The 54,790-nt window shown below is 66.4% G+C and carries 53 protein-coding genes (1 of these 53 only partly in view); 31 read left to right on the top strand and 22 right to left on the bottom strand.

The window, feature by feature from the left end; all coding sequences use genetic code 11:
* Window positions 1-47: 47 nt before the first annotated feature.
* The 10 genes from AC2TZ7_RS07650 (at window position 48) to AC2TZ7_RS07605 (ending at window position 11,478) form a co-directional block, all read left to right on the top strand.
* Window positions 48-1,490, top strand: coding sequence for an MFS transporter (locus tag AC2TZ7_RS07650; protein WP_098410236.1), 1,443 nt, complete (start codon window positions 48-50; stop codon window positions 1,488-1,490).
* A gap of 164 nt (window positions 1,491-1,654) precedes the next feature.
* On the top strand, window positions 1,655-2,674 hold the full coding sequence (locus AC2TZ7_RS07645; RefSeq protein ID WP_489866474.1) for an aldo/keto reductase: 1,020 nt from the start codon (window positions 1,655-1,657) through the stop codon (window positions 2,672-2,674).
* A gap of 197 nt (window positions 2,675-2,871) precedes the next feature.
* On the top strand, window positions 2,872-3,243 hold the full coding sequence (locus AC2TZ7_RS07640) for a hypothetical protein (RefSeq protein ID WP_489866473.1): 372 nt from the start codon (window positions 2,872-2,874) through the stop codon (window positions 3,241-3,243).
* Window positions 3,240-5,426, top strand: coding sequence for a pyrroloquinoline quinone-dependent dehydrogenase (locus tag AC2TZ7_RS07635; RefSeq protein ID WP_489866472.1), 2,187 nt, complete (start codon window positions 3,240-3,242; stop codon window positions 5,424-5,426). The genes AC2TZ7_RS07640 and AC2TZ7_RS07635 overlap by 4 nt, the downstream gene beginning before the upstream one ends.
* 208 nt (window positions 5,427-5,634) lie before the next feature.
* Complete coding sequence (locus tag AC2TZ7_RS07630) at window positions 5,635-6,147, top strand: 2Fe-2S iron-sulfur cluster-binding protein (protein WP_489866471.1); 513 nt, start codon at window positions 5,635-5,637, stop codon at window positions 6,145-6,147.
* A complete protein-coding gene (locus AC2TZ7_RS07625) occupies window positions 6,144-7,166 on the top strand; it encodes an FAD binding domain-containing protein (protein WP_489866470.1) in 1,023 nt (340 codons plus the stop codon). Before AC2TZ7_RS07630 ends, AC2TZ7_RS07625 begins: the two co-directional genes overlap by 4 nt.
* Entirely contained in the window at window positions 7,163-9,358 is a 2,196-nt protein-coding gene (locus AC2TZ7_RS07620; RefSeq protein WP_489866469.1) for a xanthine dehydrogenase family protein molybdopterin-binding subunit, read from the top strand. The genes AC2TZ7_RS07625 and AC2TZ7_RS07620 overlap by 4 nt, the downstream gene beginning before the upstream one ends.
* The gene (locus AC2TZ7_RS07615; protein ID WP_489866468.1) at window positions 9,348-10,265 is read left to right on the top strand and encodes an XdhC family protein; all 918 of its coding nucleotides are present in this window, start codon (window positions 9,348-9,350) and stop codon (window positions 10,263-10,265) included. The genes AC2TZ7_RS07620 and AC2TZ7_RS07615 overlap by 11 nt, the downstream gene beginning before the upstream one ends.
* Before the next feature lie 24 nt (window positions 10,266-10,289).
* Complete coding sequence (locus AC2TZ7_RS07610) at window positions 10,290-10,841, top strand: nucleotidyltransferase family protein (RefSeq protein ID WP_489866467.1); 552 nt, start codon at window positions 10,290-10,292, stop codon at window positions 10,839-10,841.
* A gap of 148 nt (window positions 10,842-10,989) precedes the next feature.
* Window positions 10,990-11,478 (top strand): fasciclin domain-containing protein, encoded by a 489-nt coding sequence (locus AC2TZ7_RS07605; protein ID WP_098410227.1) that lies wholly within the window; start codon window positions 10,990-10,992, stop codon window positions 11,476-11,478.
* A 146-nt stretch (window positions 11,479-11,624) separates the two neighbouring features.
* Here AC2TZ7_RS07605 and AC2TZ7_RS07600 read toward each other — a convergent pair whose 3' ends face one another.
* On the bottom strand, window positions 11,625-12,131 hold the full coding sequence (locus AC2TZ7_RS07600; RefSeq protein ID WP_489866466.1) for a hypothetical protein: 507 nt from the start codon (window positions 12,129-12,131) through the stop codon (window positions 11,625-11,627).
* A 1-nt stretch (window position 12,132) separates the two neighbouring features.
* Entirely contained in the window at window positions 12,133-13,581 is a 1,449-nt protein-coding gene (locus AC2TZ7_RS07595; protein WP_489866465.1) for an alpha,alpha-trehalose-phosphate synthase (UDP-forming), read from the bottom strand.
* Window positions 13,582-13,939: 358 nt separating this feature from the next.
* Between AC2TZ7_RS07595 and AC2TZ7_RS07590 the strand changes: the two genes are divergently transcribed.
* Complete coding sequence (locus AC2TZ7_RS07590; RefSeq protein ID WP_489866464.1) at window positions 13,940-15,013, top strand: AI-2E family transporter; 1,074 nt, start codon at window positions 13,940-13,942, stop codon at window positions 15,011-15,013.
* On the opposite strand, the gene AC2TZ7_RS07585 is transcribed toward AC2TZ7_RS07590, so the two are convergent.
* The 3 genes from AC2TZ7_RS07585 to AC2TZ7_RS07575 are packed head-to-tail and all read right to left on the bottom strand — an operon-like array spanning window position 15,010 to window position 17,559.
* Window positions 15,010-15,768: a LamB/YcsF family protein gene (locus AC2TZ7_RS07585; RefSeq protein ID WP_489866463.1), complete on the bottom strand. Its 759-nt coding sequence runs from the start codon at window positions 15,766-15,768 to the stop codon at window positions 15,010-15,012. The genes AC2TZ7_RS07590 and AC2TZ7_RS07585 overlap by 4 nt on opposite strands.
* A complete protein-coding gene (locus AC2TZ7_RS07580) occupies window positions 15,761-16,792 on the bottom strand; it encodes a 5-oxoprolinase subunit C family protein (RefSeq protein WP_489866462.1) in 1,032 nt (343 codons plus the stop codon). Before AC2TZ7_RS07580 ends, AC2TZ7_RS07585 begins: the two co-directional genes overlap by 8 nt.
* Window positions 16,789-17,559: a 5-oxoprolinase subunit B family protein gene (locus AC2TZ7_RS07575; RefSeq protein ID WP_489866461.1), complete on the bottom strand. Its 771-nt coding sequence runs from the start codon at window positions 17,557-17,559 to the stop codon at window positions 16,789-16,791. The genes AC2TZ7_RS07580 and AC2TZ7_RS07575 overlap by 4 nt, the downstream gene beginning before the upstream one ends.
* A gap of 135 nt (window positions 17,560-17,694) precedes the next feature.
* On the opposite strand from AC2TZ7_RS07575, the gene AC2TZ7_RS07570 reads away from it, so the two are divergent.
* The 3 genes from AC2TZ7_RS07570 to AC2TZ7_RS07560 all read left to right on the top strand — a co-directional run bounded on the left by AC2TZ7_RS07570 (window position 17,695) and on the right by AC2TZ7_RS07560 (window position 20,576).
* Window positions 17,695-18,660, top strand: coding sequence for a TRAP transporter substrate-binding protein (locus AC2TZ7_RS07570; protein ID WP_098410219.1), 966 nt, complete (start codon window positions 17,695-17,697; stop codon window positions 18,658-18,660).
* Between the two features lie 86 nt (window positions 18,661-18,746).
* Window positions 18,747-19,271, top strand: a complete 525-nt coding sequence (locus AC2TZ7_RS07565) for a TRAP transporter small permease (protein WP_489866460.1) — start codon at window positions 18,747-18,749, stop codon at window positions 19,269-19,271.
* Window positions 19,272-19,274: 3 nt separating this feature from the next.
* The gene (locus AC2TZ7_RS07560; protein ID WP_078519821.1) at window positions 19,275-20,576 is read left to right on the top strand and encodes a TRAP transporter large permease; all 1,302 of its coding nucleotides are present in this window, start codon (window positions 19,275-19,277) and stop codon (window positions 20,574-20,576) included.
* A gap of 18 nt (window positions 20,577-20,594) precedes the next feature.
* On the opposite strand, the gene AC2TZ7_RS07555 is transcribed toward AC2TZ7_RS07560, so the two are convergent.
* On the bottom strand, window positions 20,595-21,104 hold the full coding sequence (locus tag AC2TZ7_RS07555) for a winged helix DNA-binding protein (protein ID WP_075776310.1): 510 nt from the start codon (window positions 21,102-21,104) through the stop codon (window positions 20,595-20,597).
* Window positions 21,105-21,163: 59 nt separating this feature from the next.
* The gene (locus AC2TZ7_RS07550) at window positions 21,164-21,967 is read right to left on the bottom strand and encodes a crotonase/enoyl-CoA hydratase family protein (RefSeq protein ID WP_489866459.1); all 804 of its coding nucleotides are present in this window, start codon (window positions 21,965-21,967) and stop codon (window positions 21,164-21,166) included.
* Window positions 21,968-22,118: 151 nt separating this feature from the next.
* Between AC2TZ7_RS07550 and AC2TZ7_RS07545 the strand changes: the two genes are divergently transcribed.
* Window positions 22,119-23,123 (top strand): LLM class flavin-dependent oxidoreductase, encoded by a 1,005-nt coding sequence (locus AC2TZ7_RS07545; protein ID WP_489866458.1) that lies wholly within the window; start codon window positions 22,119-22,121, stop codon window positions 23,121-23,123.
* A 75-nt stretch (window positions 23,124-23,198) separates the two neighbouring features.
* On the opposite strand, the gene AC2TZ7_RS07540 is transcribed toward AC2TZ7_RS07545, so the two are convergent.
* The 4 genes from AC2TZ7_RS07540 to AC2TZ7_RS07525 form a co-directional block, all read right to left on the bottom strand.
* Window positions 23,199-24,524: a TRAP transporter large permease gene (locus tag AC2TZ7_RS07540; protein ID WP_489866457.1), complete on the bottom strand. Its 1,326-nt coding sequence runs from the start codon at window positions 24,522-24,524 to the stop codon at window positions 23,199-23,201.
* Window positions 24,521-25,132, bottom strand: coding sequence for a TRAP transporter small permease subunit (locus tag AC2TZ7_RS07535; protein WP_078604053.1), 612 nt, complete (start codon window positions 25,130-25,132; stop codon window positions 24,521-24,523). The genes AC2TZ7_RS07540 and AC2TZ7_RS07535 overlap by 4 nt, the downstream gene beginning before the upstream one ends.
* Before the next feature lie 72 nt (window positions 25,133-25,204).
* Window positions 25,205-26,224: a TRAP transporter substrate-binding protein gene (locus AC2TZ7_RS07530; RefSeq protein WP_489866456.1), complete on the bottom strand. Its 1,020-nt coding sequence runs from the start codon at window positions 26,222-26,224 to the stop codon at window positions 25,205-25,207.
* A gap of 24 nt (window positions 26,225-26,248) precedes the next feature.
* Window positions 26,249-26,785: a gluconokinase gene (locus AC2TZ7_RS07525; RefSeq protein ID WP_489866455.1), complete on the bottom strand. Its 537-nt coding sequence runs from the start codon at window positions 26,783-26,785 to the stop codon at window positions 26,249-26,251.
* Between the two features lie 141 nt (window positions 26,786-26,926).
* On the opposite strand from AC2TZ7_RS07525, the gene AC2TZ7_RS07520 reads away from it, so the two are divergent.
* From AC2TZ7_RS07520 to AC2TZ7_RS07510, 3 genes are all read left to right on the top strand, one after another.
* On the top strand, window positions 26,927-27,916 hold the full coding sequence (locus AC2TZ7_RS07520) for a LacI family DNA-binding transcriptional regulator (protein WP_489866454.1): 990 nt from the start codon (window positions 26,927-26,929) through the stop codon (window positions 27,914-27,916).
* A gap of 175 nt (window positions 27,917-28,091) precedes the next feature.
* Window positions 28,092-29,138 carry a glycosyltransferase family 4 protein gene (locus AC2TZ7_RS07515; protein WP_489866453.1) on the top strand — a complete coding sequence of 349 codons (1,047 nt, stop codon included), beginning with the start codon at window positions 28,092-28,094 and terminating at the stop codon, window positions 29,136-29,138.
* A 157-nt stretch (window positions 29,139-29,295) separates the two neighbouring features.
* Entirely contained in the window at window positions 29,296-29,871 is a 576-nt protein-coding gene (locus AC2TZ7_RS07510) for a YSC84-related protein (protein ID WP_489866452.1), read from the top strand.
* 108 nt (window positions 29,872-29,979) lie between these two features.
* Here the strand turns inward: AC2TZ7_RS07510 and AC2TZ7_RS07505 are convergent, their stop codons facing one another.
* Genes AC2TZ7_RS07505 through dsbD form a run of 3 tightly spaced genes read right to left on the bottom strand, consistent with a single transcriptional unit; the run spans window position 29,980 to window position 33,268 of the window.
* Entirely contained in the window at window positions 29,980-30,594 is a 615-nt protein-coding gene (locus tag AC2TZ7_RS07505; protein WP_489866451.1) for a DsbA family protein, read from the bottom strand.
* Window positions 30,591-31,343 (bottom strand): L,D-transpeptidase, encoded by a 753-nt coding sequence (locus tag AC2TZ7_RS07500; protein ID WP_489866450.1) that lies wholly within the window; start codon window positions 31,341-31,343, stop codon window positions 30,591-30,593. The genes AC2TZ7_RS07505 and AC2TZ7_RS07500 overlap by 4 nt, the downstream gene beginning before the upstream one ends.
* Window positions 31,340-33,268, bottom strand: a complete 1,929-nt coding sequence (gene dsbD, locus AC2TZ7_RS07495; RefSeq protein ID WP_489866449.1) for a protein-disulfide reductase DsbD — start codon at window positions 33,266-33,268, stop codon at window positions 31,340-31,342. Before dsbD ends, AC2TZ7_RS07500 begins: the two co-directional genes overlap by 4 nt.
* Window positions 33,269-33,341: 73 nt before the next feature.
* On the opposite strand from dsbD, the gene AC2TZ7_RS07490 reads away from it, so the two are divergent.
* Both AC2TZ7_RS07490 and AC2TZ7_RS07485 read left to right on the top strand, forming a co-directional pair.
* Window positions 33,342-34,037: a response regulator gene (locus tag AC2TZ7_RS07490; RefSeq protein ID WP_078569603.1), complete on the top strand. Its 696-nt coding sequence runs from the start codon at window positions 33,342-33,344 to the stop codon at window positions 34,035-34,037.
* On the top strand, window positions 34,010-35,347 hold the full coding sequence (locus tag AC2TZ7_RS07485; RefSeq protein ID WP_489866794.1) for an ATP-binding protein: 1,338 nt from the start codon (window positions 34,010-34,012) through the stop codon (window positions 35,345-35,347). Before AC2TZ7_RS07490 ends, AC2TZ7_RS07485 begins: the two co-directional genes overlap by 28 nt.
* A 200-nt stretch (window positions 35,348-35,547) precedes the next feature.
* Here the strand turns inward: AC2TZ7_RS07485 and AC2TZ7_RS07480 are convergent, their stop codons facing one another.
* Window positions 35,548-36,882 carry an ABC1 kinase family protein gene (locus AC2TZ7_RS07480; protein ID WP_489866448.1) on the bottom strand — a complete coding sequence of 445 codons (1,335 nt, stop codon included), beginning with the start codon at window positions 36,880-36,882 and terminating at the stop codon, window positions 35,548-35,550.
* Between the two features lie 253 nt (window positions 36,883-37,135).
* Here AC2TZ7_RS07480 and AC2TZ7_RS07475 point away from each other — a divergent pair, with 253 nt between their 5' ends.
* Window positions 37,136-37,996 carry an NAD(P)-dependent oxidoreductase gene (locus tag AC2TZ7_RS07475; RefSeq protein WP_489866447.1) on the top strand — a complete coding sequence of 287 codons (861 nt, stop codon included), beginning with the start codon at window positions 37,136-37,138 and terminating at the stop codon, window positions 37,994-37,996.
* 7 nt (window positions 37,997-38,003) lie between these two features.
* Here the strand turns inward: AC2TZ7_RS07475 and AC2TZ7_RS07470 are convergent, their stop codons facing one another.
* The gene (locus AC2TZ7_RS07470) at window positions 38,004-39,881 is read right to left on the bottom strand and encodes an FAD-dependent monooxygenase (protein ID WP_489866446.1); all 1,878 of its coding nucleotides are present in this window, start codon (window positions 39,879-39,881) and stop codon (window positions 38,004-38,006) included.
* 110 nt (window positions 39,882-39,991) lie between these two features.
* Here AC2TZ7_RS07470 and AC2TZ7_RS07465 point away from each other — a divergent pair, with 110 nt between their 5' ends.
* A complete protein-coding gene (locus AC2TZ7_RS07465; protein WP_274961805.1) occupies window positions 39,992-40,423 on the top strand; it encodes a MarR family winged helix-turn-helix transcriptional regulator in 432 nt (143 codons plus the stop codon).
* 52 nt (window positions 40,424-40,475) lie between these two features.
* Here AC2TZ7_RS07465 and AC2TZ7_RS07460 read toward each other — a convergent pair whose 3' ends face one another.
* The 6 genes from AC2TZ7_RS07460 to efeU all read right to left on the bottom strand — a co-directional run bounded on the left by AC2TZ7_RS07460 (window position 40,476) and on the right by efeU (window position 48,613).
* On the bottom strand, window positions 40,476-42,740 hold the full coding sequence (locus AC2TZ7_RS07460; protein WP_489866445.1) for a xanthine dehydrogenase family protein molybdopterin-binding subunit: 2,265 nt from the start codon (window positions 42,738-42,740) through the stop codon (window positions 40,476-40,478).
* Window positions 42,737-43,210, bottom strand: a complete 474-nt coding sequence (locus AC2TZ7_RS07455; RefSeq protein WP_489866444.1) for a (2Fe-2S)-binding protein — start codon at window positions 43,208-43,210, stop codon at window positions 42,737-42,739. Before AC2TZ7_RS07455 ends, AC2TZ7_RS07460 begins: the two co-directional genes overlap by 4 nt.
* 228 nt (window positions 43,211-43,438) lie before the next feature.
* Window positions 43,439-43,975 (bottom strand): YcbK family protein, encoded by a 537-nt coding sequence (locus tag AC2TZ7_RS07450; protein WP_489866443.1) that lies wholly within the window; start codon window positions 43,973-43,975, stop codon window positions 43,439-43,441.
* A 581-nt stretch (window positions 43,976-44,556) separates the two neighbouring features.
* Entirely contained in the window at window positions 44,557-45,813 is a 1,257-nt protein-coding gene (locus AC2TZ7_RS07445; protein ID WP_489866442.1) for a Dyp-type peroxidase, read from the bottom strand.
* Window positions 45,814-45,830: 17 nt separating this feature from the next.
* Complete coding sequence (efeO, locus tag AC2TZ7_RS07440; protein WP_489866441.1) at window positions 45,831-47,030, bottom strand: iron uptake system protein EfeO; 1,200 nt, start codon at window positions 47,028-47,030, stop codon at window positions 45,831-45,833.
* Window positions 47,031-47,068: 38 nt separating this feature from the next.
* A complete protein-coding gene (gene efeU / locus AC2TZ7_RS07435) occupies window positions 47,069-48,613 on the bottom strand; it encodes an iron uptake transporter permease EfeU (protein ID WP_489866440.1) in 1,545 nt (514 codons plus the stop codon).
* A 281-nt stretch (window positions 48,614-48,894) separates the two neighbouring features.
* On the opposite strand from efeU, the gene gndA reads away from it, so the two are divergent.
* From gndA to AC2TZ7_RS07390, 9 genes are all read left to right on the top strand, one after another.
* A complete protein-coding gene (gene gndA, locus AC2TZ7_RS07430; protein WP_489866439.1) occupies window positions 48,895-50,304 on the top strand; it encodes an NADP-dependent phosphogluconate dehydrogenase in 1,410 nt (469 codons plus the stop codon).
* Between the two features lie 212 nt (window positions 50,305-50,516).
* A complete protein-coding gene (locus AC2TZ7_RS07425; protein ID WP_083079550.1) occupies window positions 50,517-51,269 on the top strand; it encodes an SDR family NAD(P)-dependent oxidoreductase in 753 nt (250 codons plus the stop codon).
* Window positions 51,266-52,657, top strand: a complete 1,392-nt coding sequence (gene atpD, locus AC2TZ7_RS07420) for a F0F1 ATP synthase subunit beta (protein WP_489866438.1) — start codon at window positions 51,266-51,268, stop codon at window positions 52,655-52,657. The genes AC2TZ7_RS07425 and atpD overlap by 4 nt, the downstream gene beginning before the upstream one ends.
* Window positions 52,654-53,064: a F0F1 ATP synthase subunit epsilon gene (locus AC2TZ7_RS07415; RefSeq protein WP_078539903.1), complete on the top strand. Its 411-nt coding sequence runs from the start codon at window positions 52,654-52,656 to the stop codon at window positions 53,062-53,064. Before atpD ends, AC2TZ7_RS07415 begins: the two co-directional genes overlap by 4 nt.
* On the top strand, window positions 53,061-53,357 hold the full coding sequence (locus AC2TZ7_RS07410; RefSeq protein WP_078539904.1) for an AtpZ/AtpI family protein: 297 nt from the start codon (window positions 53,061-53,063) through the stop codon (window positions 53,355-53,357). Before AC2TZ7_RS07415 ends, AC2TZ7_RS07410 begins: the two co-directional genes overlap by 4 nt.
* A complete protein-coding gene (locus AC2TZ7_RS07405; protein ID WP_489866437.1) occupies window positions 53,354-53,626 on the top strand; it encodes a hypothetical protein in 273 nt (90 codons plus the stop codon). Before AC2TZ7_RS07410 ends, AC2TZ7_RS07405 begins: the two co-directional genes overlap by 4 nt.
* Window positions 53,623-54,309, top strand: a complete 687-nt coding sequence (locus AC2TZ7_RS07400) for a F0F1 ATP synthase subunit A (protein WP_489866436.1) — start codon at window positions 53,623-53,625, stop codon at window positions 54,307-54,309. Before AC2TZ7_RS07405 ends, AC2TZ7_RS07400 begins: the two co-directional genes overlap by 4 nt.
* A gap of 2 nt (window positions 54,310-54,311) precedes the next feature.
* Window positions 54,312-54,557: a F0F1 ATP synthase subunit C gene (locus AC2TZ7_RS07395; RefSeq protein ID WP_078519861.1), complete on the top strand. Its 246-nt coding sequence runs from the start codon at window positions 54,312-54,314 to the stop codon at window positions 54,555-54,557.
* 2 nt (window positions 54,558-54,559) lie between these two features.
* Window positions 54,560-54,790, top strand: the start of a protein-coding gene (locus AC2TZ7_RS07390) for a F0F1 ATP synthase subunit B (protein WP_489866435.1). It continues 504 nt past the right edge of the window; 231 of the gene's 735 nt are visible here — the first part of the coding sequence; the start codon lies at window positions 54,560-54,562; its stop codon lies off the right edge, out of view.

Here is a 54,790-nt window from a genome sequence, read left to right as displayed (position 1 = left end):
CCGGCTAGCTACCCTTGGCGTTACAGCCCCGACAGAACGGACCCCGAATGGCCGAGACCGACCAGAAGACCCCACTTTCGCCCGCACGCCGCTGGGCGGCTGCAGCCGTGCTCCTGCTGGCGAATTTCATGAACCTGATCGACATCACGATCGTCAATGTCGCCCTGCCCTCGATGAAGAACGAGCTGGCGGCCCCGCCGAACCTGATCGAGTGGATCGTCGCGGGCTACACCTTCTCCTTCGCGATCCTGCTGCTGCCGGCGGGACGGATGGGCGACCTTCTGGGCCGGCGCAAGCTGTTCGTGTCGGGCATCGCGCTGTTCACCGCCGCCTCGCTGGTCTGCGGCATCGCGCCGGGGATCGGGACGCTGGTCACCGCGCGCATCGTGCAGGGCGTGGGCGCCGCGATCATGACGCCGCAGACGCTGGCGCTGGTGCCGCGCCTGTTCCCACCAGAGCAACGCGGCGCGGCCTTCGGCCTGTTCGCGCTGACGGCGGGGCTGGCCTCGGTCGCCGGGCCGATCGTGGGCGGGCTGCTGCTGACCGCCGATATCTACGGGCTGGGCTGGCGTCCGATCTTCCTCGTGAACATTCCGCTGGGCATCGCGGCCTTCATCGCGGCGTTGATGCTGGTGCCCAAGGGTCAGGGCAATCGCAAGCTGGGAATCGACAAGGTGGGCATCGCGATCGCGGCCGTGGCGACGCTGGCGCTTCTGTTCCCGCTGGTCGAGGCCCCGTCGATCGGCTGGCAGGTCTGGATGTATCCGATGGTGATCGCGGCGCCGATCCTCGGCTGGGTCTTCATTCGCTGGCAACGGCATCAGGAAGAACGCAACGCCCCCCAGCTTCTGCCGATGCGGCTGCTGCGCTCGGGCTCGTTCCTGTCGGGCAGCCTTCTGAACGCGGCGCTATTCACCGCGGTACCGAGCTATTTCTTCACCATGGCGCTTTATCTTCAGGCGGGTTACGGGCTCACGCCCCTGCAATCGGGGCTGACGACGACGCCCTTCCCGCTGGGCGTGCTGCTGGCTTCGGCCACGACGGGCTGGTTCGGGTCGCGCTGGGTCCGCTGGCGCGTGATGGGCGGCGGCATTCTCATCGCGACGGGCTTCGCGGGGCAGCTCTGGGCGATCTGGACAATGGGCGACGCGATCAGCTGGTGGCGCATGGCGCCGTGGTTCTTCTTTGGCGGCTTTGGCTTGGGCAACACCGTCTCGCCGCTGTTTCAGGTCTCGCTCTCGGCGGCGGATAGCAACGACAGCGGCTCGGCCTCGGGCGCGGTGCAGGCGATCCGGCAGGTCGGCATCTCCTTCGGCATCGCAATCATGGGCGGGATCTTTTTCGGCATGCTGGGCGGCGCGGAGCCGGGCGACCACGAGGCCTATCGCAGCGCGATGATGTCGGCGATCGGCTACGCAATGGTCATCGCGAGCGTGGTGATCCTCACACCGTGGTTCACGCCGATGAAGATCGAGCGCACCGAAGACTGAGCGGGCGGCGCATCCCCGCGCCGTTCCCGTCCCTGTCTCACACGATGACACGATCGTGCACCGCACATGTCACGCGACACTCGCCACGCGCGCCGCGCGCCCCATCTACCCAGACCAGAGGGGCCGTCCGAACCTGGCCCCGACAGATGCGAAAGGAGCGATCCATGCGTTACAGACCTCTCGGCCCCAGCGGCCTCCTCGTCTCGGAACTTTGCCTAGGCACGATGACCTTCGGCGGCTCGGAAGGCATGTGGGGCCAGATCGGCCAGCTGCGTCAGGACGATGCCGACGGCCTTGTGAAAACCGCGGTGGATGCGGGCATCAACTTCATCGACACCGCGAATGTCTATGCGGGCGGCGAGAGCGAGCGCATCCTCGGCCAGAGCCTGCGCAATCTCGGCATCGCGCGCGACGAGGTGGTGATCGCGACCAAGGTGCTCGGCCCGATGGGCGAGGGCATCAACCAGCGCGGCGCCTCGCGCTATCACATCATGGAGCAGTGCAAGCAGAGCCTCGAGCGGCTGCAGCTCGACCATATCGACCTCTACCAGATCCACGGCTTCGACCCGATGACGCCGATCTCGGAGACGCTGGAGGCGCTGACCACGCTCGTGCAGCACGGTCATGTCCGTTATATCGGCCTGTCGAACTGGGCCGCGTGGCAGGTGATGAAGGCGGTGGGCATCGCCGAGGCGCGCAAGCTCGCCCCGATCCTCTCGCTGCAGGCCTATTACACCATCGCCGGGCGCGATCTGGAGCGCGAAGTCGTGCCGATGCTGCGCGACACCGACATGGGCCTGATGGTCTGGAGCCCGCTGGCGGGCGGTCTGCTGTCCGGCAAATACGACCGCGACGGCAAGGGCTCCGACGGACGGCGCGCCAATTTCGACTTCCCGCCGGTCGAGAAGGACCGCGCCCATGACGTGATCGACGCGATGCGCCCGATGGCCGAGAAGCGCGACGCGAGCGTGGCGCAGATCGCGCTGGCATGGCTTCTGCATCAGGAGGTCGTCACCAGCGTCATCGTCGGTGCGAAGCGCAAGGACCAGCTGACCGACAATATCGCCGCGACCGGGATCACCCTCGACGCGGAAGAGCTGGAAACCCTCGACAAGGTCAGCGCCCTGCCCGCCGAATATCCGGGCTGGATGCTGGAGCGTCAGGGCGGCTACCGCCAGCGCTGAACACGCAGTGAACCGATCGGCGCGCCCGGGCGGGTGTTGGCTTGGCCAACCCTGCCCTGGCGCGCCTTTTCATGTCTGCGACCGGGGCCGAAGTCGATGCGCCACTACGCAGCGGCCTCAAATCGGTTCACTTTTTCATGGACCTCGAAAGACACAGAGCGCGTTGAGCGGGAAAGCACTTACCAAGGAGAGTTCCTTTGGCACATTCCCGCTCAGCATCACGGCCACGCAGCATCCTGATTGTTCTGGGGGCGTTGATCGGCGCCGCCATCGCGATCTGGAATTTCGTCACCCCCCTGACCGGCGTGACCGGCACATTCGGTGCCGGGTTGGTGATCGCCTCCTCCGTGTTGATCGCCCTCGCAGGGGTCGCGATCCAGCTGACCGAACCGGGCGCGATCCGCACGATCCTGCGCGTCCTCGTCGCGCTCGGCCTGCTGGGCACCGCAGCGGCCGCCTATTTCCTGCATGAATGGTGGCTGATCGCGGCGATGAGCGTCGTGCTGATCGGCCTCATCTACGACATCGCCTCGAGCCGGGGCGCGCGTTCGAAAGGAGCCTACGCATGAACCGCAAGACCGTCTCGCTCGCCTTCGCCCTCGCCTTCTTTGCTGCCGCCGGCTACGCGCAGGACACGACCGCGACCGACAGCACCGCAACCGACAGCGGCACCGCGACCTCTACCGACAGCAGCTCGACTGACACCGGCAGCACGAGCGACACCGGCACCCAGTCGGACAGCCAGAGCGGCACCGATCAGCAGACCGACAATCCAGCGGCCAACGAGGCCACGCCGCCCGGCCCCGACGCCAATGCCGATCAGCCCAAGCCGGTCGCCGAGAGCGTGGCCCAACCGATGCTCGCCAGCGGTCCGCGTGAGCGTAACGGCACCCCGCTGGTGCCCGAGCAGCCCGTCTGGAACAGCTTCCACGGCCAGCTTTCCGCACAGAAATATTCGCCCCTGACCCAGATCAACCCGGACAATGTGGGCGATCTGGAAAAGGTCTGGCAGGTCCATACCGGCGACGTCTCGGATGGCTCGGGCGACAAGCCCGCCACCGTCTGGTCGGCCACGCCGATCTTTGCCAATGACACGCTCTATATCGGCACGCCCTTCTACCGCGTGCTGGCGCTCGACCCGGCCACGGGCGAGCAGAAATGGGCCTTCGACACGAAATCCAAACTCGAGGCGCTGACCCAGCCCGCGCTGAAGAACCGTGGCGTCGCCTATTGGCAGGCCGAGAACCCGGTCGCGGGCAAGGTGTGCCAGAAGATCGTCTATATCGGCACGATGGATGCGCAGCTCTTCGCGCTCGACGCCGATACCGGCAAGCCCTGCACCGATTTCGGCGATGATGGCGTGCTGAACGTGGACAAATGGAACACGGTCAATGACAGCTTCCCGCTTTCCGTGCTGCAGCCGCCGACGGTTGCAGGCAATCACCTGATCCTCGGCTGGGCCGGTCAGGACTGGGAGTCGGCCGAAGCCCCTCCGGGCGCGGTCTTCTCGGTCGATGCGCAGACCGGGGAGCTGCAATGGTCCTTCGAGACCCTGCCCGAGAATATCCGTCGCAAGACCGGCACCGCGAATGTCTGGACCGCGATGTCCGTCGATCCGGGCCTGAACATGGTCTATCTGCCGGTGGCCTCGCCCTCGCCGAACTACTGGGGCGGCAATCGGACCGAGCAGATCCCCTATGCCACCTCGACCACCGCGCTCGATCTCGACACGGGCAAGGTCGTCTGGTCGCGCCAATGGGTGCATCACGACATCTGGGACTATGACATCAACTCCGCGCCGACGCTGATGGACATCACCGTCGACGGCAAGGAAATCCCGGCGCTGATGCAGGGCACGAAGATGGGCTTCCTGTTCGTCGTGAACCGCGAGACCGGCGAGGATGTCTGGCCGATCGAGGAACGTCCCGTCCCGCAAGGCGACGGCACGGTGAAAGGCGAGGTCTATGCCAAGACCCAGCCCTTCCCGACCAAACCCGCGCCGCTTCTCGACCAGTCGAAGAAGCCCGAGGTCTGGGGCATCGCCGATCTCGTCTCGGGCGGGGCCTGCTCGAAGCTGTTCGACAACCTCACCTATGAGGGGATGTACACCCCGCCGACCACCAAGGGCGAAGGCACGCTGGCCTATCCCGACAGTGCGGGCGGCGTGCAATGGGGCGGCGTGGCCTTCGATCCCGACGCGCAAATCGCGGTCGTGAACACGAGCCACATCGTGCAATACATCAAGCTCTGGGAGCGTCAGGACTACGAGCAGAACGCCGGTGGCTCGGGCAACGAGAACGGCTTCTACCCGCAGAAAGGCGCGCCCTACGGCATGAGCCTCGGCAATGCGCTGAACTCGCTCGGGATGCCGTGCTGGAAGCCGCCCTTCGGCGAGCTGGTCGCGATCGACATGCATACCGGCGACGTGAAATGGCGCAAGCCGCTGGGCAGCTCGCAGAAATACGGGTTCTTCATGCCCGAGAGCATGGGCTCGCCCACGATCGGTGGTCCCGCGGTGACCAAGTCGGGGCTGATCTTCATCGGCGCGACGATGGATGCCAAGGCGCGCGCCTATGACATCCAGACCGGCAAGGAACTGTGGTCCTCGCAGCTCGAAGCTCCGGTCGTCGCGAACCCGGCAATCTACGAGTATAAGGGACGCGAATACGTGGCCTTCATCTCGGGCGGCAACTCGATCCTGAAGCCCACCGTGGGCGATATGGTGGCCGTCTACGCGCTGCCGGAGAACTGATCGCGGCGCGAAAACACAGCGCGGGCGGCGTGGCAAAAACCGCGCCCCCGCCCCCTGACGCACACCGCGTCCGCTACGCCCTCACCGCAACGTGAGGGTTTTCTCACAGGAACTGTTCCGCGTGCGCGGTGTTCCCCATTAAGCTGGTTTGAACGCCCGCCTCCCCAGACGGCTGCGCCAAACCTGAATTCCGGATAAGGGGGACACCATGAAGGTTTCATTTCACGTCAATGGCGAGGCCCGCGCGCTCGACCTCGATCCGCGCGTGACGCTGCTCGACGCGCTGCGCGACCATCTCCAACTCACCGGCTCGAAAAAGGGCTGCGATCATGGCCAATGCGGCGCCTGCACGGTGCTCGTCGACGGGCGGCGGGTAAATTCCTGCCTCAGCCTCGCGGTGATGCATGAAGGCTCCGAGATCACCACTATCGAAGGGCTCGGCACGCCCGACAACCTGAACCCGCTTCAGCAGGAATTCGTCTCCTGCGACGGCTATCAATGCGGCTATTGCACGCCGGGGCAGATCATGTCGGCGACGGGGATGCTCGCCGAGGCCGCCGAAGGCGCGCCCAGCCATGTCAGCGACAGCCTCACCGGCAAATCCGAATTGAGCGACGCCGAAATCGCCGAGCGGATGAGCGGCAACCTCTGCCGCTGCTCGGCCTATCCTTTCATCCGCGAGGCCATCTCGCGCGCGGCCGAAGCGGAGGATAAGCAATGAGACCTTTCGACTATCTTCGCGCAAGCGGGCTCGATGACGCGGCCTCCAAGGCGGGCGAGACCGCGCAGTTCATCGCGGGCGGCACCAACCTGCTGGACCTGATGAAGCTGCAGGTGATGACCCCCGAGACGGTCATCGACATCAACACTATCGACGGGCTGGACAAGATCGAGCCGTATGGGGGCGGGCTGAAGATCGGGGCGCTGGTGCGCAATGCCGATCTCGCCGCCGATCCGCAGGTGCGCCGCGCCTATCCGGTGCTGTCGCGCGCGCTGCTGGCCGGTGCCTCGGGCCAGATCCGCAACAAGGCGACCACGGGCGGCAACCTGCTGCAACGCACGCGCTGCCCCTATTTCTACGACCCGGCGATGGCCTGCAACAAGCGCGACCCCGGCGCGGGCTGTGCCGCCAAGGGCGGTATCAGCCGCATGCTCGCGATCCTGGGCACCTCGGCCGCCTGCAGTGCCGCGCACCCTTCCGATATGGCGGTGGCGATGCGCGCGCTCGATGCGCAGGTGGAAATCCGCGGCACCGATGGAGCAACCCGCACCGTGGCGATGGACGAGCTCTATCAACTGCCCGGCGAGACACCCGAGATCGAGACCTGCCTGAAGTCGGGCGAGATCATCACCGCCGTAATCCTCCCTTCCCCGCAGCCGGACGCCACGCAAAGCTACCGCAAGATCCGCGACCGGGCATCCTATGCCTTCGCGCTGGTCTCGGTCGCCGCCGTGGTCGAGATGGAGGGCGACACGATCAAGCAGGCCTCGCTTGCGTTCGGCGGCATCGGGCCGCGCCCCTGGGCGGATGCGCAGGTCAATGCGATGCTCAAGGGCGAGACCCCGTCGGAGGCGCTGTTCGGCAAAGCCGCCGATACGCTTCTGGCCGAAGCGGTCACCGATCAGGGCAACGATTTCAAACGCGAAATGACCCGCCGCGCGCTGATCGCGGTGATGCGCGAGGCGACGGGCATGGCCCCGGCCTCGACCGGAACGGACAAGGTGGAGGCGCTGGCATGAGCGACACGTTCACGATGAATGAAGCGCAGCCGCGGCTGCTCGACGAAACCAAACAGGGTCTGGTGGGCGCGCCGCTCGATCGCCCCGAGGGCAAGTTGAAAGTGACCGGCACCGCGACCTATGCGGCCGAATTCGCGCCCGAAGGCATGGTGCATGGCGTGATGCTGCGCGCCACGATCACGCGCGGCAAGGTCACCGGCTTTGATGAGACGGAGGCGAAGAAGCTGCCCGGCTATCTGGGTCTGTTCCACGGCCCGGAATTCGTGCGCAACCCGGCACAGGGCATGGCGGGCGCCGCGCCCGTGCGGCCCGGCGACCACGTCGATTATCACGGCCAGCCGATCGGGCTCGTCGTGGCCGAAAGCTTCGAGACCGCCCGCGACGCCGCCGCCCGGATCAAGATCAGCTACGAGCAGAACCCCGGCGCGCCGGTCGATCCCGCGGGCGTGGAGCTTGAGCTGAACGAGAAGCGCGAAACCATTCAGGGCGACCTCGACGCCGCGATGGAGAAGGCCGCGCAATCGGTCGATCTCGAATATACCACCGCAGGTCATGTCGCTGCGGCGATGGAGCCGCATGCGGGTATCGCCGAGTGGAAAGACGGTCGCCTCGTTCTACATGGCTCGCTACAAATGATCCGATTCAACAAGGAAGAGCTGGCCGATGCGGTGGGCGTGGAATCCGACAAGGTCCATATCCTCGCGCCCTATGTGGGCGGCGGGTTCGGCTCCAAGCTGGGCATTTCCGCCGAGCATGTCGGGGCCGCGATCGCCGCGCGCGAACTCGACCGTCCGGTGCGCGTCGTGCTGAGCCGTCAGACCGTCTTCGATGCCATGCTGCGCCGCACCGAGACGTGGCAGCGCCTGCGCCTCGCCGCCGACAAGGACGGCAAGCTGACCGGGATCGGCCACGAGGATCGTGTGTCCAATCTTGAAGGCGAAGGCTTCGCCGAGCCGGTCAACGCCGCGACCCGCTTCATGTATGGCGCGCCCAACCGGGTCATGCGCCAGCATATCTCGCGCAACCACCGCACGCCCTCGGGCTCGGTCCGCGCGCCGGGCGAGGCGGTCGGCACTTTCGCGCTGGAAACCGCGATGGATGAGCTGGCCGAGAAGCTGGGTCTCTGCCCGGTTGAACTGCGCCTGCGCAACATCCCCGAGAAGCACCCCGATACCGGTCAGGCCTATTCGGCCCGCGCGCTGGAAGACAGCCTGCGCGAAGGCGCGAAACGCTTTGGCTGGGATCAGCGCCCGGACACCGGAACGCGTCGCGAAGGCGAATGGCTGATCGGCATGGGCGTCGCGGCTGCGGGGCGGTCGAACTTCCTCGTGCCGTCGGCGGCGCGCGTGACGCTCAGCGCGGACGGTGCGCTGGTCGAGACCGACATGACCGATATCGGCACCGGCAGCTACGCCATCCTCGGCCAGATCGCGGGCGAGATGCTGGGCCTGCCGATCGACAAGGTTTCGGTCCATCTGGCCGATAGCGACCTGCCGGGGGCTTCCGGGTCGGGCGGCTCCTTCGGGGCGTCGTCGTCGGGGTCTTCGGTCTTCCTCGCTGCGCGCAAGATCCGTCAGGAGCTTGCCGACAAGCACGGCTGCAAGCTTGAAGAGTTGAGCCTTGGCAATGGCGAGGTCTCGGGCGGCGGCAAGACCGCGAAACTGGTCGATCTGCTGAGCGATCCGATCAGCGCCGAGTGCAAGATCGAACGCGGCCAGACGGCCAAGAGCCACTTCTCGGCTGGCTACGGCGCCCATTTCGCCGAAGTCGCGGTCAACGAAGTGTCGGGCGAGGTGCGGGTGCGCCGGATGCTCGGCGTGCTCGGCATCGGGCGCGTGCTCAACGAGAAGACCGCGCGCAGCCAGGCCGTCGGCGGCATGGTCTGGGGCGTCGGCTCGGCTCTGCACGAAGAGCTTGGCCACGATCCGCGCACCGGCCATATCGTCACCCGCGATCTGGCGAGTTACCACGTCCCGGCCCACGCGGATATTCCGCGCGAGATGGAGGTGGTGTTCCTGCCCGAGCGCGATGACGAAGCCAACCCGATCCAATCCAAAGGCGTGGGCGAGCTGGGCATCTCGGGCGCAGGGGCCGCGGTGATCAACGCAATCCACAATGCGACGGGCGTGCGGCTATACGACTATCCGGCCACGCCCGACAAAGTTCTCAAGGGGTTTGCCAATGGACGGTAGTCCACTTCGCCAGCGTGCGCGTGTCGAGACCCGGTTGGGCATGGCGGAAATGCCACTGCCCGCGCCGGGACGGCTCGCCGCGCTGGCCATTCTTACGCGGATCGAGGGGGCGGGCTATCGCCCCCTCGGTGCTGCGATGAGCCTCGACGATCGGGGCGACATTCGCGGCCATCTCTCGGCGGGCTGCATCGATGCCGATATCGAACACCACCTGAACAAGGTCGCGCAGGACGGCTGCACGCGGCATCTGCGCTATGGCGAGGGCTCGCCCTTCATCGACCTCGTGCTGCCCTGTGGCGGGGCGCTCGACATCACGGTGATCCCGGCCCCGCCCGTGGCCGATCAGGAGCGCATGGCCGAAGCGATTGACGGTCGGATGCCGCTGTCGCTGCACCTCTCGGGCACGCAGGGCACCGTGACGCTCGAGCCCCAACCCGAAACCGATCTGAGCCTGCACCTCGTGCCCGAGCCGCGTTTCGTGATCTTCGGCACCGGGGTCGAGGCCGAGACCTTTGCGCAGCTCGCCGCTGGCGCAGGCTATCAGGCCGATCTCATCATGCCCGAGCCGGCGAGCCTGCCCGGCGTGACGAGCCACGCATTCCGGCGCAGCAATCCGCTTGGAGACATCACGCCCGACCCGCGCATGGCGGCGCTGTTGTTCTTCCACGATCACGATCGGGAAATCCCGATCCTCGCCCAGCTTCTGGAAAGCGACGCCTTCTTCATCGGCGCGCAGGGCAGCCGCCGCACGGCGCGTCAGCGCGCGGTGGCGCTGCGGCGCAAGGGGCTCTCGGAGGCCGCGATTTCGCGGCTGCGCGGCCCGGTCGGTCTGATCGAACAGGCACGCGAGCCGCGGCTGCTAGCAGTTTCTGTGCTGGCCGAAGTCCTGCAACTGGCGCGGGTCTGAGATTTGGCGCGCAAGATCATAGGCGTGGTCCTGGCGGCGGGCGCGTCGCGGCGCTTCGGCGCCCGTGACAAGCTGGCCGCGCGCGCGGACGGAGACGCCGCGCTTGTGCTGCGCGCGGCCAAGACGCTCCGTGGCCTCGGACTTTATAAACGCTCGGCGATCACCCGCACTCCCCGGCTGCCAAGAGAGCTCCGCGGCGCGGGGCTCGACCTTCTCTGCATCGGAGCGGGTCGCGCCCAGAGCGCGAGCCTGCACCGCGCGATCCGCGCCGCTCAAGCCAGTGGCGCGAGCCACCTGCTGATCGTTCTCGGCGATATGCCCGAAGTCTCTCGCGCGCATCTGCGCCAGCTTCTCAAGACACCCGGTCCCCATCCGGCGATGGCCACTTCAGACGGTCGCCTCGCGCCGCCGGCGCTGATCCCGCGCAGGCTGTTCGCTGCGGCTTTGCGCCTGACGGGCGACCGGGGCGCCGGGACGTTGCTGCGCCGCGCCCCCGACCTGCGACGGGTCCCGCTGCCGCCCGGCACGCTCCACGATATCGACCGGCCCGACGATCTTCGCAAAGCCCCGCTATAGGCGCGAGGCGCGGGACCTGCGCACTCACACCACCTCACGCCTCAGTGTAAAATCGCGACCACCACGTGATCCATATCGCTGCATCTCCCGTATTCCCTGCATGATCCACCACGGGATCTACCCACGATCCAACACAGGGAGAAAGAGAATGCTGAGAAGAACCTTCATGGCCGCAGTCCTCGCCGGTACCGCGCTCGTTTCCGCCCCCGCCTATGCCGACAATCATGGCGGAATGGATATCGTCGACACCGCCGTGAACGCAGGCAGCTTCGAGACGCTCGTGGCCGCCGTGCAGGCCGCCGGTTTGGTCGAGACGCTCAAGGGCGAAGGCCCCTTCACCGTCTTCGCCCCCACCGACGAGGCCTTTGCAGCCCTGCCCGAAGGCACCGTCGACGACCTGCTCAAACCCGAGAACAAGGACACGCTGACGTCGATCCTCACCTATCACGTGGTGCCCGGCAAAGTGATGTCCGGCGATCTGAGCGATGGGATGATGGCCGCGACCGTGCAGGGCTCGGAAGTCACGGTGAAAACCGACCCCGCCGTGATGGTCGATGATGCCAGCGTGACCCAGGCCGATATCGAAGCCAGCAATGGCGTGATCCACGTGATCGACAAGGTGATCATGCCCAAGTGACGGGCTTAAGTAAAAGCCCCAAGTGACGGGGAGGTTTGCCGGAAGGTCCCCCTCTCGGCAGACCGCTCCCGGGCCGTTCGCGCAGCTTCGGATGCGCGGGCGGTTTCTTTTTAGGAGGGTCCGCGGGGGTCCCGGATCGGGGCCGGTCAGGCGTGGGCGCTCAGCAAGGTGCCGCTCCCGCCCGGATTGCCGCCACCCGCGACCATCTCGCTATCCGCCGGCTCGTCATCGGCATGAGTGACCGGCGCTCCGGTAATCCGCGACAGGTTCTGCGAGATCGCCTCGATCGCGGCGTGACACGCCTGATCGCAGTCATGCTTGGGCACGAAGATGCGGGTCAAAGCATGCGCCTGCATGATGTAGGACAGCACATGCGCGATGGCGCCTTGTTCCTCGGGATCAAAGAGCGCTTCATCTTCATAGGTCAGGAAAGACGCACAGATCGGCGTCGCGCCGCAAGCACCCAGCCGGGCGACCAACGCACCGCGCCCGCCGCCTTCCTGGGACAGGCAAACGATGTGCGAGCGGTCGTGCTTGAGCGCCTCCGCGAACGCCCCATGGCACTCGAGATCGCAATCGTCGGGATGGAGCATCAGAACGAGCGCGCCCTCCTCCGACGCGGTCGTCTCCATATTTCGTGACATCATAGTCATATCAGGCCTCCTCCTTTGAAGTAGAGCGATACGCGGCGGGGTCGAATTCCCGGCCCTCTTCGCCGCGCAGCCATTCGGCGGCGCGTCCGGTAATGCGCAAAGCGGGTGTGCAGGCGGCGAGCTGATCGAGGAAGCTCCTCGCCCAGGCGCCGGTATCGGTCGCGTGGACCACTTCCATGCAGGCGGCGTGGCGCGCGCGGCGTTCCTCCAGCGGCATTCTCAGAGCGCGGCGGATCGCGGTTGCGGTCTCGTCGACGTCATGCGGATTGACCAGCAGCGCCTCGGTCATGTCCTCGGCAGCGCCCGCGAAGCGCGACAGCACCAGCACGCCCGGATCGTCCGGATCCTGCGCTGCGACATATTCCTTCGCCACGAGGTTCATCCCGTCGGCAAGCGGCGTCACCAGCGCCGCGCGTGCGCCGCGCAGCAGCCCCGCGATCTCGTCGCGTGGCACCGGGCGGTGCAGGAAGCGCATCGGCGCCCAATGGACCTCACCGAAACGCCCGTTCACCTGACCCGCGATCTGCTGCAGGTCGGCGGTGATCTCCTGATAGGCCTGCACGCTTTCGCGCGACGGCGGCGCGATCTGCACCAGCGAGGCGCGCGGCCCGGTGTCGTAGGTCTCCAGATACCGCTCGAACGCCCGGAAGCGCTGCGGCAACCCCTTGGAGTAGTCGAGCCGGTCGACGCCGATCACATAGGCGTCTCCGAACAATTCGTGCGCGGGCGGCGGCGCGCAGTCCTGCGCCGCCCGGGCGAAGCTCTCAGCTGAAATGCCAATCGGGAAAGACCGGACGGACACCTCCTGCGCGCCGAATTTGATCGCGCCGTTGGGCAGCATTTCTGCCCGTGGATCGGCGCGGAACATCTCGAGGCATCGCGCCACGTCGGCCCGCGTCTGCAGGCCGACCAGGTCGTAATGCGCCAGCCAGCGCGCGAAGGCGGGCGGGTCGGGCAACACGTCGAGATCGGTGATGTTGGGAAAAGGAATATGCAGGAAGAAGCCGATGCGGTTGGTCACGCCCAACCTGCGCAGCTCCTCGGCCAGCGGGAAGAAATGGTAGTCGTGAATCCAGATGTGATCCTCGGGCGAGATCACCTCGGCCATCTGCTCGGCGATCCGGCGGTTCACGCGCAGGTAACCTTCATCGAAGCTGCGATTGATCTCGACCAGATCGGTGCGGTGATGCGCGATCGGCCAGAGCACGGAATTGGCGAAACCGAGATAATAAGCCGCGCGATCCGCCTCGGTCAGGCGGAAGGCGAGCTTGTCATATTGCGTCCCGCCCATATCGATGAGGGTGGGCTCTTCGGGGCCCGTTTCGGGATGCGCCCCGATCCAGATGCCGCCTTTCTCACGCAGCGCCTCATGCAGCGCCACCACGAGCCCGCCCGAGGGCGTCGCCTCGGACGGGATACGGTTGGACACGACGATGAGGCGGGCGGACATGATAAGAGAGACCTCCGGATTGGGCGGCTGAATGCGTTTGTCCCTGTTGGGATATTTCGACCGGGCAACGTCTCCTCGGGCCCGGCAGTTCCTCTGTCCGAGGGCGAAATCAGCCCTTCAGGCGAAAAAAGTTCATATCTTTAACATAAGACAAACAACCGGCTCACCGGGATGCATTTTTTTACACATTTTCAGTCGCTTCCGCGATGTTTTGTGACATCTCGCCCAGCTCGCGCGGATACGGCGCAGGACACATGGCGGGTGATAATTTCTCTGTCGCGACGCGCTTTGGGCACGGAACCACGGCGCGGGCGACAGGTTGGCCTGTCACGGAACACGAGCCGCGACGGAGAGCACCATGTCAGACCCAGGACCGCCTCGCAGCGACCATGCGAGCCCCATGCCGGCCGGCCTGCGCGCGCGGGCCTCGCGCGAGCGGGTTGCCTTCTGGCTGCCGATCGCGATCTTTGCGCTTCTGGTGCTGATCGCGCCCGACATCCTGCTGTTGGTCTTCGCGGGGCTTCTGGTCGCGGTCTTCCTGCGGATGGGCGGCAACGCCATCGCGCGCAGGCTGCACATCCGCGAAGGCTGGGGGCTCGCGCTTTATTCGATCATATTGGTCTGCCTCGCGGTTCTGTTCTTTCTCTATGCGGCGCAGGGCCTGTCCGATCAGCTCGACCAGCTTACGACCGCCCTGCCCAAAGCGATGAGACAGGTGCAGGATTTCATCGACTCGCATGGCTGGCTGCATTCGATCACACGCTCGATCGACCTCGGTTCGATCGCGCCATCGAGCAAAGGGGCCGCCACGACCGTGATGATGTCGATCGGCGTGATCGGGAACGCGATGCTGATCCTGTTCATCGGCGTCTATGGCGCGGTGGAGCCGCAACTGTATCGGCGCGGGATTGCAGCCCTCTTCCCCGCCTCCAAGCGGGACTGGGTCGTTGCGAGTTTCGCGACCGGCTGGGCTGCGCTGTCGGGCTGGCTTTTTGCGCAGCTGATCTCGATGACAGTGATCGGCCTTCTGACCTTCGTCGGGCTGTGGCTGCTGAACGTGCCGCTGGCGGCGATCCTCGCGATCCTCGCGGGGCTTTTGACCTTCATCCCCAATATCGGCCCGGTCCTGTCGGCGATCCCCGCGCTGGCGATGGCCCTCACCGTCAGCCCGATCACGATGCTCTGGGTGGTGCTGCTCTACCTCGCGGTTCAGGCTCTCGAGAGCAACCTCGATCACGCCGCAGATTCAGGAAAAGGCAATGTCGCTGCCCCCGGCCCTCATCATCGCGTTCCAGCTTTTGATGGGCAGCTTCTTCGGCCTTCTTGGCCTTGCGTTGGCGACCCCGCTGCTTGCCGTTCTGATGATGATGACACGACGCCACTACCTGCCGCTGGTCAGGCCCGAGACCGCCTGAGTACGGAGGGGCCTTAGCTGAAGGGCGCGATCTCGAAACCGGCCCCGGTCAGATGGCCGCGCAGAGCGCGCGCCATCGCCAGCGCCTCTGCCCCGTCGCCATGCAGGCAGACCGTGTCGATCTTGCAGGGGATTTCCTTGCCCGACGCGGTCACGATCGCGCCTTTGCGCAGCATCGTCTCGATCCGCGCGCCGACCTCTTCGGCGTCATGCAGAACCGCACCGGGTTTCGAGCGCGCCACCAGCGAGGCGTCATCCTCATAGGCGCGGTCGGCGAAGATCTCGCCCGCCCAATTGGCCTGCAAGTCGCGCGCGACCTGTTCCATCGCGGTTTGCGGCAGCACGACGAGGATGATGTCGGGCTGCACCTTCAGCGCCGCGGCATAGCAGGCGCGGGCGATCTCGGCATTCTCCGAGGCCATGTTCGACAGCGCCCCGTGCAGCTTGAAATGCCGCACCGCGCCGCCCGCCGCGCGGGCCATCGCCTGCGCCGCGCCCAGCTGATAGGTCACCAGATTGGTCAGTTCCTCGGCGCTGAGGTTGAGGCGACGACGTCCGAAGCCCTGCAGATCGGCAAAGCCCGGATGCGCGCCGATGCCGACGTCATTGGCCACGGCCGTCCGCATCGTCCGCGCCATCACATCCGGGTCGCCCGCGTGAAAGCCGCAGGCGACATTGGCCGAGGAGATCACCTCCATCAGCGCCGCGTCGTTGCCCATCACCCACGGGCCGAAGCTCTCGCCGATATCGGCGTTCAGGTCGATCTTAGCCATTCTCTTCCTCCAACTCGCGCCCTGCCGTCACGCCGCTGATCAATTGGTAGCCGAGCAGGTCATGAATGTCGTGCGGATCGCGGATCAGCGGACGCAGTTTGGCGCGTTGCGCCTGCAGCTGCGCCTCCCAGCGCGGCGCCAGCACGTCGGCCTCGTCCAGCGTCACCGCTTTGAACCGCAGCTTCGTCCCCGGCGCGGCCTGAGCTACGCGCGGCAGATCGCAGGGCAGCACGGTGCCGATCCGAGGGTAGCCGCCGATGGTCTGGCATTCGGCGAGCAGCACATAGGGCGTGCCCGCGCCGGTCATCTGGATATCGCCCTCGAAGATCACATCCGAGGCGAGCCCCTTGGCCTTGTCCGAGGTCAGCGCGGGCGCATCGCTCTCGAGCGCCACGCCCTGACGGTTGCCCTGCCGCGCGCGGGTGAATTCGGTCGTGGTGAGCCGCGCGAAGGTATCCTCGTCGAACAGGCCCGTCTGCGGTCCCGGGACGATCCGCAGCGTACCCCCCGAGAAACGGTCGTCCTGCGTGAGAACCATCGCGGGCGCGTCGGGCTCGGGGTCCACGCCCAGCGGCAGGCGCGCGCCCGTGTCCAGCGCCGAGCCGATCCCGGCGGCGAGATGCGCGGAGCGGCTGCCCAGCACTTCGGGCGTCTCGATCCCGCCCGCGAAGGTGAGATAGCCGAACATGCCTGCGCGCGCGGCACCGATCGACAGCACCTCCCCCGGTTCCATTCTGTGGCTCGCACCCCAGCGCAGGGGGCGTCCGTCAAGCTCCGCCTGGATCGGCGCCCCGGTCAGCGCGATCCGCGTCGGGGCCGTGACCTCGAACCGCCCGCCGCTCACCGCCATTTCCAGCGCGGGAAGCGGGCTCCGCGATCCCAGAAGCGCCGCCGCCTCGACCAGGGCCAGCGGATCGACCGCGCCCCCGCGCGAGATGCCTTGCGCCATGCGGCCGGGACGGCCCATGTCTTGCACGCTCACGCTTGGCCCGAGGGCGCGCAGGATCACCGATCCGCCGCTCATGACCGCACCTCGCAGCGCGCGCCGCCCATCGGATCGCCCGCTTTCAGCAGCGCGTCCATTTCGGTGCCGGAGACCGGCGCGAGGCGAACCTCGTCGCCCGCATGCAGCGGCACGGGGTCGGATTGGTCGGGGCGGAACACGTCGAAGGCGGTCCGCGCGATCTGATGCCAACCGGTGGGCGAGGCATTCGCGAACAGCACCAATTGGCGCACCGCCACGCAGAGCGCCCCCTTCGGGACACGCGGGTTCAGCTCGGAGCGGCGCGCGAGGTTCCAATGCTCGGGCAGCAGGCCGAGATAGGGCTGACCGGGGGCGAAGCCGATGGCGAGGACACTCAGCGGGGTCGCGGTGATCTCGTCGATGGCCGCTTGCGGGGAAAGATCCGCCAGCTTCGCCGCCTCTTCCAGATCGGGGCCGTGTTCGTCGCCGAACGCCACGGGCAAATGCCAGACGCGCTGCGCGGGATGCGGCGCCGCACTCTGCCAATTGGCCTCGGACAGCAGGGTCTCCAGCCGCTCGGCCAGCTCGGCCCGCGTCACGGCCTCCGGATCGAAGCGCAGAAGAACCGACACGAGGCTCGGGACGATCTCGCGCAGACCGGCCAGATCGCTCTCCGTCACGCGCTGATGAAAGCTCTGCGCCGCCGCAATCGCGGTGGGCTCCGCGACCAGCGCGAACCGCACGAGCAGCCCGTTCCCGCCAGCCGGCAAAATCTGCGGCCTAAGCGCTTGGGCCGTTCCGGGCCGCAATGCTTCTTCGAGCATCATGTCAGGGCATCTCCACTGGCTCAGACCGCGATTTTGAAACTTATCGTTGACTTTGATTTCATTTTACTGACAATTTGTCAACGTTATGAAAAGGAGGCGGACACGAATTCCGCCGCGACCCGACAGGAGAGAGATATGATCAGATTTGCTGCAAGCTTCGCGGTTGCGCTGGGGCTGGGCACGGCCGTTCAGGCGCAGACCTGGGACATGCCGACGCCGTATGGCGACACCACCTTCCACACCGTGAACATCCGCGATTTCGCCGAGGACGTGTCGAAAGCGACCGACGGCAAGCTGGAGATCAAGGTGCATTCGGCGGGCTCGCTCTTCCCGCATTCCGAGATCAAGAACGCCGTGCGCTCGGGTCAGGTGCCGCTCGGGGAGTTCTTCCTCTCGACGCTCTCGAACGAGGATCTGGCTTTCGGCGTCGACAGCCAGCCCTTCCTCGCCACCAGCTACGATCAGGCCGAAAAGCTGTGGGAGGCGCAGAAGCCCGTCATCACTAAGCTTCTCGACAAGCAGGGCCTGATGCCACTGTTCTCGGTGCCGTGGCCGGCGCAGGGGCTCTACACCAATGGCGAGATCAAATCCGTGGACGACCTCGCGGGTCTGCGCTTCCGTGCCTATAACCCGGCGCTGGAAGAGTTTGCGACGCTTGCCAAGGCCGCGCCCGTGCAGGTCGAAGCGGTCGACATTCCGCAGGCTTTCTCGACCGGTCAGCTGCAGGCGATGATCACCTCGCCCTCGACCGGTGCGAATTCCAAGGCCTGGGACTTCGTCGACACCTACACCAAGATCGACGCCTGGCTGCCCAAGAACATCGTTGTGGTGAACAAGCGCGCCTTCGACCGTCTGAGCGAAGACGAGCAGAAGGCCGTGATGGATGCCGCCGCGACCGCGCAGACCCGCGGCTGGGAGATGTCTGAGAAAGAGGCCGCCGAGAAGACCGCCGTGATGAAGGAAAACGGCATGGCGATCGTCGATCCCAGCCCCGAGCTGGAAGCCGGACTGAAGAAGATCGGCGACGAGATGCTGGCGAACTGGAAAGAGAAAGCCAGCCCCGACGCGCTTGAGGTGCTCAAGGCCTATCAGGGCAACTGAGCCCGCCCGATCCGGCCCTTCCGCGTCCCGCGCGGGAGGGCCTTTTTCGATGCTCACCCCCACTTCAAGCCTTCGGAGCTTTCGCCATGCGTCGCCTGCTCGATCAGGTCTATCTTCTGTCCGGAGGGATCGCGGCCGTCTCGATCCTCGCGATCTGTCTGCTGGTCACGGCACAGGTCGGGCTGAACGTGCTCGCCCGTCTGGGCGGTCCCGCCCTCTCCTACACGATCCCCTCCTATGCCGATTTCGCGGGTTATTTCCTCGCGACGGCAAGCTTCATGGCGCTGGCCCATACGCTGCGCCACGGCAGCCATATCCGCGTCAATCTCGTGCTGACCCGCCTGCCCGCGCGCGGCCAATGGGTGGCCGAGATCGTGGCGCTCGCGTTTGGCTTCGTGGCCAGCGTCTACGCTGTGTGGTTCGCAACCTCGCTGATGCTCGAGAGCCTGCATTACGGCGATATGTCCACCGGCATCGTCGCGATCCCGATCTGGATCCCGCAATGCACGATGGTGGTGGGGCTGGGTCTTCTGGCGCTCGCCTTCCTCGACACGCTGATCGAGAGCATCCGCGCCAAGCGCCCCGTGCTCGTCGATGATGTTTCGGAGTAAACCATGTCCGATCCGATGACCTTCGCAATTCTTCTGGGGCTGCTTCTGGTGCTGCTTGCGGGCGGCGTCTGGGTGGCGCTGTCGCTGCTGATCGTGGCGCTCGCGGGGCTGGCCTTCTTCTCCGGCGCTCCGACCGGGCTGGTGATGGCGACCACGCTTTGGGGCCACAGCCATAGCTGGCCGCTGGCGGCTCTGCCCCTGTTCATCCTGATGGGCGAGATCCTGCTCCGCTCACGCCTGTCCGAGGATATGTTCTCCGGCCTCGCGCCGTGGCTGGGCCGCGCGCCGGGCCGCTTGCTGCATGTGAACGTGCTGGGCTGCGCGATCTTCGCCGCTGTTTCGGGCTCGTCGGCGGCGACGGCGGCCACGATCGGGCGGATGTCTGTGCCCGAGCTCACCCGCCGCGGCTATCCCGAGAGCCTGATCCTCGGCACGCTGGCGGGCTCGGCCACGCTCGGCTTTCTGATCCCGCCCTCGGTGATCCTGATCGTCTATGGCGTCGCGACCGAGCAATCCATCGCGCGGCTCTTCATCGCGGGCATCCTGCCGGGGCTGATGCTGGTGAGCCTGTTCGGCGGCTATGTCGCGCTCCGGGCGTGGATGAACCCCGCGTCGATCCCGCGTGAAGACATCACCCTGAACCTGCGCGAGAAGCTGCGAGCGTCGCGCCGCCTGATCCCGATCGTGATCCTGATCGGCGGCGTGATCGGCTCGATCTATACCGGCGTCGCCTCGCCCACCGATGCGGCGGCCGTCGGCGTGGTCTTCTCGGTGATCCTTGCGATGGCGACGGGCAGCTTCCGTTGGCGCGACTTCAAGGAGGCTCTGTTCTCGGCCACCCGCACCAGCGCGATGATCGCCTTCATCCTGCTGGCGGCCTCGGTGCTGTCGGTCTCGATGGGCTTCACCGGCATCCCGCGCAACCTTGCGGCGTGGATCGGCACGTTCGGTCTGTCGCCCACGGCCCTGCTGGCGGTGCTGACAGTGTTCTTCATCCTGCTGGGCTGCTTCCTCGACGGGATCTCGGTCGTGGTGCTGACTACCTCGATCATCCTGCCGATGGTGGAGGCCGCGGGGATCGACCCGCTGTGGTTTGGTATCTACCTCGTGCTGGTCGTCGAGATGAGCCAGATCACCCCGCCCGTGGGCTTCAACCTCTTCGTGATCCAGGGGCTGACCGGCTACAACATCCTCAAGGTCGCCCGCGCGGCATTGCCCTTCTTCGGGCTGCTGTTGCTGGCGGTGCTGCTGATCACGCTGGTGCCGGGGATCGTGACCTACCTGCCCTCGCTGATGGGCAACTAACCGAACCGACGCGCGGCCTCAGAGCGAGGAGGCCGCGCGGCTCGCCTGATCGTAATAGCCCGACAGCACGCGCAGGGCCGAGGCGATCTCGCGCAGATCCTCGCCCGCCATACCGCCTTTCTGGATCGGCTCGAGCAGGCATTCCTCGCGCACTTTGCGATAGCGTTCGCACAGCTCGCGCCCGCTTTCCGAGGTGCGGTAGAACACTTCCTTGCCGCGCTTCTCGGAATCCAGCAGACCCAGCTTCAACAGCTTGCGCAGCGCATAATTGACCGTATGCGTGTCCTCGATATTGAGCAGGAAGGTGATGTCGTTGAGCCGCTTTTCGCGGTCGCGGTGATTGGTGTTGTGCAGCACGAGGATTTCGAGCGGCGACAGCTCCATCCCCGAAGCCGCCATGCAGCGCTGCATCCATCGCGCGAAGGAGTTGTAGGCGATGATCATCCCGTATTCGAATTCCGAGGCTTCCCAGCCCGGCCCTTCGGCCAGATGGCGGGATGAGACGATGCGGCGTTCTCCTGCGGGCATGAGCGGCGCTCTCCTTTCGTGCGTTTACACCCTCACCTTATAGACATTTCGCTGACATTCTATCCTTGAGAGAAATTCGGCGCGCGCTTTTGCAGGTTCGCCATCACCATTTCCATCTGCGCGGGACCACCGATGATCTCCGCCTGCAGCTCGGCCTCCAGCGCCAGTCCGTCGCCGGGCGGCATCGTCCATGCCTGATCCACCAGCGCCTTGCTCGCCGCCAGCGCCTCGGGGGAGCGTAGCGCGAGATCGGCGGCCATGTCGCGCGCGGCGACCAGCGGCTTTTCCGCGATGCGCGTGATCAGCCCCAGCCTCTGCGCCTCCTCGGCCTCTAGCACCCTGCCGGTCATCATCAGCTCTTTCGCGATATCCGCCCGGACCAGTTTCGGCAGGCTCTGCGAGATGCCCATATCGGGGATCAGCCCCCATTTCGCCTCCATGATCGACAGCCGCGCATCGGGCGCCGCGATCCTGAAATCCGCACCCAGAGCCAGCTGCATCCCCGCCCCGAAAGCCACGCCCTCGATCGCGGCGATCACCGGCACGGGCAGCTGCGCCCATCGCGTCACCGGACGCTGAAAACGGTTCGCGCCCTGCGCATCGCGTTCGGCCATCTGCGCCTTCACCCCCGCCAGATCGGCCGCGAAGCTTTGCATCACACTCAGGTCGAGCCCGGCCGAGAAACAGCCGCCCGCGCCGGCCACGATCACCGCGCGCAGGCCCTTTTTCTGCGACAGGCTCTGCGCCGCCTCGGCCAGCGCGTCGAACATCTCCAGCGTCCAGGCGTTCTTCTTCTCGGGGCGGTTGAGGGTCACCTCCGCCACGCCTTGCGCGCTTACCGAAATCTGCACAGGGTCGGCCATGTCCATCCTCCTCGCTTGGGTCTGCGCACTATGCAGACCCGCCGCCCCCTCGCAAAGCGGAACGCGGGGTCATAGGTAGGAGATCGACAGGCGCGCGCGGCGTTGGACAGCGCTGCGCGGCGCGCTAGCTCTGCCCCGACGGAGGTTCCCCATGCAGCAATTCTCACTTCTCGATCTGTCGCCCGTGCCCGAAGGGAAAACCGCAGCCGATGCGCTGGCGGGAACGGCCGATCTGGCCCGGATGGCCGAAGACGCGGGCTATCACCGCTTCTGGCTGGCCGAGCATCACAACATGCCCGGCATCGCGAGCGCCGCGACCTCGGTGCTGATCGGCCATGTCGCCTCGGTGACCAAGACGATGCGCGTCGGCGCGGGCGGCATCATGCTGCCCAACCACGCGCCGCTGGTGATCGCCGAGCAGTTCGGCACGCTGGCCACGCTCTATCCCGACCGGATCGACCTCGGTCTAGGCCGCGCGCCCGGCACCGATGGCGGCACCGCCCGCGCCCTGCGCCGCAACATGTCGCCCGAGGACACGTTCCCCGCAGACGTACAGGAGCTGCTCGCCTATTTCAGCGACGAGGCAGAGAATTTCCGGGTGCGCGCCATTCCGGGCGCAGGCACCCATGTCCCGATCTGGATCCTCGGTTCGAGCCTCTACGGCGCGCAGCTCGCCGCCTATCTCGGCCTGCCCTATGCCTTTGCGTCGCATTTCGCGCCCGACATGCTGGGCGATGCGCTTGACATCTACCGCCGCGATTTCCGGCCCTCGGCCTATCTCGACAAGCCCTATGCGATGATGGCCGCCGGGGTCTTTGCCGCCGACACCGATGAGGAGGCGCAATATCTGCGCTCGTCTCAGGTGCTGGCCTTTGCGCGACTGCGTTCGGGCAAGCCCGGCAAGCTGCCGCGCCCGACCGAGGATCTGTCCGAAGTGCCGCCGCAGATGATGGTTCAGGTGCAGCGCGCGCTGTCCTGCTCGGCCACCGGCTCCAAGGAGAAGGTGCGCGATGATCTGGCGCGCCTGATCGCGCAATACGAGCCCGACGAGCTGATGGTGACCGGGATGATCCACGACGCGGATGCGCGTCAGAAGTCCTTCAAGATCGCCGCCGAAGTGCTCAGCGAGTTTCGCGAGCAACCCGCCGCAGCCTGAGGCACGGCGCGACACTCAGACATGCAAAGAGGCGGGCCCGAAAGCCCGCCTCTTTTCGTTTCAATCCGTTCCGCTTCAGTGCCCGGTGATCGCCGGGAAGGCCACCAGCAGCCCCACCGCGAGGATCTGGATCGCGATGAAGGGCAGCAGCGAGCGGAAGATCTCGCCCAGAGAGATGTCCTTCGGTGCGACCGATTTCAGATAGAACGCGGCTGGCCCGAAGGGCGGCGACAGGAAGCTCACCTGCATGTTCATCGCGAAGACCACGCCGAACCAGACCGGATCGTAGCCGAGGTCTTTCACGATCGGCACGAAGATCGGCATCGTCAGAAGCGCGATCCCCACCCAGTCGAGGAACATGCCGAGGAAGAACAGGATCGCCATCATCGTCAGGATCACGATGATCGGAGTGTCCGAGACGCCTTTCAGCAGCGACGACACGAAATCGATCCCGCCCATCAGGTTGAACACACCGACCAGAGCCGAGGCGCCGATACCGATCCAGACGATCATCCCGCAGGTGGCGAGCGTCTGCAGCGCCGCCCCTTTGAGCATCGAGAGCGTTAGCTCGCCCCGGATGATGGTCGAGAGCATCACGCCCGCCACACCAAGCGCCGAGGCCTCGGTGACCGAGGCGATCCCGCCATAGATCGAGCCCAGCACAAAACCGATCACCAGCACCGGCAGCACGAGCCCCTTCAGGAGCTTGATCTTCTCGGACCACGGGCGGTCATCGGGCTCAGGTATGGGCGCCAGATCGGGGTTCAGCTTCACCCGGATGATCACGAAGATCACGTAGAAGGCCGCGAGCATGAAGCCCGGAATGAAGGCCGAGGTGAACAGATCGCCGATCGAGACATTCGCGGTCAGGCCGTAGATGATCAGAACGATCGACGGCGGCACCATGGTCCCCAGTGAGCCACCTGCGCAGATCACGCCGATGGCGAGCTTGCGGTCATAGCCCTGGCGGATCATCTGCGGCAGGGCCAGAAGGCCCAGCAGGACGATCTCGCCGCCGATGATGCCCGACATTGCCGCGAGGATGACTGAGACGAAGATCGTCTGCACCGCCACCGCGCCGCGCATCCGGCCGCCGACGAGTTTCATCGCCTCGAACAGATCGCGTGCGATGCCCGATCGGTCCAGAAGCGCCGCCATCATTACGAACATCGGCACCGAGACGAAGACGAAGCTCGAGACGAAGGAATAGACGCGGCTGGTGATCAGCGGCACCGCCATCGGCCCGAACCAGCCAAGCGCGAAGATCAGCGCGACGAGCAGCGTCACGAAAGCCAGCGGCATGCCGGTCAGCAGAAGACCGATCAGCAGCGCGAAAAGAAGAACCGTGCCGTAGCCGATGCCCAGCGCGGAGAGGTCGAAACTCAGCAGATGTTCGATCATTTACCGGCCTCCGATGCGAAGGCGCCGCGCAGGTAGTTCACCGCCATGACGATGAACTGCACGACCATGAGGCAGAGCACGACGAGAAGGAAAATCTTGAGATAGGCCGGGAATGGCGGATCCCAGGCGCTGCCCGAAGTCTCGAAATGGACCTCGCCGCCGGGACGGAATATCGCCTTCATCACCATGCCGTAGGCGGCCCAGGCGAAGAAGCCGGCCGCGAAGAGGCAGATCAGCGAGATGATCGCGTCGAGGATACGCTTCGCCCGGCCGGTGACCATGTCGTAGATCAGCACGACGCGGATATGGCTGTTGCGCACGACGCAGTAGAGCCCGCCATAGACGAAGGCCATCGCGCAGAGGAAGATCGTCGTCTCATGCGCCCAGATCGTCGGGCTGTCGAAGCCGTAGCGCAGCACGACCTCGTTCAGGAGGATCAGCGCGGAGGCGATGATGCCGAGCGCGAAAACGATACCCACCGCGTTGATCGCGCGGCCGAGGATGCCCGCTTCGGGGATGGTCGCCGCCTCGTCCTCGTTTTGCACCGGTTCCGGCGTGTGCGGATCATGTGCGGGGTGATCCACCCCGGTCTTATCGGGTTGTGACATTGCAAAAACCGCTGCTGTCAGGAAACAGGAAAAGACGCGGGGCCACGCGCGCGGCCCCGCACCGTTAGGGTATCAGAGAAGGTTGTTCTTCTTCAGGTAGGCGGTCAGGACGTCATAGACGTGCTGTGCCTTGTCCGACTTCTTGGCAACCTTTTCCCACTGGGTGATCGCGATGCGGCGGAACTTGGCGCGCTCTTCATCCGACCAGTTGTGGATATGGATCTTGCCACCCGCTTCGGCCTTGGCCACGGCCTTCTTGTCGGCCGCTGCGAGATCGCTGACCTCGTTGGTCGCGAATTCCTTCACCGACTCCTGGAAGGCTTTCTGCAGGTCGGGCGAGAGCGAGTCCCATTCCTTCTTGTTCATCGCAACGCCCACGAGCGGCATCGAGTGGAAGCCCGGGTAGACCGGGTTCGGCGCGATGTCGTTGAGGCCCTGCGCCTGGTTGGTCGAGAACACGGTGTAGTCGGCCGCGTCGATCACGCCCTTGTCGAGCGCGGTGTAGACTTCCGAACCCGGCAGGTTCACCGGGGCCGCGCCAGCCGCCGCGAAGACGTCCTGCACGAGGCCTTCCGGCGCGCGCATCTTCAGACCCTTCAGGTCCGCCACGCCGTCGAGCGGCACTTTCGAGACGAGCGACTCGAGGCCCGTCGTGGTCGAGCCGACGTAGTGCACGCCATAGGGTTCGAACAGGTCGTTCGCGAGTTGCTGGCCACCGCCATTGTTCATGAAGTCCAGCAGCTGATCGGTGCTCGACCATGCGCCGACCGGGTTGCCCAGCAGCGAGAAGGCCGGGTCTTTCCCCGCGAAATAGGAGATGTCGGTGACGATACCGTCGATGATGCCGGCGCCGGTGGCGTCCAGCGTCTCGTTATGTTCGACGACGGAGCCCACGGGCATCATCTCGACCTGAATCTGGTTGTCGGTGCGCTCCGCGAGGTCCTTCGCCCAGTTCTGCTGAAGTTCGAAGTTCGGGTTACCTGCCGGGTCCGAGCTTTGGAACTTGTACTTGTGGGCTTCGGCATTCGCGGCGCTGGCCAGCGCCACGATGGCGACGCTCGCGAGGGCGATTTTACGGATCGGTTTCGTCATGGTGTCCTCCCTTAAAAGACGAAATCAAACTTGTGGGGCCGTGAGGCCCCAGGCGTTCAATATCTGCGCACAAAGCGCCTCTGGCGCTTCGCGGATATCGCAGCTCAGCGGGGCCTCGTCGGGCCCCGGCATTTCCAGATCGGCCAGCTGACTGTCGAGCAGCGCGATCGGCATGTAGTGGTTTTCGCGCGCGGCCATCCGCTGGGCGATCAGGTCGCGCGGCCCGGTGAGATGCGCGAGATGCATCACGCCGAGACTCTGGCGCAGGCGATCCCGGTACGAGTGCTTGAGCGCCGAACAGGCGAAAACGACCGTCCGGCCGTCGCGCCCCGCCTCGATCACGCCCTTCGCCACGAGGTCGAGCCAGTCCCAGCGCATCTCGTCGTTGAGCGGCAGACCGGCGGCCATATGCGCGACATTCTCGGGCGGATGGAAATCGTCAGCATCGAGGAACACGCCGTCCACCGCTTGCGCCACGCGCTGCGCCACCGTCGTCTTGCCGGTGCCGCAAACGCCCATCACAAGGACTGGTATCGCGGTTGCGCTGCTGCTGCTTGCCATCTTGCCTTACCGGGTTCACAGGTGTTTCTTGGACACAGAGGCGTAATGTAAGCGGTTACATTCGTCAATCGCGCTTTTCGAAGAGAGACGCGCCCCAGGGGAGAGGCAATGAATAAAAATAAGGAAAACAAGTCAGTTACGATGCGCGACGTCGCCGACCATGTCGGTGTAAGCGTTGCCACTGTTTCGCGCACCCTGCGCAATCCCGAGGTCGTCTCGCCGGCCGTGAGGGACAAGATCGCCGCCGCAATCGAATCGCTCGGCTACCTGCCGGACCCTGCGGCAAGGGCCCTCGCCTCGACGCGGTCGGACATTATCGGGGTGATCCTGCCCTCGGTGTCGAACAACGTCTTCGCCGATGTGATGGACGGGATCTATTCCGCGGTCGAGGGCACGCATCATTCGGTCCAGCTTGGCTATTCCCGCTACGCGCCGCTGTCGGAAGAGAACCTGATCCGCGTCTTCCTGCGCCAGCGCCCCGCCGGGCTGATCGTGGCCGGGGTCGACCAGACCGAGGCCGCGCAGGCACTATTGCGCGAGGCGGGCTGTCCCGTGGTGCAGATCATGGAGACCGGCAGCGCCCCCTATGACCGGATGATCGGGTTCTCGCATTACGACGCCGCCCGCGCCGCCACCGCGCATCTGATCGCGCAGGGCTATCGCCGCCCCGGCTTCTTGGGCGCGCGGATGGACCCGCGCACGCAGCGCCGCCTGCATGGGTTCCGCGACGAATTGCGCGCGCATGGCATCGAGGAAGGAAAACGCATCCAGACGACCACCCGCCCCTCCTCGGTGACGCTGGGCAGTCATCTGCTCGCGCAGCTGATGGATCTCGCCCCCGAGACCGACGCGATCTTCTGCATCAATGACGACCTCGCTCTGGGGGCGATGTTCGAAGCGCAGCGCCGCAACCTGCGCATTCCCGACGATCTTGGCATCTGCGGGTTCAACGACATGGAGATGATGGCCGCCGCCGAACCGTCGATCTCCTCGGTGCGCACCTTCCGCCGCGAAATGGGCGAAGGCGCGGTGCAATTGATCCTCGATGCGCTTTCAGGCAGCGCCACGCAGGAAAAGGTCGTCGACCTCGGCTTTCAGATCATGCAGCGTCGCTCCACGCGCGGGCGCTGAGCGGGCTGATGGCACTGACCGCCGCGACCTCGGTTACGGAATGCTCTGGAGTTCGGTTGCCCTCCTCGCCCTCGTGGCGGTCGCGGCCTATCTCGCAATCGAGCGGGTCGAACGCGCCATGCTGCGCCGCTACGGGGCCGAGCAACGCGCCAGATAAGATCGGGAGAGACATGACATGACGCCAGCCGTTTTCGCCATTCCGGGTGACATCACGCAACTGACCGGCGGGTTCATCTACGAGCGCAAGCTGCTTGAGGCGCTGCGGGCCGAGGGCCGCCGCGTGGAACATCTGGAACTGCCGCCCGGCTTCCCCGATGCGACGCCCGAGGAGACCGAGGCCGCGCGCCGCCAACTGACCGCTATTCCCGCGGACGTGCCGGTGATCCTCGACGGTCTGGTCTTCGGGTCTATCGACCCGGAGGTGCTCGACGCGATGGCCGCACCCGTGGTGGCGATGCTGCACCATCCGCTGGGGCTCGAGACCGGGCTGACCGAGGACCGCGCGCGCCATCTGCTGACACGGGAGGCGGAGAACCTGCGCCGCGCCGCCCATGTCGTCGTGCCGAGCCCGCATACCAGCGCCATTTTGCAAAAGGAATTCGGCGTCGCACCGGAGCGGATTTCGATCGCCCTGCCGGGCTTCGACCGTCCGCCGGTGATGGAGAGCGCGAAAGCCGCCCCGCCGCTGATCCTCGCGGTCGGGCTATTGGCGCCGCGCAAGGGCCATGACGTGCTGATCGACGCCTTGGCCGAGATCACCGATCTGGACTGGCGTGCGCAGATCGTGGGCAGCGCACAGGACCCGGAGGTCGCCGATGCGCTCGCGGCGCGGATCGCACGGCTCGGGCTGAGCGCGCGGGTGCAGCTTGCCGGACGGATGGAGCGCGACGCACTGGACACCGCCTATCGCGCGGCCTCGATCTTCGCTCTGGCGACGCGCTACGAGGGCTACGGGATCGTCTTCGGCGAGGCGATGCTGCACGGGCTGCCCATCGTGACCTGCCGCACGGGCGCGGTGCCCGACACGGTGCCGCCCGATGCCGGGTTTCTCGTGCCGGTCGATGCGCATCTCGATTTCGCGGAGGCGCTGCGGCAGCTTCTCCAAGACGCTGACCTGCGGCAGCGAATGGGCGCGGCCTCGGCGGTGGCGGGGACCGCCCTTCCGGATTGGCGCGACACGGCGGCGATCATGGGCGCGGTGCTCGACAGCCTTTCCGCGTAACGAAATCTGCCGGCCTCGCGTCTTTCCTTCGGGCGCGCGAATTCGCGGATCGCGCCCTCGGTTCCGACACGATTTTTTGCCTTATGTGATTGATCCGAAAAGGAACGTGCAGCCTGCGGGTCCGTTTCAGCCTCGTAATTTCAAAAGGAGGCATCTCATGAAATCCAAGACCCGCACCCTCACCGCTGGTATCGCCGCAACCCTGATGGGCACGATGGCGCTCGCAGGCTCGCCCGCCAATGCGATGGACCACGCGAAAGGCGTCAAGCCGCGTCCGGATCTCGACAAGCACGTGGCCGCTGCGCTTCAGCAATGCGCCAGCCTCCAGGAGACCTGCAAGCAGGTCGCGACCAATTCCGCAGCCGTTCTGGTCTTCCCCGAAGTGACCACGGTCGACCTCGGCATCGGCGGTTCGGGCGGCTCCGGCGCGCTGATCGAGAATGGCAAGGTTCAGGGCTATTACGACATCGGCAAGGCGTCGGTCGGCCTCCAGCTCGGCGCCAAGCAGGCGAGCCAAATCTACGTCTTCCCGACCAAGAAATCGGTCAGCGAAGTGCAGAACGGCGGCGAATGGCATGTCGGCGCGGGCGCGGGCATCACCGTCGTCAACGCCAATGCGACCGCGAATGTCGAGACCGGCAAGCCGCGCGTCTATGTCTTCGACAGCTCGGGTCTGAACGGCGGTGCGAAGGTCAGCACGCTGCGCATCTGGAAAGACGGCGACAACAGCTGATTGCAGGCGTCTTACCCATCCGGGGGAGGCCCGCGATGCGAAAGGCCCCGGGGTTTGCTTCACCCCCGGGGCCTTTTGTTTTGTTTGTCCGGCGACGTGGCGCGCGGCTCAGGCCTGGCGCGCGTCGCTGATCGCCTTGCGCAGCGTGTCGGCATCGACCGCGCCGGGATAGACGTCGCGCCCGACGATATAGGCGGGCGTGCCACGCAGACCGATCGCGACCGCCTGCCCGTCATTGCGCGAGAGCAGCGCGTCGATCTCCTTGCGGTTGGCCTTGTAGCCCGCCATCGCCTTGTCCGGGTCGACACCGGCCTCGGAGAGCGTCTTCTCGATCAGGTCGTTCGACAGCTTTCCTTGCGTCGCCATCAGCGCCTCGAGACCCGCTTCGTATTTGCCCATGCCCTGCGCGCCCAGCACCAGTTGCGAGGCATAGACCGACGGCGCACCGAAGATCGGCCAGTCCTTCATCACGACGCGCAGATTGCCGTCCTCGCGCATCACCTTCTCGACCACCGGGTGGTTCGATTTGCAGTAGGGGCACTGGTAGTCGAAATACTCGACCAGCGTGATGTCGCCATCCGGATTGCCAAGCGCGGGCGCCTTGGGATCGTGGAACACCGCTTCCGGCGAGATGTCGGCCTGCGCGAGGCTCGCCGTCGGCAGGATCAACGTGGAGCCCGCGGCGACGCTTGCGAGGGTGAGGAAATTCCGGCGATCGATCATGTGTCGTCTCCTGTGGTTTGGGGGAAATCTTCGGGGGAGTAGGGAACGGGCGGCAGCGGCTGGCCCGGCGGCACCGTGCCCTTGCCGCTCTCGGCACGGGTCAGCACGACGACATGCGTGCCTGAGCGGACGCGGTCGGCGAGGTCGATGATGTCCTGATTGAACAGCCGGATGCAGCCCGCCGAGGTCGCCTTGCCGATTGAACTGTCATCCATCGTTCCGTGAATGCGGTAGAGCGTGTCCTTGTTCCCGCGATGCAGGTAAAGCGCCCGCGCGCCGAGCGGATTGTCGAGGCCACCGGCCAGCCCGTCCTTCACCGGTCCGTATAGCTCGGGGTCTTCCTTGATCATGCTCTTGGTCGGCGTCCAGCTCGGCCAGTCGCGCTGATATGGGATATGCCCCTCGCCGGAAAAGCCGCGCCCGTCCTCGCCCACGGCGACCGTATAGCGCAGCGCGCGGTTGTTCTTCTGCACGAGGTAGAGCTTGCGCGCCCAAGGGTCGACGACGATCGTGCCCGGCGGCTCGTCGGTCCAGTAATCGACCTCCTGCCGGGCTTTCTCTTCGCTGAGAAGCTTCGGATCCACCGCCGGGATCGTGCGGCCGTCATCCTCCATCGCGCCGTAGATCGCCTTCACGCGCGCGCTCAGCTGCGGCGCTTGCGGCGCGGGTTGCGGGGCCGGGCTGGGAGGCTCGGGCGCGCAGGCCGCGAGGGCGATCAGCGCGAGAGGGGCGAAGCGGGTGAGGGTCATTGAGCGATCTCCGAAAGCGAGGTCGTGAGTTTCGGCGCGGTCACATCCCCGATCAGCCGGGTGCCCTGCGCCTCCGAATGGTCGGGGCTGAGGAAGATCAGCGTCGGCGGTCCGATCACGCCCAACTGCTTGAGAAGCGCCTGCTGCGGCGCGCCGGTTTTGGTCACATCGACCGCGATGGGCGTGACGTGGCGCAGCGCCGCCTGCACCTGCGGGTCGGGGATCACCTCGCGCGCGATGGTGGCGCATTCGGTGCACCACTCGGCCGTGGTGATCAACATCACCGGCGCGTCCTTCGCGGCGTTCAGCGCAGCATCGAGCGCCTCGGGCGTCTCGACATGGGTGAAGTCATCCTCCGTCAGCACCTCCGACGTGGCGGCCATGACTGTCTGGCCTGCGGTGAAGGGTGCAAGCGGCCGCAGAGGATCGGCGGCGCCGCTCGCCGCGCCGATACCTTCGAGCGCACCGGCCAGCAGCGCCGCGACACCCAGTGCGCCGCCCACGCGGCGCAGGCCCGAGCTTTCCGGTCCGAACCGGTCGCGACCACCGAGGGCCACGCCCGCGCCGATCAGCAGCAGCGCCCAGAGCGCGAGGATCGCGGGCCCCGCGACGACGCGGCTCAAGAGCCAGATCGCCACGCCAAGAAAGACGAAGCCGAAGGCGCGGTTCACGCCGACCATCCATTCGCCCATGCGCGGCAGGATCGCCGAGCCGAACAGCCCCACGGCCATCAGCAACACGCCCTGCCCCAGCCCCAGCGCGAACAGCGCCGAGGCGCCGAGCCCTGCATCGCCCGTCTGCGCGATATAGAGGAAGGCACCAGCCAGCGGGGCGGTCACGCAAGGTCCGACGATCAGCGTCGAGGTGAAACCGAGGATCGCCGCGCCTGCGAGCGTGCCGCGCCGCCCCTGCACGGAACTCACCTTGTTGGTCAGCGCCTGCGGCAGGCGCAGCTCGAACAGGCCGAAGGAAGACAGCGCGAGAACGGCGAACAGCAGCGCCAGCGCGATCACCGTCGCAGGCGCCTGCATCAGGAATTGCAGGTTCTGCCCCGACCACGCAGCCACGATGCCGAGAAGCCCGAAGGCCACGGCCATCGCCAGCACATAGGTCCCGGTCAGCGCCAGCCCGCGCGCGGGTGTCAGGTCTTTGCCTTGCGCACCCAGCATCCCGGCCACAATCGGCACCATCGGCAGCACGCAAGGCGTGAAGGCCAGAAGCAGACCGAAACCGAAGAACGAGGCCACGACCAGCGCCCAGCCGCCTTTCGCCGCGATCCCCGCGACGAGGCCGTCATCGGAGGTGAGGCTCAGGCTGTTTCCGCTTTTTTCGGAGGCGGATGCGGGAGGCGTGGGGGTCTCGGCCTCGGAACTCGCGGCTGGCGCGGAGGACGCGGCGCTCTGCGCATAATCCGGCACTCCGGCGGCTTGGTTCGATTGCGCCGCGCCGGATGCGGGTGCAGTCGCGGCCCCACCCGGCGGCACGATCTCGCGACTTTGTGGCGGGTAGCACAGGCCCTTTTCCTCGCAGCCCTGCCAGTGCAGCGTGAACGGGCCGGTGATGTCGCTCACCACGGCCTCGGTGTGATCGTGCCAGACCTCGACCGTGCCGAAATTCGGATCGTCCTTCATCTCGCCCGGCTGCGTCTCGATCATGGGCGCATCGCCGCCCTCGGCGCTCACCGTCAGATGCTCGCGATAGAGGTAATAGCCCGGCGCGATATCGAAGGAGACCGCGAGCGTCCCGTCCTCCTGCCACGCGGTCTCGACCTGAAACGCCTCTTCGGGCGACAGGGGACCGCTGCCCCCCTTGGGCTTCAGAAGATCGAAGCCCTGCGCCGCAGCGAGGCCGGGCAACAGCAATGAGACCAGAAACACGCCCCAGAGGGCGCGCAGCGATAGACGGGAAAGAGCCTTTGCGTTCATGTTGGCCGGATCGCGGGCGAAGCTTAAGTCAGTCTTAAGATTCGTGGGCAGTATCCGCCGCGAAGGAGAAAAGATGCGCATACTCGTCGTCGAAGATGACAGCATATTGGCGGACGGCCTGCGGGTCGGGCTCGGCATGGCCGGGTTCACCGCCGATGTCGTGTCCTGCCTCGAAGATGCCCGCGCGGCGTTGGCCGGGGCGGAGTATCGCGCGCTCGTGCTGGACCTGATGCTGCCCGACGGCTCCGGGTTAGAGTTGCTGCGCGAATTGCGCGCGGGCCGGGCCGGGTTGCCTGTGTTGCTGCTGACCGCGCGCGATCAGGTCGAGGACCGGGTCGCGGGGCTGGATGCGGGCGCGGATGATTATCTCGGCAAGCCTTTCGATCTGGACGAGCTGGCCGCCCGGCTGCGCGCCCTTTCGCGCCGGTCTGACGGGCGGGCGGCGGCGCAGATTTCCCATGCCGGGCTGGAGCTCGACCCCGGCACCCGCAGCGCGGCCTTCAACGGCCAGCCGCTGAAACTCTCGCGTCGCGAATTCGCCGTGTTGCAGGCGCTGGCCGAACGCCCCGGACGGGTGCTCGCGAAATCGGACCTCGAAGACCGGCTCTACGGCTGGGACGAAGAGGTCGAGAGCAACGCCGTCGAAGTTCATATCCACCATCTGCGCGCCAAGCTCGGGCGCGATTTCATCGAAACCCTGCGCGGCATCGGCTACCGGCTGCGCCCAGAGGAGACCTCGCCATCTCGCTCCGCCTCCGCCTCTTCCTGATCCTCACCGGCGCGACGCTGGCCGTCTGGCTGTCCGCCGTGTTCTGGATCGAGCATTCCACCCGCGCCGAGGTGACGCGGGTGCTCGATGCGCGACTGGTGGAGGCGGCGCGGATGGTCTCGTCGCTGGTCTCGAAAAACCAGATCTCGCTGAACAGGGACGACCCCGCGCAGATCACGCTGTCGCATGATGAGAGCTACGAACATCAGCAATTCTGCCAGATCTGGTCTTTTACCCAAGGGCTCGTCGGACGCTCGAACGGGGCGCCGAGCGCGCAGCTGGTGCCCGCCGATGCGACCGGCTTCCGCGATGTGACACGCGACGGCAAGGACCTGCGGGTCTACACGATCATCGACCCCGATCTGGGCGGGCAGGTCACGGTGGGCGACAGTCTTGCCATGCGCAACCGGCTGGTGCGCGATGTAATAGAGGGGTTCCTCTGGCCCGCGCTGGTGATCCTGCCGGTGATGTGGGGGCTGATCTGGTTTGCGATCTCGCGCGGGCTGGCGCCGCTCGACCGGTTCGCCCGCGATCTGGAGGCGCGGCCCAGCGAGGATCTGCGCGCCCTGCCCGGCACTGCGCGGCAGCCCCGCGAAATTCGCCCGCTCGCAGACGCGCTCGACGATCTTTTGGCGCGTCTGGCGGCGGCGCGCGGGCGTGAGCGGGAATTCATCGCCTATGCCGCGCATGAGATGAAAACGCCGCTCGCCGGGCTGAAGACGCAGGCCCATATCGCGCGCCATGCACCCGATACCGACACGCGCGAACACGCGCTCGCCGCGATCTCGACCTCGGTGGACCGGACCGACCGGATGGTGCGCCAACTTCTCGATCTGGCGCAGGTGGACAGTCGCGAGGCGCGCGCCACTTCGGTGGAGTTGAACGGGCTCCTGCGGCAGGTGCTGGGCGATCTGGCGGGGCTGGCCACGCGGCGCGGCGTGACGCTGGAACTCGACGGCGCGCCGGACGCGCCGACGGTGGAGGGCGATCCGCTACTTCTGTCGCTCGCCCTGCGCAACCTGATCGAGAACGCGGTGCAGGCGAGCCCGGACGGGGCGCCGATCAAGGTCAGCGTGACCACCTCCGACGCTGCGCTTTTGGTCGACATTCACGACCACGGGCCGGGCCTGCCGCCCGAGATCGCGCAGCAGGCAGGGCAGAAATTCGTCAAGGGCAAGGGCGCGGATGCGAATGGCTCGGGCCTCGGCCTTTCGATCGCGCACGACGCACTGACCCGTTTGGGCGGCACGCTGAGCTTCGAGATGCGCCCGGACGAGCATCATACGCGGGTCGATCTGCCTGCCGCGTGAGGCGCGGCCTCGCTCCGCCGTGTCGTGCATCGCCTCGCAATACGGCGCGACATCGAGCTTGGTATGACCCGCAACCGCGAAGCCGATTTGGTCACGGAGTAGATTTCACCGGGGATGCTGACCCGAGTCAGTCAAAACTGGCCTTTGCCGGATCGCACGCGCGGCCAAGTCCGTTCCTTATGCTCGCCCCGGAGCTGGCGCTAGCCCCCTGCCCCGTCCGCATAGGGCCGCACCATGTCGATCAGCGGCACCTGTGCGCGCATCCGAACACTGAGAAGCGCAGTGCCGCTGATCTTCCGCTGCACGAAGAGGGTGTGTGCGGGCGGCAGGTGCCAACTGGATCGGTCGGCCATGATCGGGGCGGCGGTCTCGCGCAGCGCCTCCACGAAGCTGCGGTCGGAGAAGTCGAACAGCGCGCCGTGCGCACGGCTATCCGCGATATGGGCCATCAGAATGTCGATCATCTTGTCAAAAGCAGCGCCATGCCGCGAAAGCTGCGCCTCGGAGACAAAGCCGATCTCCAGCAGTCCCGCGCGCAACCCCGCACGATCCTCGGCCAGCCCCGCTTGCAGCAGGCGGCGATAGGCGGCGGCGGTCTCCGGGCCTATGGAGCGCGCAGCCCCGAAGTCGAGAAGCACGATCCGCTCCTCATCGGGCTGCCAGCGGAAATTTCCGAAATTCGGATCGGTCTGCATGTAGCCGAAGGTGAACACCTCGCGCAGCAGCAGGTCCAAGAGCGCGCTCATCACCTGATCGCGCTGCGGCTGATCGGCCTCGGTCAGCGTCTCGATCGGGCGGCCGGGCAGGAAATCCATCGGCAGGATCGTCGGGCGCAGAAGATCATCGATCGGCTGGGGCAGCACGAAACGCGGGTCATCGGCGAGTAATGCGCGATAGCGGCGCATCTGCTCGGCCTCGCGCAGATAGTCGGCTTCCTCATGCAATTGCCGCTTCGCCTCGGCCAAAAGCGGCGCGAGATCGAGCCCCGCAGGCAGCAGCCCCGAATAGCGCAACAGCGTGGCGACATTGTCGATATCGGCGTCGATACTGTCGGCCACGCCAGGATATTGCGCCTTCACCGCCAGTTCGCGCCCAGACGGCAGAACCGCGCGATGCACCTGCCCGATGGAGGCCGCCGCGATGGGCCGGGATTCGAACCGGGCGAACCGCTTGCGCCAATCCGGTCCCCATTCGGCGATCAGGATGCGGTCGAGCTGCTTGGGCGGCATCACATCCGCCGCCTCGCGCAGCCGCGCCAGTATCTCGGTCAACTCGGCGGGCAGCACATCGCCCGCATCGAGCGAGATCATCTGACCGAGCTTCATCGCAGCCCCGCGCAGCCGTCCCAGCTGGTCGCTCACCCGGCGCGCATTGCCCGGTGTCAGCACCAGATCGGAGAGCTGCGGACGCTCGCCCCTGGCCCAGCGCTTCGCGCCCTCGCCGAGCACCCCTGCGGCAACCCCGCCTGCCATCTGGCCGAAAGCGGCGAGACGGCTGATCCTTCCCTTGGGCACACGGCGCGCGCGGTCTGTCATGCGGGGTCTCCTGTCACGTGGGTATTCAGGATACGCAAGGCCGGACGTTTCGGCCCAGTCGTATCCGACACGCGCGCGAAAGGCATCGCGGGACGGGGCGGGCTGGACGTTTGTCGCGCCGGCACATTTCCCTTACGAGGAGGCTGGCATGCGTGAAGAGTGGCGTGGTCACCGGGATGTGCGCGCCACGCCCGGAACCCCGCCAAGGCGCCTCGCATTCGGCCAGAAACACCATCACGAACAGGAGCAGAGCATGGCAAAAATCGCATTTCTAGGCATGGGCGCGATGGGCTCGCGGATGGCGCGGACCCTTCTGGATGCGGGCCACGATCTGATCGTCTGGAACCGGACGCCGGAGCGCTGCGCGCCGCTCGTCGAGGCCGGGGCCACGCAGACCGACACCCCGCGCGACGCCGCAGCACAGGCCGAATTCACGATCTCGATGCTGCGCGACACCGAGGTCTCGCGCGAGGTCTGGTGCGACCCGGAAACCGGCGCTTTCGCCGGGCTTCCCGAAGAGGCCATCGCGATCGAATGCTCGACCATCACGCCCGAGGGGGCGATCGCGTTGGGCGAATACGCCCGCGAACGTGGTCTGAGTTTCCTCGAAGCACCGGTCTCGGGCACCCTGCCGCAAGCCGAGAACGGAGTGCTGGTCTATTTCCTCGGCGGTGAGGCCGAGACCGCCAAGCGGGCGCATGACGTGCTCGAACCGCTCGCCAAGGCGCAGCACCATGTCGGCACCTGGGGCATGGGCGCGCGGATGAAGCTCGCCACGAATGCGATGCTGGGCGTTCAGGTCGCCGCCTGGGCCGAGATCCTGCCGATGCTCGAGCGCGGCGGCATGGATATCGATCTTGCGCTGGAGGCGCTGTCCTCCACCCCGATCTGGACGCCGAACGCGCCCTATATCACCGGCACGATGCAGCGCTCGGATTTCACGCCGCAATTCCCGGTCGACCTGATCTCGAAGGACTTCCGCTATGCCATCGCCGAGGGCGGGGAAGCGCGGATGCCGATGACCGAGGCCGCGAAACGCCTCTTTGCGCGAGCCAGCGAGGCCGGTCATGGCGCAGAGAACATGACCGGCGTCGTGCAGGTGAACCGCGACTGAGGCGTCCTCAGTCTGCCGATTGCGGGATCAGGATGCGGTCGAAGAAATCCGCGACCGTATCCACCGCATCGAGCGGCAGCACCTGCGCGACATACTGATCGGGCCGCAGCACCAGCAAGGCGCCCTGCGCCCGGTCGATGCCGCGAAGGTCGAAGATGTCGGGGCCGGTGACGGCGGGGCAGAAGGCCTTCTCGTAATCGACCAGCCCGTAGCCCCCCTTCTTGGGACGCAGGAGCGCGGGCAGCGCCTCGATGCGCATCTCGCGATAGGGCGTCTGGAAGACCGCGCGCAGGTCGATGACCCTGTCGATATCCGCGCCCTCCGGCGTGAAGCGGTGAATGAGCCCCTCCGGCCCATCGAGCCGGTCGCATAGTTGCGCGATCGCACCGCCCGCCTCGCCGGTGTCACCCGTCGGCGCAAACGCCAGAAGCCGCCAGCGCCCATCCGCCTTGAACGCATGGCCCAGCTGCACCGGCTTCGCATCCGCCAAGCGCACCACCGGCGCGGAGTGGAAACGCTTGCCTACGACCTGCCCGGCGGCCAGCGCCTGATGCGCGGCGTCGCCAATCAGAAGTCCCGGCGCGTATTGCGTCTCGACCCCGGCGGTATAGCGCCCGTGTTTCTGGAAATAGGCCTGAAACTGCGCCTCTTCCTCCTTGGTCTGCGGCTTCGCGCTGAACAGCCGCGCCATGTCGCGGTCGAAATCGATCAGTTCCTGCGCCTTGGCCTGACGTTCCTCGGAATAGCTCTGCAGCAATTCGGGCCGCGCCTGTCCGCGCAGCACGGCGGCCAGTTTCCAGCCGAGGTTGAACGTGTCGGCCATCGAGACGTTCATCCCCTGCCCCGCCTTCGGGCTATGGGTGTGGCAGGCATCGCCCGCGATGAAGATGCGCGGCTCGGACGCGCCGTCTCTGTCGCTGTCGTCGAACCCGTCGCACACACGCTGGCCGATCTCATAGGCCGACCACCATGCGACCTCCTTCACCTCCAGCGCATAGGGGGAGAGGATCGCCTGCGCCTTCTCGATCAGCATCTCGGCGCTGACATTGCGATCTGCGGCGCGCTCGTCGCCATGCAGCGCGTCGAGCTCGATATAGAGCCGCACCAGATAGCCGCCTTCGCGCGGGATGATCAGGATGCTGCCCTCGGTTGCCGACTGGATCGCCGCCTTGAGCCGGATATCGGGAAAATCCGTGACCGGCAGCACATCCATCACGCCCCAGAGCTGGCGCGCGGATTCGCCGTGCAATTCGTGCCCGATGGATTTGCGCACCGTGCTGCGCGCGCCGTCGCAGCCGACGACATAGCGCGCGCGGATCGTCTCGGTCTCGCCCGGCGCATCGAGGCAGTCGAATGTCGCGACGAGCGGATAATCGGGGTCGTCGGTGCGGGTGAGCGTGGTCAGCGCGCGGTCGTAATCCGGGGTCAGACGGCGCGCGCCGTTGCGCATCGTCTCGAGGTAGAAATCATGGACCCGCGCCTGATTGAGGATGACATGCGGCATCTCGGACAGATCGTCGGCCACGTCCTGAATCCGGTCGGCCCGTTGCAGTCCCTCGCCTTGCGCGCCGGGCCGCCAGAAGGCGACCTCGTTCACCCAATAGCCCTCTTTCATGACCTTCTCGGCGAAGCCGAAAGCCTCGAACATCTCGACCGAGCGGCAGGCGATCCCGTCCGCCTGCCCGACTTCGAGCGGGCCGGGTTTGCGCTCGATGATGCGCACGGAAATCTCGGGGAAGGCTGCAAGCTGCGCCGCAAGCGTCAGCCCCGCCGGCCCGCAGCCGACGATCAGCACATCGACCGCGTCGAGCGTCTCCCCCGCCTGCGGATGACGCGGCGCGATGGCCGGATCGCCGGTAGTGAACCCGTTCAGATGAAACTGCATAGCGCGCCCTCCCAATTGATATGCATACTTACCATTACCGGAAAGACTGGCGTCACGTCAATATGGTAAGTATACATATCGAATAACACCCCCAAACCGGAGCGCCCTCGATGAAACGCGATCTCGAAACCTTGCCCGGCCATCTGATCCGGCGGCTGAACCAGCGCTCGACGGCGGTGTTCCAGAAGCGGATCAAGGACGCCCCGGTGGAGCTGACCTCGGTGCAATTCGCCGCGCTCGACGCGCTGTCGCGTGAGCCGGGAATGGATCAGGCGCAGCTGGCCGCGCGCATCGCCTATGACCGCGCGACGATCGGGGATGTGGTGAAGCGACTGGTGCAGAAGGGGCTTGTCGCGCGGGCCGTCAGCGAGACGGATCGGCGCGCCCGCAGCCTGCATCTGACGCCCGAGGGGACAGCCGCACTGGAGGGCGCGCGGCCCGTGGTGACGCGGCTGCAGGCTGAAATCCTGGAAGGGTTGAGCGAGGAAGAGGCCGCGCAGTTCATCGCGCTTGCCCGCAAGGCGGTCGCCCCGCAGGACTGAAAAAGGGAGGCGGATCGCACCGCCTCCCCCAATTCTTTCCGTCCGGACGAGCTCAGCCCTTCTTCAGGTCGAGCTTGTCCATCGGCATCGAACGCACGCGCTGCCCGGTCAGCACCGAAACCGCATTCGCGATCGCCGGCGGCACGGCGGGCAGCGGTGGTTCGCCCACGCCGCCCATCTTCGCGCCGCTCTCGATCACCTTCGCATGGATGCGCGGCGCCCGCGCCCCACCGAGGATCGGGTAGTAGTCGAAGTTGCGCGCGGTCGGCTCGCCGTTCTTGTAGGCGACCTCTTCGATCAGCGCCTCGGAGGTGCCGAGCGTGGCCGCCCCCATGATCTGCGCCTTGATGATCGCCGGGTTCACGATGCTGCCCGGATCGAGCACGTCCCAGATGTCATGCACGACGATCTGGCCGTCCTGAATCGAGACCTCGGCAATCGCCGCCGCTTCGCTGCCGAAGGGCGAGGCCATCGCGACACCGCGGGCGCGGCGGGTGCCGTCCTCGGCATCGAAGGGGCCACGCTTCCAGCCGCCCGACAGATCGCCGACCGCTTTGAGCAGATTGGTCAGACGCTCGTTCCCTTCGAGCAGCTTCATGCGCAGCTCATAGGGGTCCTGCCCGCCCGCATCAGCCATCTCGTCGAGGAAGGCCTCATAGAAGAAGTCGTTCATCGAATGACCGACCGAGCGCCAATAGGCGAGCGAGGTCGGGTTCTCGACAAAGTTCTGCGCAATGCGGCGATTGGGGATCGCGTAGCTTTTGCCGGTCAGCCCTTCGACGGCCATCGCATCGACCTTGTCGGGGTTGTGGCCGTTGAGCGCCTCGGTCGGGCCTTCACAGGCAGAAATCGCCTCGAGCGCCACCGGCATGCCCTGATCGTCCAGCGCACCACGGAAACGCACCGCCGCCATCGGGCGCAGCGGGTCGCGCAGGAATTCCTGCTCGCGCGTCCAGATCACCTTGATCGGCTTGCCGACCTCTTTCGCAAGCTGGACCGCCTGCGGGAAGGGGTTGGCCGCCGGATAGAGGAAGTGCCGCCCGAAGAAACCGCCCAGCATCGGCGAGTTGACCTTCACCTGCTCGGGCTTAATGCCCGCCGCATCCGCGATCTGAGCCTGGAACTGCTCGGGCGCCTGATTGGGCAGCCAGATGTCGAGCGTGCCATCCTCGTTGAACCGCGCCAGCGTCGAGGCGGGCTCGATCTGGGCGTGGTGCAGGTATTGGCTCTGATAGGTCGCATCGACCGTCTTGGCCGCGCCGTCGAAGCCCGAGGTGATGTCGCCTTCGCTCTCGGCCTCGGTGCCGTCGCCTTTGGTGTTGGCCAGTTGCTTGGCGAAGTCCTCGGTCGAGAAATCGGCGGGCATGTAGCGGATCTTGGACTTCTCGTCCTCGTTCGGCTCCTGCCAGTCGACCTTGGCGGCTTCGACCGCCGTTTTCGCATCCCAGAACCGCTCGGCCACAACAGCCACCGCCCCGTCGAGCTTGTGTACTGACATGACGCCGGCCATGCCCTTCACCTCGTCGAGATTGCTGATGTCGCCGGGCTTGAGACCCAGACGCGGTGCGTGCTGGACGGCTGCGTGGAGCATGCCGTCGACCTTGGCATCCATTGCATACATCGCCTTGCCGGTCGATTTCTCGTAGACGTCGACGCGCTTCACGGGCTCGCCGATCCACTTGAAGTCCTTGGGATCTTTCAGCGTCACGGAGTCGGGGCTCGGCACCTCTTGGTCGAGCGCATCGCCCGCCAGTTCGCCATAGCCCAGCGACTTGCCGGAGGCCTTGTGGACCACCTTGCCCGGCTCGGTCGACAGATCCGACACCGGCGCGCCGAGCTTCTTCGCCGCCGCTTCCAGCATCAGCTGCCGTGCCGCCGCGCCCAGCTTGCGCATCGTGTCGTAGCTGGTGCGCACCGACATGGAGCCGCCGGTGATCCGCATCTTGCCATAGACCACGAGGTAATCGCTGCCCGCGGGCGCGTTCTCGACGATGAAGCTATCGGGAGCCACGTCCATTTCCTCGCCCACGATCTGCGCCATCGCGGTGAAGACGCCCTGCCCGCCTTCGTTGAACGGGCTCAGCAGGCGGACCTTGCCGTCCTTGCGCAGCTCGAGGAAGGCCGGGACGTTCGAGCCGGGCGGCATGTCCTTCGCGGCGGCGGCTGCCTTGTTGGGCGCGACGCTCAGGCCGAAGCCCAGCACGAGCGAGCCCGCGGTGATACCGGCCGAGGCCAGCAGGAAACGGCGGCGCGAGACGTTCTCGGGCGCGCCGGTCGGGTAGCCGGGATCGGAGATTTTGGGATCGTGGTCGTTCATTGCGCATCCCCCGCCTTCGCTGCATCGGTACCGGCAATCGAGGCGATCGTGTCGTTGATCGCATTATAGGTGCCGCAGCGGCACAGGTTGGTCATAGCTGCCGTGATATCATCTTCGGTGGGCTTGTCGTTCGACTTCAGCAGCAAGGTCGCCGCCATCACCTGACCGGACTGGCAATAGCCGCATTGCGGCACTTCCTTGTCGACCCAGGCCTCGACGACACGCTTGCCGACGGGGTCGTTCTCGATCTCTTCGATGGTGGTGACTTCGCTGTCGCCGACAGCGCTGACCGGCAGCACGCAGCTGCGCTGCACCATCCCGTCGAGCAGCACCGAACAGGCGCCACATTGTGCGATCCCGCAGCCGAATTTCGTGCCGGTCATGCCCAGTTCATCGCGGATGACCCAAAGCAGCGGGGTATCCGGGCCGGACTGCACGTCGACGGACTTGCCGTTGATTTTCAATTTCATGAGTTTCTCCTCGCCGTTTTATCGGTGAGCGCTCGCGCGGCGCTGGTTAGCCGCCTTTCACCTAGGGCACGCGCGGCGCGAGGCACTAAATTTTCGTGAAAACGTCGCGAGAAGATGGATCCACCGGGGGGCTGAAGCGTCAGCGCGGCGCGGCGCCCTGCCCTCGTTTCGATCCCGTGAAGGCAGGGAAACCGCGCGCCGCGCCGGAGGCCTTTGGAAGGCCAGCGCTCAGCCGCGCCAGGTGCGGACGGGGCCGCAATCGACATGCACGAAATGCTCGCTCGGATAGTAGCCGACACCGCCGCCACGGATGCGCAGGGCCACTTTATGCAGCGTGCTGGTCGAGACGTTCGGATGCGTCAGATCGAGCGCCTCGCCCCGCATGTGGTAGCTATGCGTCGCGCCATGCACCAGACGGTTCGTCTTCGGCGTGCGGTAGCCCGACACCAGCATCAGCGGCGTGCTCTGCTCGAGCATGTTCTGCATGTTATAGGCGATGTTGACCGTGCGATTGTCGATCTTCACCTCTTTCTCCTGACGCCAGTCGCGGGCGATCCGGTAGAACTCGCGCATCGCGTCGTCGTCATACTGCCCCTTCGCGAAATAGACCGCGTCGAAATTCTCGTTGGTATGCGGATTGTGGAAGCGCAGGCGGCGCTCGTCCGTCTGGCCTGCCTGTGCCGGGGTAACGATGTAGGGGGTTGCGAGGGCGCCCGCCGCGCCCAGGAGAAACTCGCGCCGGAGCAGTCCTGATGCCTTTGCCATGATTGTTGTCCCTTCGAATGCGTGTCGAAGGGCGCAAATTCGAAATTTCGGGGACGAACAAAAGGGCCGCACGCGGTTCCATCGATGGAACCGGCAGCCAAATGCCGAGAGCTCAGCAGGGAGTTGCCGACAGACGCGTCTACCTCAAGGTCATCTGAACGGTTGTTACCTCTTGAAACCCGCGCAGCCCTTGCAGGTCACGCAGGCGCGAGGGAGCGCGATGGCGACCTCACACATGAGAGAGGCCGGATTTCGAGGATCCGAACACGGAACCCCGTCTTGCACACCACGCGATTCGCGCTGTGAGGGCGTAGCCATCCCCAAGGTGCAGCAGCGGCTCGGTGAACCTTTCGGTCACCGATAAGTGCCGTCCAACGCGGAATGTCGACATAGGTTCCGGAAAAAATCGGAAGGCCTGTGGCATGGGCGGCACAGATGCGCGGGGAACAGCGCGCCGAAACAGGTGGATGACAAAAGGCGGGATCTCGCATCTGCAGCCGCGCGGCCACGATGCAGACCCACCTGCACGCCGCCGCGACGACGGCGCGCAAAGGGTTCACCGCCGGATCCGCCCCGGAGGCTTAGACCGCTGCGAAAAGCGGCGCGCCGATATAGGAGCCTTTCGGCGCGGCAGGCGGCACCCAGAACAGCCCCGATCCGGTGTGGGAGATGTATTCGTTCAGCAGATCCGACGCGCCAAGCCGCCGTTGCAGTGCCTCGAAATGCGCGGGGTCGTTCTGGTAGCTGATGAAGAACAGCCCCGCATCGAGCCGTCCAACCGCATTCAGCCCGCCGGTGAAGTTGTAGCCACGCCGCAGGATGCGGATGCCGTCATTGGTTTCATGCGCCGACAGACGGATATGGGCATGCGTCGGGATCAACGGTTCGCCTTGCGCGTTCTTCGCCTTGAAATCGGGCGTGTCGAATTCATCCGTGCCGGTCAGCGGCGCGCCGGTGAGCTTGTGCCGCCCGAACACGTCGTTCTGGTGGCTGACCTGCGCGTTGTCCCAGTTCTCGATATGCATCTCGATCCGGCGCATCACCTGATAGGTGCCGCCATGCTGCCATTCGGGACCGTCATTGGCCCAGACATGCTGTGCGAGCTGCTCGGGCGTGGTGATGTTGCGGGTGCCGTCGCGATAGCCAAAGAGATTGCGCGGCGTCTCCTGCCCGGCCCCGGCCGAGGCGCGCCCGAAGCCGAGCTGGGTCCAGCGTACCGTCGCGGCGCCGGTGCGTTTCGCGATCCGCGCGAGGATGCGCACCGCGTGATAGGCGACCTGCGGATCGTCGGCGCAGGCCTGCAGCGAGAGATCGCCGCCGCTTATCTCGGGGCGCAGCGCGTCCGAGGGCAGATCGGCCAGCGGGCGCAGATGCGGCGGGGCCTTCGCCGCCAGCCCCATCTCCTTGGAGAAGACGCGCGGGCCAAGGCCCACGGTCACCGTCAGCCCCGCCGGGCCAAGCCCGAGCGCCTCGCCGGTCTCGAGCGCGGTGGCCGTGTCGCGGTCGGGCTCTGCCGGACCGACCGGCTGCCCTTCCATCATCAGCCCGATCGAGGCCGACCAGCGCGCGAGCAGCACTTGCAGCGCGCGCGGATCGTTCCCGGTCAGATCGAAGGCCATGGCCATCAGATGCTGCTGCGGCGGCGTGGCGATCCCGGCCTGCGGCCCGGTGCCGTAAAAGGCGTAGCGCCTCTGGTCCGGGTCGGGCATGGCGTCGGGCGCGACCTTGCCGGTCTCCGCCGCCTGCCCCGCCGTGGCGATGGTGCCGCCAAGCGCTGCCGCGCCCAGAAACAGCCCACGCCGTGATAGTCCTGCCGGTTTATCGTCTTGCCCGCGCATCATGGCCTCCTTCGTCTTCAGCTTGCCGTGGCGACTTTTTCGGCGATCCGCGACAGCGGCTCCTGCAGCATCTGGATCGCACGGCTCAGCTTCACCGCGTCCGATTTGCGCAGCTCCGCATCGTAGATCTTGTAGCCGCCCAGAGCATCGGGATCGCGGTAGTCTTCGAGCATCGTCTGCACATCCGCGAAGCGCTGCGCGATGGTCTCGGCCACGTCCGGGTCGATCCGCTTCAGCCCCGGCTCGAGGAAGGCGAAGGCCTGATGCGCGCCTTCGATATTGGCCGCGAAGTCCACGAGGTCGATATGGCTATAGGCCTCTTCCTCGCCGCTGATCTTGCCGCTTTGCACTTCTTCCAGAAGGGCCGCCGCGCCGTTCGCGAGATCTTCGGGGCGATACTCGATCCCGCCGGAGAGATCGGCGAGCATCTTGACGTTCTTCACCAGCTCCGCGGCATGCGCCTTGGTCTCGTCGGTGATCTCGCCACCCTCGAACAGGTCGCGCTCCACCGCGTGGAAGCCGTGCCAGCCGACCGCCGGGTCGAGGTTCGAGGCGCGCATGTCGATCAGGTAATCGAGGTTGCCCGAATTGTCGGTCGGGTCGGTGCCGGGCAGCACGAAGCCTTCGACGTCGGGCTCGATCCGCTCGTAGAACGGACGCGCCTGCGCATAGGCGGCCTTCGCGCCCTCCACGTCGCCCGCATCCACTTTCGCGGCGAGACGTTCGCTCGCGGTCACCATCGCGTCGACCATGCCTTCAACGTAGTTGGCATAGCCTGCGGTGCCTTCGTCCAAGAGATCGCCGATCGCGCTTTGCGCGCGCTGCTTGCTCTCGCCGGTCACGGTGAAGGCCACGGTGTCTTCGGCAGCGCCCGGGCAATAGATGCGATAGTCGCCACCGTCGAGCGTGACGGTGAAGCTCGACGCGGGCAGACCGGGGGCGAGGTTCTCTTTCTCACCGAGGATGCGGCTGTCGGACAGCAGCTCCAGCTCGGAGATCGCCGGGGCGGATTCATTGGTCACCGTGAAGGTGATCGGCCCCGCCGCCGCGCTGTTGTGATCGAGGACGCATGCACCGCCATTATCGCCGGTCAGCGTGATCGCGACCTGCGCAGCCCCGTTATTCATCGGCGCATCGGCCAGTGCGGGCTGCGCGAAGAACGCGGTTGCGGCGAGAAGGGGAACGGCGCGACGGCGCGCGCGGGACGACATGTTCATTGTCAGGCTCCTGTATTTGCTCTGCGGTTTTGGCTTGGTCAGAGGGACCTGGCGGGGAAAAACGATGCGGGGCGCGCACGGGCGAGCGCAGAGGCCGCCAGCGCGAGCGCGATGAGGAAGAGGATCACGGGCAGCTCTCGGGCCCAGAACTGGTGCTCGATGCGGGCACGGCGCACGGCGCGCAGCGCATCGGCGGCGTCCTGCGCGGCGGCGGGGGCCATGACCCAAGCACCGCTTGCCGAACCGCCGGGCGCTGCATCGACGCGCAGCGTGCGCGGCGTGGTCAGCCCGCCGCCCGACAGGCGCAGCGTCACCGCGCTGCGGCCCTGCGCATCGAGAAGCGCATCGCCTGCGGTCCAGACGGTCACCTGCTCCAGCCGCGTCCACTCGGCCACGAAAGGCCCGGGGTTGCGCGCCGGGCTGACGCCCACGGGCAGCCGCCCACCCGCGAGCTGCGCAAGCGTGGCGAGGTCGATCTGGCCGGGAGCGTCCGCGATCTCGGTCTGGCTCTGCACTTGGCGATGCAAGCTCGGCAGGCCCAGATGCCGCTCCGGCGTAGCCTCAGCGCCCGTCAGATCAACGCGGGTCGCGCCCATCTCGAGAACCTGTCCCTGCAAACGCAGATCGGGCCCGGCGGAGGTGTCGACATCGCCTTCCAGCACACGCGGCGCATGATCGGGCAGCGTCACCTGCGGCTGAGGCCACAGCGCCGCGATACCGACGGCCAGCGCTGCGAAGGCGACCGCGAGAGAGCCGCGCAGCCATTGCGCCGTGCGAGGATCGGGGCGCAGTGCACGCGGCCAATAGGTCAGCGCCGCGACCGGGATCAGATAGGCGATCCAGCCCAGCACCTCGATCAGGCGCGGATCGGCGGGAATGCCCAGCACGCCGGTGATCAGCGCCGAGCGCACTGTGCCGGGGGCCACGAGCCAGCTCAGATCGGCAATGCGCTGCTGACCTGCCAGCAACCAGCCCGCCTCATGGGCCGAGCGCAGCGTCTGCAACACCAGCCCCGCCGCGACGAGGATCAGGAACACGCCGGTCCAGCGGAAGAAGCGCCCCAGATTGAGCCGCATCCCGCCCTGCGCGATCGCCCAGCCAAGCGCGACCGATGCCGCGAGGCCAAGCGCCGCGCCGAGGCCCGCCCAATGTCCGGTCTGCGCGCCGGAGATCGTGGCGAGCAGGAAGACGGCGGTCTCGAACCCCTCGCGCAGCACGGCGAGGAAGGCCATCGCCGCCAGCGCGACCCGGCTCCCCTGCCCCAGCGCCGCGTCGGCGTCGCGCTCGATCTGTCCCTTCAGCCCCGCCGCGTGGCGCGTCATCCAGAGCACCATCAGCGTCACGAAGACGACCGCGACGGCGGCGATCACGCATTCGAGTTTTTCCTGCGCGCTATGCGGCAAAGCGGCCTCGACCAGCGCGAGCCCCGCGCCAACGCCGACGGCCAGCGCCACGGCGGCAGCGACGCCAAGCCACATCTCGGTCAAACGCTCGCCCCGGGCGCGCAGGAAGGCCGCAATGATCCCGACGATCAGCGCCGCCTCGAGCCCTTCGCGCAGGCCGATGATGAATGTTGCCAACATGCTGTGGGCACCCCGTCGATTCCCGAGTAAATTGATTGGGTATTCGTTAGTGACGCAGATCGACGGGCGCAACCCCTTTTCCGAGTAAATTGCTCAGAAACTCGTTATCGCGTTTCTCCGCCCCACGCAGCGCGTCGGGGATTTGCAACTTCCGCCGTCTTGGGGCAATTCGTGCGGGTCGCCCTCGCAGCGCCGCGCAATCTGGCGGTCCGGCGCAGCGAAAGAGACGACGCCCCGGGCGCCTGACGCGGCCCGCATGCAACAATTTCGGAGGCCGTATCGTGGCACAATCGCAAATCGGGCTGATCGGCCTTGGCACCATGGGCGGCATGCTTGCCCTCAATATCGCGGAAAAAGGGTTCGACATCTCGGTGTTCAACCGCACCACCAGCGTCACCAAGACCTTCCATGAGAACGCGGGCGAGCTGGCGTCCAAGATCACGCCCTGCGAAAATCTCGAAGATCTGGTGGCTTCGATCGCGAAACCCCGCGCGATCATCCTGATGGTCCCCGCAGGCGAGCCGGTCGATCAGCAGATCGCGGCGCTGCGCGCCCATCTCGACGCGGACGATCTGATCATCGACGCGGGCAACGCCAACTTCCACGACACCGAGCGCCGTGCGGAAGAAGCGGCGAAGGCGGGGCCCCGTTTCCTCGGCATCGGGGTGTCCGGCGGTGAAGAAGGCGCGCGCCACGGGCCTGCGATCATGGGCGGCGGCAAGCAGCAGGACTGGGACCGCGTGGCTCCGATCCTCAACGCGATCGCCGCGAAATTCGACGGCACGCCCTGCGCCGGGTTCATGGGCAAGGGCGGTTCGGGTCATTTCGTCAAAGCCGTGCATAACGGCATCGAATATGCCGATATGCAGATGATCGCCGAGACCTATGGCGTGATGCGCGACGGCATGGGGCTGAACTCGCAGGCCTGCGGCGAGATCTTCGCGAAATGGGACGAAGGCGCGCTGAAATCCTACCTGATCGAGATCTCCGGCAAGGTCGCCCGCGCCACCGATCCCGAGACTGGCAAGCCGATGCTCGACATCATCCTCGACCGCGCAGGCCAGAAAGGCACCGGCCGCTGGACCGTGATCGAGGCGCAGCATCTGGCCGCCCCCGTTCCGGTGATCGAAGCGGCGGTGATGGCGCGCAACCTGTCGTCGCGGCTCGATGCGCGCAAGCAGGGCGAGGATATGTTCGGCGCGGCCCCCGAGGCGCTTCCCGAAGGCGCGCTGAGCGCGGAGGATCTGGAGAACGCGCTGATCGCGGGCAAGATCCTGTGCTACGCGCAAGGCTTCGAGCTGCTGCGCTCGGCCAATGCGCCCTTCGACTGGGATCTGCCGCTGCCCGACATCGCGCTGGTCTGGCGCGACGGCTGCATCATCCGCTCGGCGATGCTCGACGATATGGCGAGCGCACTGAGCGAGTCACCCGATCGCAACCTGATGTATGCGCCCTATTTCGCGGGTCTGCTGAAGGCGCATCACGGTGCGCTGTGCAAGGTCGTCAGCATCGCCGCAGCCCACGGGCTGGCGGTTCCGGCCCTGTCGATGGCGCTGAGCTATTTCGACACGATGCGCACCGCACGCGGCACCGCGAACATGATCCAGGGCCAGCGCGATTTCTTCGGCGCGCATGGGTTCGAGCGCACCGACCGCGAGGGCGGCGACTTCCACGGCCCCTGGGCGATGTAAGCGCGCCCTCTTCGCTGAAAGATCACCGCCCGCGGCTCGCGCAGAGTCGCGGGCGGCTTCCGTTTCGCGGGGAGCCAGACGCCGCGAACCACGCGCCGCAATCACGAGTTCGTGTATGCCCCAACCGGGCCCGCCGCGCTTGATCCCCATCAAAGTCCTAACGCACCGAGATCGTTACCCTCTGCGCATCCAAAACGGAGGCCGGGACTGCTATGACACGGGATTTCGAAGGTAAATCAGCTATCGTTACGGGCGCGGGATCAGGGATCGGCGCGGCAATCGCCAAGGAATTGGCGGCGCGCGGCGCCTCGGTCCTGCTGGCCGATCAGAACGCGGACGCGGCCAAGTCCGTGACCGAGGAAATCCGCAAGGCTGGCGGCACCGCCGAGCCGATGGCGGTCGATGTCACCTCTGCCACCGAGGTCGAGGCGATGGTCGAGAAGGCCGTCGCGACCTTCGGCAAGCTGGATCTGGCCGTGAACAATGCGGGCATCGGCGGTCCGCAGGTGCCGTTCGGGGAGTATCCGCTCGACGGCTGGAAACAGGTGATCGACGTCAACCTGAACGGGGTGTTCTACGGGATGCGCTTCGCGATCGCCGCGATGCTGAAATCGGGCGGCGGCGCGATCGTGAACATGTCCTCGATCCTCGGCTCGGTCGCGTTTCCGAGCGCCTGCGCCTATGTCGCGGCGAAACATGCGCTTCTGGGCCTGACGCGGGCGGCGGCGATCGATCACGCGGCACAGGGCATCCGCGTCAATGCGGTCGGCCCTGCCTTCATCGAAACACCGCTTCTGTCGGGTCTGGCGCCCGAGGTGAAGGACTCGCTGGTCGCGCTGCATCCCGCCGGACGGCTCGGCACGCCCGAGGAAGTCGCGGCGCTGACCTGCTTCCTGCTGTCGGATGCCGCGAGCTTCGTGAATGGCAGCTATCACCTCGTCGACGGCGGATATACCTCGCGATGAGCACGACAGAAGGGCGGATCATCGCGGTGCGCGGGCCGGTCATCGACGCAAGTTTCGATGGCCCGCTGCCGCCGATCCATTCGATCCTGACGCTGACGGATGACGACATGCCAGGCAGCTTCGAGGTGCATGGCCATCTCGACGCGCATCGGGTGCGCGCCATCGCGCTGCAATCGACGCTCGGCCTGTCGCGCGGGCGCAAGCTGCGCGCCACGGGCAAGCCGCTCGAAGTGCCGGTCGGCGAGGCCGTCCTGGGGCGGCTGATGGATGTGACGGGGGCGATGCGCGATGGCGGCGACCCGCTGCCCAAGGGCACGCCACGCCGCCCGATCCATGGCACGCCGCCGCGCCTGTCGGGTAGCGGCGCGGTCACCGCTTTCGAGACCGGGATCAAGGTGATCGACCTGATGCTGCCGCTGGCCCGCGGCGGCAAGGCTGCGATGTTCGGCGGCGCGGGCGTGGGCAAGACGGTGCTGGTGATGGAACTCATCAACACGATGGTCGAGAAATATCAGGGCATCGCGATCTTCGCGGGCGTGGGCGAACGCTCGCGCGAGGGTCACGAGATGCTCGCCGACATGACCGACTCTGGCGTTCTGGCCCGCACCGCGCTGGTCTATGGCCAGATGAACGAGCCGCCCGGCGCGCGCTGGCGGGTGCCGCTGACCGCCGTCTCCATCGCCGAGGATTTCCGCGACCGCGATCATCGCAACGTCCTTCTGATGATGGATAACGTCTTCCGCTTCGTGCAGGCGGGCAGCGAGGTCTCGGGGCTTCTGGGCCGCCTGCCCTCGCGCGTGGGCTACCAGCCCACCCTCGCCTCCGAAGTCGCGGAACTGGAGGAGCGCATCGCCTCCGCCGCCGGGGCCTCGGTCACGGCAATTCAGGCGGTCTATGTGCCGGCTGACGATTTCACCGATCCGGCGGTAACCGCGATTTCGGGGCATATGGACAGCTCCATCGTGCTGTCTCGTCAGCTGGCCTCGGAGGGGATTTACCCCGCGATCGACCCGCTCGCCTCGTCCTCGCAACTGCTCGACCCCGAGATCGTCGGGGCGGACCATTTCCAGCTGGCAGGCGAGGCGCGGGCGCTGTTGGCGCGGTTCCGCGAATTGCAGGACATCATCGCGCTTCTCGGCGTCGAGGAGCTGGGCGCGGCCGACCGGCTGGCGGTGCGCCGCGCGCGCAAGCTGCAACGCTTCCTCACCCAGCCCTTCGTCGTGACCGAGGCCTTTACCGGCCAGACCGGGCGCTCGGTGCCGCTGGCCGATACGCTGGAGGGCTGCCGCGCGATCCTCGCGGGCGAGGCGGACGACTGGTCGGATCAGTCGCTCTACATGATCGGCGGGATCGACGAGGCCCGCCAGCGAGAGGAGGCCGCGGCATGAGGCTCACCATCGCCACGCCTCTCGAAATCGTCGTCGATGCCAAGGACGTCACCGCGATCCGGGCCGAGGACGAGAGCGGCGGCTTCGGCATCCTGCCCGGCCATGCCGAGTTTCTCACCAGCCTCAGCATCTCGGTCATCTCCTGGGAGGTCGAGGGCCAACGGCACTATTGCGCGGTGAAGGGCGGTGTTCTTATGGTCGAGAATGGAAGCGACGTCTCGGTCTCGACCCGCGCCGCGGTGACCGGCGATCTGCCCGAGCTCGGCGACACGATCCTGAAACGGTTTCAGGCCGAGGATGACGCCGCGAAGACCGAACAGGCCGACTCCACCCGGCTGCATCTGCTCGCGATCCGGCAGCTGGTGGCCAGCCTCGACGGCGCGCAGGCTCGGAAGGACTGGACATGACCCACTCGCCGGAAGACCCGGAACAGACGGAGGAGCCGATGGAGAGCGCCGCGCGCCGCCACGCCGCCCGGATCGAGAAAGCCCGAGAGGAGGGTGACATCCCGCTGGCAAGACGGCTGGGCCAGATCGGTGTGCTCGGATGGATCGTGGTGCTGCCGATGCTGGCGGGGGCCGCGGGCGGCAGATGGATCGACCGGAGCGCCCAGTCGGGCATCTTCTGGACCGCCGCGCTGATGATGGTGGGGCTTGTCGTGGGGTGCTGGCTGGGCTGGCGCTGGGTGCAACAGCAATGAGCGCGGTGGAGGTTCTTTTTGGCGCAGGAGCCCTGATCCTCGGCATCGGCGTGGGCCTCTTGCATTTCACCCTGCTGCGGGCGGGCACGGATGCGATGCTGCTCGAAAGCAAGGCGCTGAAGGCGATCGCGCTGACCGTGCTGCGCTTCGGGCTGACCATCGGGGTTCTCGTGGGCTGCGCGCTTCTGGGCGCCGTGCCGCTGCTGGCGGCGGCGCTCGGGATCGGCATCGGTCGGATGCTGACCCTGCGCCGCGCGAGATCCGCATGAACTCGCCGCTGGAGACCACCGTGCTGTTCTGGATCGGCCCCGTGCCGATCACGCAACCTGTCGTCACGACATGGGTGCTGATGGTGGTAATCGTGGCCGGGTGCTACGCGCTGACCCGAAACCTGAGCCTCAAGCCCGGACGGCGCCAAGCGGCGCTGGAGCTGCTGGTGACGATGCTCGACACCCAGATCCGCGAGACGATGAGCGTCGCCCCCGACCGCTACCGCACCTTCCTCGGCGGGCTGTTCCTGTTCATCCTGATCGCGAACTGGTCCTCGCTGATCCCAGGCGTTGAACCCCCGACCGCCAACCTCGAAACCGACGCGGCCCTTGCGCTGCTCGTCTTCGTGGCGGTGATCGTCTACGGCATCCGCGCGGGCGGCGTGCGTGGCTACCTGCGCAGCTTCGCGATGCCGACGCCGCTGATGATCCCGCTGAACCTCGTCGAGACGCTGACGCGCAGTTTCTCGCTGCTGATCCGCCTGTTCGGCAACATAATGAGCGGGGTCTTCGTGATCGGTATCGTGCTCTCGCTTGCGGGGCTGTTCGTGCCGATCCCCTTCATGGCGCTCGACCTGCTGACCGGGCTTGTCCAAGCCTACATCTTTACCGTCCTCGCCATGGTCTTCATCGCGGCGGCAGTGGCGGAATCCCAAACCTCCCACGGATCCGGAAAGGACTGATCATGGAATATATTGAAGTGGCGAGCGTCATCTCGGCCGCCGCGGCGGTGGCCTTCGGGGCGCTTGGTCCCGCGCTTGGCGAGGGGCGCTCGGTCGCGGCTGCGATGGACGCGATTGCCCGCCAGCCCGAGGCCGCGAACGCGATCTCGCGCACGCTCTTCGTCGGGCTCGCGATGATCGAGACGACGGCGATCTACTGCCTCGTGATCGCGCTTCTGCTGCTGTTCGCCAACCCGTTCATCGGCTGATCATGACACTGGACTGGTGGACGCTCGGGCTGCAGACGCTCAATGCGGCGGTGCTGATCTGGCTTCTGAGCCGGGTGCTTTGGCGCCCGATCGTGAGTGCCATCCAGGCGCGTCAGGCCGAGGCGGACAAGCAATTGAGCGACGCGAACGAGACCGCGCGCAAAGCCGATGAGGCGAAGACGCAGGCCGAGGCGGCGCTCGATCAGGTCGGCACGCGCAAGTCCGAGATGCTG

This window comes from Thioclava sp. ISO4, assembly GCF_058105145.1.
The sequence above is the reverse complement of the archived record's forward strand: the minus strand, read 5'-3'. Positions and strand labels throughout refer to the sequence as shown.

What these genes read in the sequence shown, in the direction of transcription:
- AC2TZ7_RS07635 (WP_489866472.1), top strand. Translation starts at nt 3,240, where the DNA reads ATGAACCGCAAGACCGTCTCGCTCGCCTTCGCCCTCGCCTTCTTTGCT.
- AC2TZ7_RS07595 (WP_489866465.1), bottom strand. Translation starts at nt 13,581, where the DNA reads ATGTCCGCCCGCCTCATCGTCGTGTCCAACCGTATCCCGTCCGAGGCG.
- AC2TZ7_RS07475 (WP_489866447.1), top strand. Translation starts at nt 37,136, where the DNA reads ATGGCAAAAATCGCATTTCTAGGCATGGGCGCGATGGGCTCGCGGATG.
- AC2TZ7_RS07600 (WP_489866466.1), bottom strand. Translation starts at nt 12,131, where the DNA reads ATGACTATGATGTCACGAAATATGGAGACGACCGCGTCGGAGGAGGGC.
- atpD (WP_489866438.1), top strand. Translation starts at nt 51,266, where the DNA reads ATGAGCACGACAGAAGGGCGGATCATCGCGGTGCGCGGGCCGGTCATC.
- AC2TZ7_RS07605 (WP_098410227.1), top strand. Translation starts at nt 10,990, where the DNA reads ATGCTGAGAAGAACCTTCATGGCCGCAGTCCTCGCCGGTACCGCGCTC.
- AC2TZ7_RS07415 (WP_078539903.1), top strand. Translation starts at nt 52,654, where the DNA reads ATGAGGCTCACCATCGCCACGCCTCTCGAAATCGTCGTCGATGCCAAG.
- AC2TZ7_RS07515 (WP_489866453.1), top strand. Translation starts at nt 28,092, where the DNA reads ATGACGCCAGCCGTTTTCGCCATTCCGGGTGACATCACGCAACTGACC.
- AC2TZ7_RS07625 (WP_489866470.1), top strand. Translation starts at nt 6,144, where the DNA reads ATGAGACCTTTCGACTATCTTCGCGCAAGCGGGCTCGATGACGCGGCC.
- AC2TZ7_RS07620 (WP_489866469.1), top strand. Translation starts at nt 7,163, where the DNA reads ATGAGCGACACGTTCACGATGAATGAAGCGCAGCCGCGGCTGCTCGAC.
- AC2TZ7_RS07400 (WP_489866436.1), top strand. Translation starts at nt 53,623, where the DNA reads ATGAACTCGCCGCTGGAGACCACCGTGCTGTTCTGGATCGGCCCCGTG.
- AC2TZ7_RS07425 (WP_083079550.1), top strand. Translation starts at nt 50,517, where the DNA reads ATGACACGGGATTTCGAAGGTAAATCAGCTATCGTTACGGGCGCGGGA.
- AC2TZ7_RS07550 (WP_489866459.1), bottom strand. Translation starts at nt 21,967, where the DNA reads ATGGCCGACCCTGTGCAGATTTCGGTAAGCGCGCAAGGCGTGGCGGAG.
- AC2TZ7_RS07645 (WP_489866474.1), top strand. Translation starts at nt 1,655, where the DNA reads ATGCGTTACAGACCTCTCGGCCCCAGCGGCCTCCTCGTCTCGGAACTT.
- AC2TZ7_RS07570 (WP_098410219.1), top strand. Translation starts at nt 17,695, where the DNA reads ATGATCAGATTTGCTGCAAGCTTCGCGGTTGCGCTGGGGCTGGGCACG.
- AC2TZ7_RS07575 (WP_489866461.1), bottom strand. Translation starts at nt 17,559, where the DNA reads ATGATGCTCGAAGAAGCATTGCGGCCCGGAACGGCCCAAGCGCTTAGG.
- AC2TZ7_RS07500 (WP_489866450.1), bottom strand. Translation starts at nt 31,343, where the DNA reads ATGACCCTCACCCGCTTCGCCCCTCTCGCGCTGATCGCCCTCGCGGCC.
- AC2TZ7_RS07630 (WP_489866471.1), top strand. Translation starts at nt 5,635, where the DNA reads ATGAAGGTTTCATTTCACGTCAATGGCGAGGCCCGCGCGCTCGACCTC.
- AC2TZ7_RS07470 (WP_489866446.1), bottom strand. Translation starts at nt 39,881, where the DNA reads ATGCAGTTTCATCTGAACGGGTTCACTACCGGCGATCCGGCCATCGCG.
- AC2TZ7_RS07520 (WP_489866454.1), top strand. Translation starts at nt 26,927, where the DNA reads ATGCGCGACGTCGCCGACCATGTCGGTGTAAGCGTTGCCACTGTTTCG.
- AC2TZ7_RS07560 (WP_078519821.1), top strand. Translation starts at nt 19,275, where the DNA reads ATGTCCGATCCGATGACCTTCGCAATTCTTCTGGGGCTGCTTCTGGTG.
- AC2TZ7_RS07395 (WP_078519861.1), top strand. Translation starts at nt 54,312, where the DNA reads ATGGAATATATTGAAGTGGCGAGCGTCATCTCGGCCGCCGCGGCGGTG.
- AC2TZ7_RS07465 (WP_274961805.1), top strand. Translation starts at nt 39,992, where the DNA reads ATGAAACGCGATCTCGAAACCTTGCCCGGCCATCTGATCCGGCGGCTG.
- AC2TZ7_RS07615 (WP_489866468.1), top strand. Translation starts at nt 9,348, where the DNA reads ATGGACGGTAGTCCACTTCGCCAGCGTGCGCGTGTCGAGACCCGGTTG.
- AC2TZ7_RS07455 (WP_489866444.1), bottom strand. Translation starts at nt 43,210, where the DNA reads ATGAAATTGAAAATCAACGGCAAGTCCGTCGACGTGCAGTCCGGCCCG.
- AC2TZ7_RS07445 (WP_489866442.1), bottom strand. Translation starts at nt 45,813, where the DNA reads ATGCGCGGGCAAGACGATAAACCGGCAGGACTATCACGGCGTGGGCTG.
- efeU (WP_489866440.1), bottom strand. Translation starts at nt 48,613, where the DNA reads ATGTTGGCAACATTCATCATCGGCCTGCGCGAAGGGCTCGAGGCGGCG.
- AC2TZ7_RS07460 (WP_489866445.1), bottom strand. Translation starts at nt 42,740, where the DNA reads ATGAACGACCACGATCCCAAAATCTCCGATCCCGGCTACCCGACCGGC.
- AC2TZ7_RS07590 (WP_489866464.1), top strand. Translation starts at nt 13,940, where the DNA reads ATGTCAGACCCAGGACCGCCTCGCAGCGACCATGCGAGCCCCATGCCG.
- AC2TZ7_RS07585 (WP_489866463.1), bottom strand. Translation starts at nt 15,768, where the DNA reads ATGGCTAAGATCGACCTGAACGCCGATATCGGCGAGAGCTTCGGCCCG.
- dsbD (WP_489866449.1), bottom strand. Translation starts at nt 33,268, where the DNA reads ATGAACGCAAAGGCTCTTTCCCGTCTATCGCTGCGCGCCCTCTGGGGC.
- AC2TZ7_RS07525 (WP_489866455.1), bottom strand. Translation starts at nt 26,785, where the DNA reads ATGGCAAGCAGCAGCAGCGCAACCGCGATACCAGTCCTTGTGATGGGC.
- AC2TZ7_RS07540 (WP_489866457.1), bottom strand. Translation starts at nt 24,524, where the DNA reads ATGATCGAACATCTGCTGAGTTTCGACCTCTCCGCGCTGGGCATCGGC.
- AC2TZ7_RS07555 (WP_075776310.1), bottom strand. Translation starts at nt 21,104, where the DNA reads ATGCCCGCAGGAGAACGCCGCATCGTCTCATCCCGCCATCTGGCCGAA.
- AC2TZ7_RS07410 (WP_078539904.1), top strand. Translation starts at nt 53,061, where the DNA reads ATGACCCACTCGCCGGAAGACCCGGAACAGACGGAGGAGCCGATGGAG.
- AC2TZ7_RS07565 (WP_489866460.1), top strand. Translation starts at nt 18,747, where the DNA reads ATGCGTCGCCTGCTCGATCAGGTCTATCTTCTGTCCGGAGGGATCGCG.
- AC2TZ7_RS07545 (WP_489866458.1), top strand. Translation starts at nt 22,119, where the DNA reads ATGCAGCAATTCTCACTTCTCGATCTGTCGCCCGTGCCCGAAGGGAAA.
- AC2TZ7_RS07450 (WP_489866443.1), bottom strand. Translation starts at nt 43,975, where the DNA reads ATGGCAAAGGCATCAGGACTGCTCCGGCGCGAGTTTCTCCTGGGCGCG.
- AC2TZ7_RS07530 (WP_489866456.1), bottom strand. Translation starts at nt 26,224, where the DNA reads ATGACGAAACCGATCCGTAAAATCGCCCTCGCGAGCGTCGCCATCGTG.
- AC2TZ7_RS07580 (WP_489866462.1), bottom strand. Translation starts at nt 16,792, where the DNA reads ATGAGCGGCGGATCGGTGATCCTGCGCGCCCTCGGGCCAAGCGTGAGC.
- AC2TZ7_RS07490 (WP_078569603.1), top strand. Translation starts at nt 33,342, where the DNA reads ATGCGCATACTCGTCGTCGAAGATGACAGCATATTGGCGGACGGCCTG.
- AC2TZ7_RS07405 (WP_489866437.1), top strand. Translation starts at nt 53,354, where the DNA reads ATGAGCGCGGTGGAGGTTCTTTTTGGCGCAGGAGCCCTGATCCTCGGC.
- AC2TZ7_RS07510 (WP_489866452.1), top strand. Translation starts at nt 29,296, where the DNA reads ATGAAATCCAAGACCCGCACCCTCACCGCTGGTATCGCCGCAACCCTG.
- efeO (WP_489866441.1), bottom strand. Translation starts at nt 47,030, where the DNA reads ATGAACATGTCGTCCCGCGCGCGCCGTCGCGCCGTTCCCCTTCTCGCC.
- AC2TZ7_RS07505 (WP_489866451.1), bottom strand. Translation starts at nt 30,594, where the DNA reads ATGATCGATCGCCGGAATTTCCTCACCCTCGCAAGCGTCGCCGCGGGC.
- AC2TZ7_RS07650 (WP_098410236.1), top strand. Translation starts at nt 48, where the DNA reads ATGGCCGAGACCGACCAGAAGACCCCACTTTCGCCCGCACGCCGCTGG.
- AC2TZ7_RS07480 (WP_489866448.1), bottom strand. Translation starts at nt 36,882, where the DNA reads ATGACAGACCGCGCGCGCCGTGTGCCCAAGGGAAGGATCAGCCGTCTC.
- AC2TZ7_RS07535 (WP_078604053.1), bottom strand. Translation starts at nt 25,132, where the DNA reads ATGTCACAACCCGATAAGACCGGGGTGGATCACCCCGCACATGATCCG.